Source organism: Methylobacter sp., from assembly GCF_023227905.1.
Lineage (GTDB): Bacteria > Pseudomonadota > Gammaproteobacteria > Methylococcales > Methylomonadaceae > Methylobacter_A.
Window position 1 is genome coordinate 1 of sequence record NZ_JALOCF010000015.1, and the last position, 57,176, is coordinate 57,176.

The 57,176-nt window shown below is 47.6% G+C and carries 58 protein-coding genes (1 of these 58 running past the window's edge); 29 read left to right on the plus strand and 29 right to left on the minus strand.

Annotated features, from left to right (window positions below; translation table 11 throughout):
* Window positions 1-224: 224 nt before the first annotated feature.
* The 6 genes from M0R47_RS08090 to hxlA form a co-directional block, all read right to left on the minus strand.
* The gene (locus M0R47_RS08090) at window positions 225-1,211 is read right to left on the minus strand and encodes a transaldolase (RefSeq protein WP_292552890.1); all 987 of its coding nucleotides are present in this window, start codon (window positions 1,209-1,211) and stop codon (window positions 225-227) included.
* 397 nt (window positions 1,212-1,608) lie between these two features.
* Entirely contained in the window at window positions 1,609-2,733 is a 1,125-nt protein-coding gene (locus M0R47_RS08095) for a hypothetical protein (protein ID WP_292552893.1), read from the minus strand.
* Window positions 2,734-2,736: 3 nt separating this feature from the next.
* Window positions 2,737-3,420: a hypothetical protein gene (locus M0R47_RS08100; protein WP_292552896.1), complete on the minus strand. Its 684-nt coding sequence runs from the start codon at window positions 3,418-3,420 to the stop codon at window positions 2,737-2,739.
* Between the two features lie 163 nt (window positions 3,421-3,583).
* Window positions 3,584-5,569 carry a transketolase gene (tkt, locus tag M0R47_RS08105; RefSeq protein WP_292552899.1) on the minus strand — a complete coding sequence of 662 codons (1,986 nt, stop codon included), beginning with the start codon at window positions 5,567-5,569 and terminating at the stop codon, window positions 3,584-3,586.
* Window positions 5,570-5,707: 138 nt separating this feature from the next.
* Window positions 5,708-6,241: a 6-phospho-3-hexuloisomerase gene (hxlB, locus tag M0R47_RS08110; protein WP_292552902.1), complete on the minus strand. Its 534-nt coding sequence runs from the start codon at window positions 6,239-6,241 to the stop codon at window positions 5,708-5,710.
* A gap of 2 nt (window positions 6,242-6,243) precedes the next feature.
* Window positions 6,244-6,885: a 3-hexulose-6-phosphate synthase gene (gene hxlA / locus M0R47_RS08115; protein ID WP_292552905.1), complete on the minus strand. Its 642-nt coding sequence runs from the start codon at window positions 6,883-6,885 to the stop codon at window positions 6,244-6,246.
* Between the two features lie 748 nt (window positions 6,886-7,633).
* Between hxlA and M0R47_RS08120 the strand changes: the two genes are divergently transcribed.
* Window positions 7,634-8,461 carry an HAD-IIA family hydrolase gene (locus M0R47_RS08120; protein WP_292552907.1) on the plus strand — a complete coding sequence of 276 codons (828 nt, stop codon included), beginning with the start codon at window positions 7,634-7,636 and terminating at the stop codon, window positions 8,459-8,461.
* Between the two features lie 77 nt (window positions 8,462-8,538).
* Window positions 8,539-9,528, plus strand: a complete 990-nt coding sequence (dhaK, locus tag M0R47_RS08125; RefSeq protein ID WP_292552910.1) for a dihydroxyacetone kinase subunit DhaK — start codon at window positions 8,539-8,541, stop codon at window positions 9,526-9,528.
* On the opposite strand, the gene dhaL is transcribed toward dhaK, so the two are convergent.
* On the minus strand, window positions 9,511-10,158 hold the full coding sequence (gene dhaL, locus M0R47_RS08130) for a dihydroxyacetone kinase subunit DhaL (protein ID WP_292552912.1): 648 nt from the start codon (window positions 10,156-10,158) through the stop codon (window positions 9,511-9,513). The two genes, dhaK and dhaL, sit on opposite strands and share 18 nt — an antisense overlap.
* 169 nt (window positions 10,159-10,327) lie before the next feature.
* Here dhaL and lexA point away from each other — a divergent pair, with 169 nt between their 5' ends.
* A complete protein-coding gene (gene lexA / locus M0R47_RS08135; protein ID WP_292552915.1) occupies window positions 10,328-10,963 on the plus strand; it encodes a transcriptional repressor LexA in 636 nt (211 codons plus the stop codon).
* Window positions 10,964-11,152: 189 nt separating this feature from the next.
* On the opposite strand, the gene M0R47_RS08140 is transcribed toward lexA, so the two are convergent.
* Window positions 11,153-11,413, minus strand: coding sequence for a hypothetical protein (locus M0R47_RS08140; protein WP_292552917.1), 261 nt, complete (start codon window positions 11,411-11,413; stop codon window positions 11,153-11,155).
* Window positions 11,414-11,559: 146 nt separating this feature from the next.
* Here M0R47_RS08140 and M0R47_RS08145 point away from each other — a divergent pair, with 146 nt between their 5' ends.
* Complete coding sequence (locus M0R47_RS08145) at window positions 11,560-12,324, plus strand: inositol monophosphatase family protein (RefSeq protein WP_292552920.1); 765 nt, start codon at window positions 11,560-11,562, stop codon at window positions 12,322-12,324.
* A 210-nt stretch (window positions 12,325-12,534) separates the two neighbouring features.
* Here the strand turns inward: M0R47_RS08145 and M0R47_RS08150 are convergent, their stop codons facing one another.
* Complete coding sequence (locus tag M0R47_RS08150; protein WP_292552923.1) at window positions 12,535-12,942, minus strand: divergent PAP2 family protein; 408 nt, start codon at window positions 12,940-12,942, stop codon at window positions 12,535-12,537.
* A gap of 3 nt (window positions 12,943-12,945) precedes the next feature.
* Window positions 12,946-13,833: a decaprenyl-phosphate phosphoribosyltransferase gene (locus tag M0R47_RS08155; RefSeq protein ID WP_292552926.1), complete on the minus strand. Its 888-nt coding sequence runs from the start codon at window positions 13,831-13,833 to the stop codon at window positions 12,946-12,948.
* 26 nt (window positions 13,834-13,859) lie between these two features.
* Between M0R47_RS08155 and M0R47_RS08160 the strand changes: the two genes are divergently transcribed.
* Genes M0R47_RS08160 through M0R47_RS08170 form a run of 3 tightly spaced genes read left to right on the plus strand, consistent with a single transcriptional unit; the run spans window position 13,860 to window position 16,316 of the window.
* Complete coding sequence (locus tag M0R47_RS08160) at window positions 13,860-14,273, plus strand: GtrA family protein (RefSeq protein ID WP_292552929.1); 414 nt, start codon at window positions 13,860-13,862, stop codon at window positions 14,271-14,273.
* On the plus strand, window positions 14,270-15,562 hold the full coding sequence (locus M0R47_RS08165; protein ID WP_292552932.1) for an FAD-binding oxidoreductase: 1,293 nt from the start codon (window positions 14,270-14,272) through the stop codon (window positions 15,560-15,562). Before M0R47_RS08160 ends, M0R47_RS08165 begins: the two co-directional genes overlap by 4 nt.
* A 1-nt stretch (window position 15,563) precedes the next feature.
* Complete coding sequence (locus M0R47_RS08170; protein WP_292552935.1) at window positions 15,564-16,316, plus strand: SDR family NAD(P)-dependent oxidoreductase; 753 nt, start codon at window positions 15,564-15,566, stop codon at window positions 16,314-16,316.
* A 121-nt stretch (window positions 16,317-16,437) separates the two neighbouring features.
* Here M0R47_RS08170 and M0R47_RS08175 read toward each other — a convergent pair whose 3' ends face one another.
* From M0R47_RS08175 to M0R47_RS08185, 3 genes are all read right to left on the minus strand, one after another.
* Window positions 16,438-17,790: an O-antigen ligase family protein gene (locus tag M0R47_RS08175; protein WP_292552938.1), complete on the minus strand. Its 1,353-nt coding sequence runs from the start codon at window positions 17,788-17,790 to the stop codon at window positions 16,438-16,440.
* A gap of 145 nt (window positions 17,791-17,935) precedes the next feature.
* Window positions 17,936-19,297 (minus strand): glycosyltransferase family 87 protein, encoded by a 1,362-nt coding sequence (locus M0R47_RS08180; RefSeq protein ID WP_292552941.1) that lies wholly within the window; start codon window positions 19,295-19,297, stop codon window positions 17,936-17,938.
* Window positions 19,298-19,383: 86 nt separating this feature from the next.
* A complete protein-coding gene (locus M0R47_RS08185; protein WP_292552944.1) occupies window positions 19,384-19,854 on the minus strand; it encodes a pilin in 471 nt (156 codons plus the stop codon).
* A gap of 304 nt (window positions 19,855-20,158) precedes the next feature.
* On the opposite strand from M0R47_RS08185, the gene M0R47_RS08190 reads away from it, so the two are divergent.
* The gene (locus tag M0R47_RS08190) at window positions 20,159-20,617 is read left to right on the plus strand and encodes a hypothetical protein (RefSeq protein WP_292552947.1); all 459 of its coding nucleotides are present in this window, start codon (window positions 20,159-20,161) and stop codon (window positions 20,615-20,617) included.
* A gap of 58 nt (window positions 20,618-20,675) precedes the next feature.
* Here the strand turns inward: M0R47_RS08190 and M0R47_RS08195 are convergent, their stop codons facing one another.
* From M0R47_RS08195 to gatC, 5 genes are all read right to left on the minus strand, one after another.
* A complete protein-coding gene (locus M0R47_RS08195) occupies window positions 20,676-20,948 on the minus strand; it encodes a type II toxin-antitoxin system VapC family toxin (protein WP_292552950.1) in 273 nt (90 codons plus the stop codon).
* A gap of 124 nt (window positions 20,949-21,072) precedes the next feature.
* Window positions 21,073-21,294, minus strand: coding sequence for a hypothetical protein (locus M0R47_RS08200; RefSeq protein WP_292552952.1), 222 nt, complete (start codon window positions 21,292-21,294; stop codon window positions 21,073-21,075).
* 267 nt (window positions 21,295-21,561) lie between these two features.
* The gene (gene gatB, locus M0R47_RS08205) at window positions 21,562-22,998 is read right to left on the minus strand and encodes an Asp-tRNA(Asn)/Glu-tRNA(Gln) amidotransferase subunit GatB (RefSeq protein ID WP_292552955.1); all 1,437 of its coding nucleotides are present in this window, start codon (window positions 22,996-22,998) and stop codon (window positions 21,562-21,564) included.
* Window positions 22,999-23,008: 10 nt separating this feature from the next.
* Window positions 23,009-24,460, minus strand: a complete 1,452-nt coding sequence (gene gatA / locus M0R47_RS08210) for an Asp-tRNA(Asn)/Glu-tRNA(Gln) amidotransferase subunit GatA (protein ID WP_292552958.1) — start codon at window positions 24,458-24,460, stop codon at window positions 23,009-23,011.
* A 17-nt stretch (window positions 24,461-24,477) separates the two neighbouring features.
* Entirely contained in the window at window positions 24,478-24,765 is a 288-nt protein-coding gene (gene gatC / locus M0R47_RS08215) for an Asp-tRNA(Asn)/Glu-tRNA(Gln) amidotransferase subunit GatC (RefSeq protein ID WP_292552961.1), read from the minus strand.
* 129 nt (window positions 24,766-24,894) lie between these two features.
* Between gatC and M0R47_RS08220 the strand changes: the two genes are divergently transcribed.
* The 14 genes from M0R47_RS08220 (at window position 24,895) to M0R47_RS08285 (ending at window position 37,390) form a co-directional block, all read left to right on the plus strand.
* A complete protein-coding gene (locus M0R47_RS08220) occupies window positions 24,895-25,938 on the plus strand; it encodes a rod shape-determining protein (RefSeq protein WP_292552962.1) in 1,044 nt (347 codons plus the stop codon).
* 256 nt (window positions 25,939-26,194) lie between these two features.
* Window positions 26,195-27,139, plus strand: coding sequence for a rod shape-determining protein MreC (mreC, locus tag M0R47_RS08225; protein WP_292553117.1), 945 nt, complete (start codon window positions 26,195-26,197; stop codon window positions 27,137-27,139).
* Window positions 27,136-27,618 carry a rod shape-determining protein MreD gene (gene mreD, locus M0R47_RS08230; protein ID WP_292552964.1) on the plus strand — a complete coding sequence of 161 codons (483 nt, stop codon included), beginning with the start codon at window positions 27,136-27,138 and terminating at the stop codon, window positions 27,616-27,618. Before mreC ends, mreD begins: the two co-directional genes overlap by 4 nt.
* 16 nt (window positions 27,619-27,634) lie before the next feature.
* Entirely contained in the window at window positions 27,635-29,467 is a 1,833-nt protein-coding gene (mrdA, locus tag M0R47_RS08235; protein WP_292552966.1) for a penicillin-binding protein 2, read from the plus strand.
* Window positions 29,464-30,597, plus strand: a complete 1,134-nt coding sequence (gene rodA, locus M0R47_RS08240; protein ID WP_292552969.1) for a rod shape-determining protein RodA — start codon at window positions 29,464-29,466, stop codon at window positions 30,595-30,597. Before mrdA ends, rodA begins: the two co-directional genes overlap by 4 nt.
* A 135-nt stretch (window positions 30,598-30,732) precedes the next feature.
* The gene (mltB, locus tag M0R47_RS08245; protein ID WP_292552972.1) at window positions 30,733-31,797 is read left to right on the plus strand and encodes a lytic murein transglycosylase B; all 1,065 of its coding nucleotides are present in this window, start codon (window positions 30,733-30,735) and stop codon (window positions 31,795-31,797) included.
* On the plus strand, window positions 31,794-32,591 hold the full coding sequence (locus M0R47_RS08250; RefSeq protein ID WP_292552975.1) for a septal ring lytic transglycosylase RlpA family protein: 798 nt from the start codon (window positions 31,794-31,796) through the stop codon (window positions 32,589-32,591). The genes mltB and M0R47_RS08250 overlap by 4 nt, the downstream gene beginning before the upstream one ends.
* 91 nt (window positions 32,592-32,682) lie before the next feature.
* The gene (locus M0R47_RS08255) at window positions 32,683-33,852 is read left to right on the plus strand and encodes a D-alanyl-D-alanine carboxypeptidase family protein (RefSeq protein WP_292552978.1); all 1,170 of its coding nucleotides are present in this window, start codon (window positions 32,683-32,685) and stop codon (window positions 33,850-33,852) included.
* Window positions 33,842-34,687, plus strand: a complete 846-nt coding sequence (locus M0R47_RS08260; RefSeq protein WP_292552980.1) for a D-amino acid aminotransferase — start codon at window positions 33,842-33,844, stop codon at window positions 34,685-34,687. The genes M0R47_RS08255 and M0R47_RS08260 overlap by 11 nt, the downstream gene beginning before the upstream one ends.
* The gene (locus tag M0R47_RS08265) at window positions 34,680-34,943 is read left to right on the plus strand and encodes a DUF493 domain-containing protein (protein ID WP_292552983.1); all 264 of its coding nucleotides are present in this window, start codon (window positions 34,680-34,682) and stop codon (window positions 34,941-34,943) included. The genes M0R47_RS08260 and M0R47_RS08265 overlap by 8 nt, the downstream gene beginning before the upstream one ends.
* 21 nt (window positions 34,944-34,964) lie before the next feature.
* Window positions 34,965-35,573 (plus strand): lipoyl(octanoyl) transferase LipB, encoded by a 609-nt coding sequence (gene lipB / locus M0R47_RS08270; protein WP_292552986.1) that lies wholly within the window; start codon window positions 34,965-34,967, stop codon window positions 35,571-35,573.
* The gene (gene lipA, locus M0R47_RS08275) at window positions 35,570-36,532 is read left to right on the plus strand and encodes a lipoyl synthase (RefSeq protein ID WP_292552989.1); all 963 of its coding nucleotides are present in this window, start codon (window positions 35,570-35,572) and stop codon (window positions 36,530-36,532) included. The genes lipB and lipA overlap by 4 nt, the downstream gene beginning before the upstream one ends.
* A gap of 196 nt (window positions 36,533-36,728) precedes the next feature.
* Complete coding sequence (locus tag M0R47_RS08280) at window positions 36,729-36,956, plus strand: DUF4160 domain-containing protein (protein ID WP_292552991.1); 228 nt, start codon at window positions 36,729-36,731, stop codon at window positions 36,954-36,956.
* Window positions 36,953-37,390 (plus strand): DUF2442 domain-containing protein, encoded by a 438-nt coding sequence (locus M0R47_RS08285; RefSeq protein WP_292552994.1) that lies wholly within the window; start codon window positions 36,953-36,955, stop codon window positions 37,388-37,390. The genes M0R47_RS08280 and M0R47_RS08285 overlap by 4 nt, the downstream gene beginning before the upstream one ends.
* Before the next feature lie 102 nt (window positions 37,391-37,492).
* On the opposite strand, the gene M0R47_RS08290 is transcribed toward M0R47_RS08285, so the two are convergent.
* A complete protein-coding gene (locus tag M0R47_RS08290) occupies window positions 37,493-38,041 on the minus strand; it encodes a hypothetical protein (protein ID WP_292552996.1) in 549 nt (182 codons plus the stop codon).
* A 149-nt stretch (window positions 38,042-38,190) separates the two neighbouring features.
* Between M0R47_RS08290 and M0R47_RS08295 the strand changes: the two genes are divergently transcribed.
* Both M0R47_RS08295 and M0R47_RS08300 read left to right on the plus strand, forming a co-directional pair.
* Window positions 38,191-40,872: a bifunctional acetyl coenzyme A synthetase (ADP forming), alpha domain/GNAT family N-acetyltransferase gene (locus M0R47_RS08295; protein ID WP_292552999.1), complete on the plus strand. Its 2,682-nt coding sequence runs from the start codon at window positions 38,191-38,193 to the stop codon at window positions 40,870-40,872.
* 82 nt (window positions 40,873-40,954) lie between these two features.
* The gene (locus M0R47_RS08300) at window positions 40,955-41,500 is read left to right on the plus strand and encodes a septal ring lytic transglycosylase RlpA family protein (RefSeq protein ID WP_292553001.1); all 546 of its coding nucleotides are present in this window, start codon (window positions 40,955-40,957) and stop codon (window positions 41,498-41,500) included.
* A 31-nt stretch (window positions 41,501-41,531) separates the two neighbouring features.
* Here the strand turns inward: M0R47_RS08300 and lnt are convergent, their stop codons facing one another.
* A complete protein-coding gene (gene lnt / locus M0R47_RS08305; RefSeq protein ID WP_292553004.1) occupies window positions 41,532-43,091 on the minus strand; it encodes an apolipoprotein N-acyltransferase in 1,560 nt (519 codons plus the stop codon).
* A 168-nt stretch (window positions 43,092-43,259) separates the two neighbouring features.
* Between lnt and M0R47_RS08310 the strand changes: the two genes are divergently transcribed.
* The gene (locus M0R47_RS08310) at window positions 43,260-43,442 is read left to right on the plus strand and encodes a hypothetical protein (RefSeq protein ID WP_292553007.1); all 183 of its coding nucleotides are present in this window, start codon (window positions 43,260-43,262) and stop codon (window positions 43,440-43,442) included.
* Between the two features lie 31 nt (window positions 43,443-43,473).
* Window positions 43,474-44,448 carry a M23 family metallopeptidase gene (locus M0R47_RS08315; protein ID WP_292553010.1) on the plus strand — a complete coding sequence of 325 codons (975 nt, stop codon included), beginning with the start codon at window positions 43,474-43,476 and terminating at the stop codon, window positions 44,446-44,448.
* A gap of 145 nt (window positions 44,449-44,593) precedes the next feature.
* On the opposite strand, the gene M0R47_RS08320 is transcribed toward M0R47_RS08315, so the two are convergent.
* The 3 genes from M0R47_RS08320 to metH all read right to left on the minus strand — a co-directional run bounded on the left by M0R47_RS08320 (window position 44,594) and on the right by metH (window position 48,975).
* Complete coding sequence (locus M0R47_RS08320; RefSeq protein WP_292553013.1) at window positions 44,594-44,779, minus strand: hypothetical protein; 186 nt, start codon at window positions 44,777-44,779, stop codon at window positions 44,594-44,596.
* A 277-nt stretch (window positions 44,780-45,056) separates the two neighbouring features.
* Window positions 45,057-45,296, minus strand: a complete 240-nt coding sequence (locus M0R47_RS08325; protein ID WP_292553015.1) for a glutaredoxin family protein — start codon at window positions 45,294-45,296, stop codon at window positions 45,057-45,059.
* Window position 45,297: 1 nt separating this feature from the next.
* The gene (gene metH / locus M0R47_RS08330) at window positions 45,298-48,975 is read right to left on the minus strand and encodes a methionine synthase (RefSeq protein ID WP_292553018.1); all 3,678 of its coding nucleotides are present in this window, start codon (window positions 48,973-48,975) and stop codon (window positions 45,298-45,300) included.
* Between the two features lie 94 nt (window positions 48,976-49,069).
* Here metH and M0R47_RS08335 point away from each other — a divergent pair, with 94 nt between their 5' ends.
* Window positions 49,070-49,261, plus strand: a complete 192-nt coding sequence (locus M0R47_RS08335; protein ID WP_292553020.1) for a DUF2970 domain-containing protein — start codon at window positions 49,070-49,072, stop codon at window positions 49,259-49,261.
* A gap of 80 nt (window positions 49,262-49,341) precedes the next feature.
* Here M0R47_RS08335 and M0R47_RS08340 read toward each other — a convergent pair whose 3' ends face one another.
* Window positions 49,342-49,773, minus strand: a complete 432-nt coding sequence (locus M0R47_RS08340) for a hypothetical protein (RefSeq protein ID WP_292553022.1) — start codon at window positions 49,771-49,773, stop codon at window positions 49,342-49,344.
* Window positions 49,774-49,793: 20 nt separating this feature from the next.
* Window positions 49,794-50,180 carry a hypothetical protein gene (locus tag M0R47_RS08345; protein WP_292553025.1) on the minus strand — a complete coding sequence of 129 codons (387 nt, stop codon included), beginning with the start codon at window positions 50,178-50,180 and terminating at the stop codon, window positions 49,794-49,796.
* Between the two features lie 219 nt (window positions 50,181-50,399).
* Here M0R47_RS08345 and M0R47_RS08350 point away from each other — a divergent pair, with 219 nt between their 5' ends.
* Complete coding sequence (locus M0R47_RS08350; RefSeq protein ID WP_292553027.1) at window positions 50,400-50,531, plus strand: hypothetical protein; 132 nt, start codon at window positions 50,400-50,402, stop codon at window positions 50,529-50,531.
* 148 nt (window positions 50,532-50,679) lie between these two features.
* Entirely contained in the window at window positions 50,680-52,572 is a 1,893-nt protein-coding gene (locus M0R47_RS08355; RefSeq protein ID WP_292553030.1) for a DCC1-like thiol-disulfide oxidoreductase family protein, read from the plus strand.
* Window positions 52,573-53,036: 464 nt separating this feature from the next.
* Here the strand turns inward: M0R47_RS08355 and M0R47_RS08360 are convergent, their stop codons facing one another.
* The 4 genes from M0R47_RS08360 to M0R47_RS08375 all read right to left on the minus strand — a co-directional run.
* Window positions 53,037-54,494, minus strand: a complete 1,458-nt coding sequence (locus M0R47_RS08360) for a potassium transporter TrkG (RefSeq protein WP_292553033.1) — start codon at window positions 54,492-54,494, stop codon at window positions 53,037-53,039.
* A 58-nt stretch (window positions 54,495-54,552) separates the two neighbouring features.
* On the minus strand, window positions 54,553-55,914 hold the full coding sequence (gene trkA, locus M0R47_RS08365) for a Trk system potassium transporter TrkA (protein WP_292553036.1): 1,362 nt from the start codon (window positions 55,912-55,914) through the stop codon (window positions 54,553-54,555).
* A 115-nt stretch (window positions 55,915-56,029) separates the two neighbouring features.
* The gene (gene sucD / locus M0R47_RS08370; RefSeq protein WP_292553039.1) at window positions 56,030-56,917 is read right to left on the minus strand and encodes a succinate--CoA ligase subunit alpha; all 888 of its coding nucleotides are present in this window, start codon (window positions 56,915-56,917) and stop codon (window positions 56,030-56,032) included.
* Between the two features lie 2 nt (window positions 56,918-56,919).
* On the minus strand, window positions 56,920-57,176 hold the end of the coding sequence (locus M0R47_RS08375) for a malate--CoA ligase subunit beta (RefSeq protein ID WP_292553042.1). 937 nt of this gene lie beyond the right edge of the window; the window shows 257 of its 1,194 coding nt (coding positions 938-1,194); its start codon lies off the right edge, out of view; its stop codon occupies window positions 56,920-56,922.

Consider the following 57,176-nt stretch of genomic DNA (forward strand, 5'->3'; position numbering starts at 1 on the left):
GTTGAATAACAACGGCCCCAGCAAAGACAGCCTACGCCAACGAAAACTGCGTGCTTGTTTGAGTGATTGTTATCGCGCCGAACTGATCTTTGGGAAAAGGAAAATATAGCGCGATTGCCCTGGAGTGGTAACGACACTGTCTTTACAATTATGCTGCAAATGATAAAGTTGCCATCCGGCTGAAAAGACGAGAATATCCCGCCGGATGGCTTTATTAAAAGCTCTTAACCTTCTAAACTCGCCAATCGAGCGGCTAGGAATTCTTCTAATGATTCTAATGCTTTGGTAAAGCCATCAATACCTTCTGCAAGTTTCTCAGAAGCCATACGGTTTTGGGTATGCATATTATCAAATGTCGCTTTATCAATGGTTAACTTTTCAATTGACGCATTGGCTGCGTTATTAGGATCCAGCTTACGCACCAAGCTGCCTTCAGTAGACTGAAGTTCGGCTAACAGAGACGGTGCAATAGTTAACAAATCACAACCAGCCAATTCAACAATTTCACCTACATTACGGAAGCTAGCTCCCATAACTTCAGTTTTATGGCCAAATTTTTTGTAGTAATTGTAGATTTCTGTCACAGACAGAACACCTGGATCCTCAGCAGGCGCATAGGAATCACGACCGGTATCTTTTTTATACCAATCCAAGATGCGCCCAACGAAAGGCGAAATCAGTGTAATTCCGTTCTCGGCACATGCAATAGCTTGATGCAGACCAAACAACAAAGTTAAATTACAATGGATACCTTCTTTTTCAAGAATAGCAGCAGCTTGTATACCTTCCCAAGTTGCAGCAATTTTGATCAGAACTCGTTCGCGCGAGACGCCTAACTTTTCATACATAGCAATCAACTCACGGCCTACACGGACGCTAGCATCGGTATCATATGAAAGACGAGCATCAACTTCAGTGGAAACCCGTCCTGGGATGACCTCAAGTATCTTTTGCCCGAAAGAAACAGCCAAACGTTCAAAAGCTAGGGTAGCTACTTGTGCTGCTGAAGCATCTTTACCTAAAGTCTCTCTTGCACCTTTCAAAGTATCATCAACGATTCCTTGATATTGTGGCATTTGAGCAGCAGCAGTTATCAACGAAGGATTAGTCGTTGCATCACGTGGCTTGAAGGTTTCAATAGCCTGGATGTCACCAGTATCGGCTACAACCACGGTCATTTCTCTCAGTTGCTCAAGTAAAGTCTTGGCCATTAGGGGCTCCTTTTATTTTAAATTTAAAAAACAACAAGGTATACACACGTCACTTCCAAATACATTCAGAAGACAGACGAATGATATCCAATATAATAACGGGGAGAGATTATACCGTGAGAAACGGTGGTTAACCATCATAAAGCAAACATAATTACAGTCTCTACCGATATTAGGTGAACCATTAATTACAGATGAGCATTGGCAGGGATCTGAACAGAATCGCTTTAATATTGGACACTAACTAAATATGCCCCCTGTGTTTACATTTAGCACAATCTTAACCGAGCCATGTCAGGGACTTAAGGCATTGATTTAACCGAAAAAATTATATCGTGTACAGATAGCCCCACCCATGCTTGAACAAGGCATCTGCACTTTTAACAATACTACTCAGTTATACTTTATCTAGATTTTCTCTTGCAGAAACCACTTGCTTTGTTATGTACTTAGAAACACCACTTGCCTTCGGCAATACAGATTGCTTTTCCATATATTTCGCAACCCCACTTATTTTAGGCAGCTTTCTTGCTGTCATCGCCTCTTTTTCCATGTACTTTGCGACACCAGTTACGATCGGTTTCTCTTTTATGTTTGATGCTTGCTTCGTAATATACTTGGCAACGCCACTTAAAACGGGAGCTTCTTTTTTAGACAAAATTTGTTTTGCAACATACTTGGCAACACCGCTTACTGGTGGCTTTTCCTTCGCCAGAATTGCTTGCTCTTCCAAGTATCTAGCCACTCCAGTTGGCGCTGATGCCGCCGCCGCCCTTTCCTCTGCCTTTGCCATTTCCTGTTCTATTATTAGCTGCGCTTCTTTTTCTTTTTCTTTTTCTTGCTCTTTTACGAGCATACGCTGTTCTTCCAGATATCTGGCAACTATAGCAGCAGCAGCAGCTTTTCTTTGGGCGATAGATTCTTCTTCAAGATATTTACCAACCCCGGTTGCAGCAGCAGTATTTCTAGCTGATATGGATTGCTTTATTAAATACTTAGAAACACTACTTATAACAGATGACTTCGACTGCTTTTCCACATATTTTGCAACGCTACTGACTACAGATGCTTTCTTTTCATCAGCAGCATGCTTACTCACGTACTTAGCAACGCCACTTAATTTCGGCGCTCTTTTTGCGAGTACCGCTTGTCTTGCTACATACTTGGCAACACCACTTACAGGAGACTGATCCAGGTTTGCCAAGTACTTGGCAACACTACTTAATGGCACAGCTTCTTCGTGTTTTTCCAAGCGGTCAACAAATTCAGACGCTGTAGCTGTAGATACCTGACTCTCCATGGAATCAGCAGGTTCATTACTCACCGATAGCTCTTGCTGATTTCTCAGATATCTCTCAACTCCGCTTAAAACCGGCTCAACTTCCAGACCTTTCAAATACCTAGCAACTCCAGTAAGTCCACTAGAATCACCAACATATACGACAGGACTGGTTCGTGTTTCAACTTCTCTTTTGGAGCCAAAAAATCCAGACACTAAATCGATCAAGTAATTTTGATCCACTTATCACCCCCGGTTGCGCATGTACTTTTCAACTCCAGTTCCTGCTTGAGCTGTTGCTTCTTTTGCGGATACAGCCTGTCTCTCAAGATACTTTTCAACTCCGCTTGTTGCTACTTTTTCTTTTTCAGTCTCAGCATGACTTTCCAAATATCTAGCAACACCAGTTGCAGCAATCATATTGTTCTTTCTCAGATATCGAGCAACACCTGAAAGCCCACTAGCATGACTAGTGTAAACGGGCGCTTGGCTAACTTTGGCTTTTGGCTCGCGCTTGTTTAAGAAGATAAACCCAGCCACAGCGAAAACAATTAACCCCAACAGGTAACTCATCATTGAGTCTTCTTCAACCTTAACTGAGGCGTTTCCTTCTGTATCAGCTGTTTTAGTACGCTCAGAGACTGATGCTGCTGATGTTGTTCCAGTAAATTTGCTTGACTTATAATCAGCGTCTTTATATAGAACTTTTGGCTCAAAATTTGTTGCAGGGTATTTTGAATCTGCCTCAGCCGATGTTTCTTGCTTAACTGCCGCAGCAGCAGGCGCAGACTTGGCTTGGCTGTATGCCGGATCTTGGTAAATTACTTTTGGTTTGAAATCTGCTGCCGGATATTCTGTTTCCGCCCCTACTATGGGACTTGCTAATAACAGCGTAGCAACTAAACCATTCGTCAAATTATTTATTTTCACGTGTTAATCCCCCTCTTTGCGTTGTTTTATAATAGCCATATCTGCGTTAATCGTTTTTTCCAATAGTAACTACGTATTAATAAACTAATCATAACTAAATGAATAGTGTCAGTTTTGAGGTCCTCTCAGTAAGCAACAACTAACGCAAACATGGCCTTTAAAATTAAAGTACTGCTTCTACGTTTTTAACAACGTTTTCAACAGTAAAACCGAAGTGTTTCATCAATACGCCGCCAGGAGCAGATTCGCCGAAAGTATCAATACCGACAACTGCCCCTTCTAAGCCAACATATTTACGCCAGAAATCAGTAATACCCGCTTCAATCGCAACACGTTTAACACCGGGTGTTAATACGCTGTCTTTGTAAGCTTGATCTTGACGATCAAATACATTTGTTGATGGCATTGAAACAACGCGCGCTTGAATTCCTTTTTCTGCTAAGGCTGCTTGTGATTTTATTGCCAAATCAACTTCTGAACCGGTTGCAATAAGGATAACTTGAGCTTTACCCGCTGCTTCAGAAATAACATATGCCCCTTTACGTATAGCTGCGATTTGTTCATCAGTACGAGCTATGAAAGGTAAGCCTTGACGGCTTAATACTAAGCTTGTAGGCCCCGTCATACGTTCAATTGCCATTACCCAAGAAACCGCTGTTTCTGTGGTATCGGCTGGTCGCCATACATCCATATTTGGAATGTAACGCATAGCAGAAGTATTCTCAATCGGCTGATGCGTTGGACCGTCTTCCCCTTGACCAATAGAGTCATGGGTCAAAACAGCAATGGTGCGAATTTTCATTAACGCCGACATACGTAAAGCACTTTTTGCGTAATCAGAGAACATGTGGAATGTTCCGCCGTAAGGCAATAAGCCGCCATGTAACGCCATACCGTTCATAATGGTATACATACCAAACTCGCGCACACCGTAAGAGATGTAATTACCCGGCTCTTTACCGCTGACATGTTTAAAGCTGCTGCAACTGGTTAAATTAGACCCGGTTAAATCTGCAGAACCACCTAAAAACTCAGGTAATGTAGGGGCTAATCCGCCAATTACTTTTTGTGAAGATTGGCGTGTGGCCAGATTTTCTGCTTTTGCGTTGGTTTCAGCAATCAATGCGTCAGTCGCTGCTTGCCAATTAGCAGGGAGTTCGCCAGCCATACGCCGTTTGAATTCTGCCGCCAACTCTGGATATTCCGCCTCATAAGCTGCGAATTTTTCATTCCAGGCCGCTTCGGCTTTTGTACCTTTTGATTTAGCATCCCAGCCTGCGTAAACATTTTCTGGAATAATGAATGCTTCATGATCCCAGCCTAACGCTGCTTTTGTTAAGTTAATTTCAGGCTGGCCTAAAGCTGCACCATGACATTCATGAGTACCTGCTTTGTTTGGAGACCCAAAACCAATAGTTGTTTTGCAGCAGATTAGTGAAGGCATATCAGTCATAGCTTTAGCCATGACAATTGCTTTGTTTATCTCTTCAGGATTATGGCCGTCTACTGACAGAACATGCCAACCGTAAGCTTCAAAACGTTTTGCAGTATCATCGGTATACCAGCCTTCAATATGGCCATCAATAGAAATACCGTTATCGTCCCAGAAAGCAATTAAGTTGCCTAGGCCCCAAGTACCCGCTAATGCACAGGCTTCATGAGAAATACCTTCCATTAAACAACCATCACCCATGAATACATAAGTATGGTGATCAACAATTTTATGCCCTTGACGGTTGAATTGGTCGGCAAGCAGCTTTTCAGCCATTGCAAAACCCACACCATTGGCAATGCCTTGCCCTAACGGCCCTGTCGTTGTTTCAATGCCTGGTGCATAACCGTATTCAGGATGTCCCGCACATTTTGAATGCAGTTGACGGAAATTTTTTAACTCTTCGAGGGGTAAATCATAACCGGTCAAATGTAACAATGAATAAATCAACATTGAACCATGACCATTGGAAAGAACAAAACGGTCACGATCTGACCATTTCGGATTGGACGGATTGTGGCGCATGTGGTCATTCCACAAAACCTCGGCGATATCCGCCATTCCCATAGGCGCGCCTGGATGTCCTGAATTTGCTTTCTGCACGGCATCCATGCTCAAAGCGCGTATGGCGTTCGCTAATTCTCGACGCGAAGTCATATTCTTCTCCTTACTATTAATATATTACTAAATGGTGACTTTTATTTAGTCTGATCGACTTTGTCACGAAATGTTCTTTCGGCGTTTTTACCCTACAAGGATTTGAACGAGTGGCCATAACCACTCGTTCCTGTGCCGCTATTCTAAATTAGCGTGCCTTTCTCTCATCACTTCTTCGGGAATTCCTTTTTCATGGATAATGTGAGAAATGGTTGCTTCTAAAAATAACAAAGTAGATAGCTCAAACACAGTCCCCATAGGCATTCCTAAAACCTTACCATATTGTTCTGGATTACCGACTTGAAATACTGCATCTGCCAGATCGCCAATGGTTGAGCTGCTTTTTGCAGAAATCAAGACGATGTTGGCACCTATCTTTTTTGCACTTTTAGTGAATGCTATTAATTGCTCAGTTTCTCCGGATCCGGAAATAATGATCAATAAGTCACCGCTTTTAATGCTCGGCGTCACAATTTCGCCCACGACACTTACATCGTAACCGCCGTGAACCAACCTCATTGCAAAGAAATTCCCGACAAGCTTGGACCGCCCCGCGCCAGCGATAAATATCCGCTTGGCGTTATCCAGCATTTGGGTTAACTTTGCATCATACGTATCATCTGTAGCTTCAAGAACACCTGAAATCTTTTCTATGATAAGTTTCTGATGCATAATTATACCGCGTCAACCAATTCGCGAATTTCGCGAGCCGCATCAGCAGGTGAAGCTGCGCCATAGATGGCTGCGCCAACTACGATGATGTTTGCGCCAGCGCGAACTACATCTTGTACAGTTGATGGTTTAATGCCACCTGCAACAGAAATTCTGACGTTCAAACCTAGTCTTGCGATGTCATTCAAATCAGCAAATGGAGTGTGTCCTGCAGCTTGTGCATCAAGACCTGTATGAATACCCATGATATGAGCGCCCATTTCAGCAGTTGCGCGTGCGCACGCTACTTTATCGTCAACATTAATCAAGTCAATTTGAGCTTCTGCACCGTATGCATTAGCTGCTTTGATAACGCCTGCACAAGTTGCAAGGCCAGATACGCCTAAAACTGTACAAATATCAGCACCTGCTGCATAAAAAGGTGTTGCTTCGTACTCGCCTGCGTCCATAGTTTTAAGGTCAACTAAAAGCAATTTCTCTGGAAATCTCGCTCTTAATTCTTTAACCAAATTAATGCCATTATGTTTGATACATGGAGTTCCGATTTCAAATATATCAACGTGAGGAGCTACTAATGTAGCAAGGCCTACTGTTTGATCGAAATCCAGTGAATCTAATGCCATTTGAATTAATGGTTTTGCCATGATGCGTGCTCCGATGGTTTATAGTAATAGTTATAGTTTTAGTTACTTATTCTTTATGCGAACGCAACTTTAAAGTAGAAAGGGGACAGATGTCAATGCCCAATGCTCAATGTTCTAAGTTGACATATCGATATCAGCTGAATGAAGGAAACATGCAAGCAAAATGTTATAAGCTTAATTTTATGTAACGGTAGCTATTTGCCTTCCCTATAAAGTTAGCTATACCGTCTATCTTCTATAAAAACTAACCAGTAGCCACACCAACACAAATTTTTCAGCTGTTTCAATCAAACACAAACACTGTCAAGATGTTTCGCATAAGAACACACTCATGCAGCAGTCCGATCTTGCCACTGTGCAATGATACATTTCAACAGCTTTAAGAACACTGCATATAAATAAGCAAGAGACGCAATACCATCACGGCGACCGCATTAAATGCATCCATCCCATATCGATACATAAACCGTTATCAAGATTAAGCTTATGCATCAAGCTTCAAACAAAATTCAACCCGGACTTTATACCCATTGATTTAGACGATCTATCAACCAAGATTTTGTGTTTTGATAACAAAAAAAGTGACTTACAAGCACTAATGCAAAATCATCAAACACACAGCCAGTCCGTTAATTACCCGCTTGCGCCCAAACCGGCAGCCATGCTCAACTTAAACACAACGGAATGCATACCTTAGTCATTCGATGTAAATTATAATAACGAACCCAATTAAGAGAGAAACAACGCAATGGAACCTTTTAACAATATAAAAGCACTTATCATTGATATGGATGGTGTTTTATGGCACGGCGACCAGCCAATGCCTGGCTTGGCAGATTTCTTTCAAACCTTACGTGATCAACAAATCCGCTTTATCCTGGCAACTAATAACGCCAGTCTGACTCAAGAGCAATATGTCATCAAGCTGGCGCAGATGGGTGTACAGGTGACACGTGATGAAATCCTGACTTCCAGCATGGCAACCGCACTGTACCTGAGCAAGTACAACAATCCTCTGGAAAGCCGCATATTTGTCATCGGTGAGGATGGCGCTAAACAGCCGCTTCTTGACCATGGCTTTACCTTGACCGACCTGTATGAATTAAATGATGACAAAGACAACCCCAATATGGGAGCCCACATTGTTGTCTGTGGCAAAGACAGCACCCTGACATGGGACAAGCTGGCCACAGCTACGTTGAATATTCGCGCCGGCGCCCAATTTATCGGCACTAATGCCGACACTACATTACCTACTGAACGCGGCCTCACCCATGGCAACGGAGCAATCCTGGCGGCACTACAAGCAGCTACCGGTGTAACACCGACCATCATCGGTAAGCCTGAACCCATTATTTACCAGCAAGCACTCGCGTTACTAGGCGTAGATCCGGCTCAAACAGTGGCTATTGGTGATCGCTTGGAGACCGATATTCTTGGCGCGGTTCGCACCGGCATACGCAGCCTTATGGTTTTATCGGGCGTATCCACCGAAGATGATTTTAAAACAACAGACTATCAGCCAACCTGGGTTATGCGAGACATCCGCGCCGTGACCCAAGCATTAAAAAACTGACGGCTACGCGTTAAAGCAATAGATCAGATTTACCGTCCGCGCTATCATCAAAAACCACACCCACCGGAGCCACCGCAATGAAAAAATTTATCAATAGCATTGATAGTCTGCTTGACGAAAGTCTGCGCGGCTTTGCCAAAGCCCATGCCGATATAGTTCAGCTCAATGCCCAGCCCCGCTTCATCAGACGCAAGCAATCCACTGCACCCGGCAAGGTTGCGTTGATTTCCGGCGGAGGTTCAGGACATGAACCCTTGCATTCGGGCTTTGTTGGCTCAGGCATGCTGGATGCCGCCTGTCCGGGGCAAATATTCACCTCCCCCACCCCCGATCAAATGCTGGCGGCGGCACAAGCCGTGGAAAACGGCGGCGGAGTTTTATTCATCGTCAAGAACTATGCGGGCGATGTGATGAATTTCGAAATCGCCGCCGAAATGCTCGATTATCCGCATGAAACCATATTGGTCAGCGATGATGTTTCTTTCTCCAAAACTCACAGCACGGGGCGGCGCGGCGTTGCCGGCACCCTGATTGTAGAAAAGATCGTTGGCGCAGCGGCAGAATCGGGGGCGGATTTGGCAGCTTGCAAGACATTGGGTGACCGGATCAACCTCGCTACCGCATCTATGGGAGTAGCATTGACCAGTTGCACTGTGCCCGCTCTAGGCAAACCCATTTTTGACATTAGCGAGAACGAAATCGAAATGGGCGTAGGCATTCATGGCGAACGCGGACGCGAGCGCATAGCCATGAGCAGCGCCACCGAGATTGTCGACTATCTGGCTGGCGTTATTGATGAAGATATAAAGCCACAAAAGGGACAATCGGCCTTACTGCACATCAACGGCTTTGGCGCGACCCCTTTGATGGAACTGCACCTGGTTTATGAACTGGCGTCCCGGTTCTGGGAAAAACGCGGCATTAACATCTGCCGCTCCCTGGTCGGCAACTACACCACCTCGCTGGATATGGCAGGCTGCTCAATCACCCTGAGCTTGCTTGATGACGAAATGCTTCGCTTGTGGGATGCCCCCGTCCACACTGCTGCCTTACGATGGGGTTGTTAAATGCTCAGCCAACACGTCAACCAATGCACAAATCATTAACTGACTGGTCTTAGCCCCCGCATCAATATGCCCCCGGCTGCGCTCCCCCAGAAAAGAAGCGCGCCCCTTGGTGGCCAGCATGTCTCGGGTAGACTCCATACCCGTCACAGCTGTCCGCGAAACATTTTTCAGGACATCTGCTATTGCAACTGATTCCGCCGCATCCTGCCGCAAACTTGCCGCCACCGGAATCAGCACATCCAGCATGGTTTTCTCACCGGCATCAGCCTTTCCCCGTTGCTTTACGGCCTCCACGCCGCTACTAAAAATTTCGGCAAAAGACTGTAAATCCAAAGACCGATCTCGAGCTGCCTTGCTCATCGCCACAAACAAGGTCCCGTATAAAGAACCTGACGCACCGCCCACCGCTGTCATCAAGGTCATGCCAATCTTCTGCCAAGCCGTCATCCAATCAAGCCGGGCCAATTCATCGGCTTGTACTGTCAGCGCTTTAATGCCGCGCTGCAGGTTTGTCACATGATCGCCGTCACCGATAGCTTGATCCAGAGCCGTCACTTCTTCAGCACTCGTTTCGATTGCATGGTCTATTGCCTGAATCAGGCGGGGTAATAATGCTGGCGTTAGGTGCATAGCATCCTCCTTTTCAAAATAATATTCAGGGGTGATATCTAATTCACCCGTTTTGCGAATCATAACTCAAGCGACACCTCATACGTTAAGCTAAAGAAGAAGTTTAATTTTTACTTGTTCTTTATTTGTTCTGCTGATATATTTTTACAAAACAACCAAAGAACAACTTATGACTCAATCACTCACCAGAAAACAACAGGAAATTTTTGATTTCTTATTACAAAATCAAAATAACTTTCCTCATCCGCCCACTCTGGAAGAGCTTTGCGCAGCCATGGGCTTAAAATCCCGCGGTTCCTTGCATAACCACATTAAGGCCTTGATCACAGAAAACCTGATCGAAGCTTCGGAACGCAAGCAGCGCGGCATTCGCCTGACAGAATACGCCAAAGCAATGATCGGCCATTCCGATAATCAAAGCACACTGCCTTTTGTCGGGCTTATTGCCGCCGGAAAGCCCATTGAAGCGGTCGAAAACATTACTTATATGGCTATCCCTGAACAACTGAAAACGCAAAAACCTTGTTATGTCCTGAAGGTAAAAGGCGATTCCATGCTTGAGCAAGGCATCTATGATGGAGATTGGGTGATTATCGAACAACGCTGCCATGCGCGTAATGGCGAAATAGTAGTGGCCCTGATCAACAAAGCCGAAGCCACTTTAAAATTTATTGAGCAATACCCGCACGAAACATTACTTATCCCCGCTAATTCAACGATGAAAGCGATGCGCTACAGCCCGGAGCAAGTTGAAATTCAAGGCGTATTAGTGGGACAAATGCGTAGTTACACTAATAATTATTAGGAGAAACATCATGTTGCAACAACGGATACATATGCGTGACCAAGTGACCAACCGAGTTGAAATCATCATGGAGGACAGCAAACCGCCGTTCACTGAGCGATTGGAAGAATTTGCAACATCCTTACTATTTGCAGTCATCATCATCTTTCTTATTCGTATATAAGGCCGAACTAACCCGCCAAATATTACTTAGCAGGCCATACTAGCAAGGATGCCAGTTGGCAGGGTATATTCTGAGTCAATCGGCAAAGCAACAATTTTTCCCGCCTCAGGATGATGGATTTTGGAAGTCAGCCTCATGCTGTCACGCTTATCCAAAACTTGCTGATTGAATCCTCTATAAGGATGGCAAACTTTTATTACTATTTTATATAGCTTGCCAATCAAGATAAATCTTGAAAAAACCATCGACAAAAGATAAGGTTCGCCCGAAATAACAACACGCTGCATCTAAATCCCTCATCTTTGCTCACAGCATCTGAACATGCCTGATTTAAGAAGATTGATTTTTGGCGCGAAAACCAGTCAGGATAGCGTTGAAATTCTGTATTGCACTTGATACAAACAAACAGCCTCTTAATCTAAGGTTACTATAAATGCCCATTTCGCTTGCCGTTCTTGAAAATGTGATCCGTGAAGCCGGATCGATTGCTATGACTCACTTTAAAGACTTGAAGAATTTAGAAGTGAGCAAAAAAAGCCCTCGCGATTTAGTCACTGATGCCGACGTGGCAGTTGAAGCTTTTCTACAAGAATCCCTTGCCAAGCATTATCCGCAATTCGGTTTTTGGGGAGAGGAAAGTGGACAAAGCGCCAATCAATCCAGCCGCTGGATTGTTGACCCGATCGATGGCACCCACTCATTTTCCAGAGGCCAATATTTTTGGGGCATCAGTGTTGCACTGGAAATTGACCAGGAACTCATATTCGGAGCGGTCTATGCGCCCGCACTGAATGATTATTATGCCGCCGAAAAAGGCAAAGGAGTCTGGAAAAACGGACTGCCCATTACCGTCTCCAGCGAAAGCAGCCTTGCTGACGCAATGGTCGCAACCGGATTTGCCTGCTTGCGCTCTTACTTAAAAGAAAACAACTTGCAACGGTTCTGCCGGATTGCGGAGATAACAACCGGTCAGCGCCGTTTTGGCTCGGCGGCAATCGACCTATGCCTGGTTGCGGACGGGCAAGTTGATGCTTTTTGGGAACAGGAGCTAAACCTGTACGACGTAGCTGCCGGCGCACTGATTGCCGAAGAAGCAGGTGCCACGGTTACAGACTTTCAAGGCAACAAAGGACTCTTTCCAAAAAATATCCTGGTAACCAACGGCAAGATTCTTAACCAGATACTTCCACTGATGTAATACCTGCCTATTCCATGGCTATAAATGCATTTACAGCCATGGTCGTATACTCAGCATAAAGATTTATTAGTTCGTGCAGCTTGGACGGTTTGTGCTGAGTACAATTATATGCAAGTTATGCCTGTAAGAATTGCCGCCCCCCCCCCCTCTTACATGACTGCCTAGCCTACCTGCCTACAACTGACTACGCGATTGCGATGATAATATATCCTAGATAAAAGCCCAGCATCCCCCAATGCCAATCCCTACCAGCACGCCAGCCGCGATTTCAACCGATGTATGACCCATACGCTCACGTAATGCCGGGTAGTCAGAAGACGTCGTTATTCGATTGATAACAACCGCATGCTTGCCAATTTGCCGCCTTAGGCTATGCGCATCCAGAATCACAATAAAAGCCAACGTCACAGCAACGCCGAACGCCGGATGGTCAATACCGTTCTTGAAAGCAATCAGCGCAGCCATACTGCTGACGATAGCGCTATGATTACTAGGAAAACCGCCGTAACCGATTAAACCGAAAGCAAGCTTCTTAGCCTTAAAACTATTGATTGCAAACTTTAACAAGCCGTTAACCAGCCAAGCTGAAAAAGGCGTTAATAAATAGACAAAATCCATGTTTTATCCTTGTATTGGCCACAATACCCAGCCGCATACCAAAACCCACGTAATGATAGTAAGCAAAAGCGGCCAATCAGACAGCAACGCATCGGTGGGCGACTCCCCCCCATCAAGCGTATCGGCTATGTACCAATACCTGAATAAGCCAAACAATACTACCGGAATGCTGCTGACCAATTGCGGCTTAGCCGTCATTACATACAATGCATAAAAAAGCAGCGCCCCGGTCGCCGACATTTCAGCGTAACGGTTGACCAAAAAGACCGAATATTTTTGCAGCACTGCACGCCCTTCAGTGCCGCTCAGGCTTAACTCCTGCCGCCGCTTGAGAGAAGCCAAATATAACGCTAGACATAAGGTTGTTATAAACATCCAGTCAGATACCGGTACAGCCAGCGCAATTGCACCTGCATAAACGCGCAATACAAAACTGATAGCAATGCTAAAAATATCTAAAACAGGCTGATATTTAAGAAAAAACGTATAGCTCAGATTAAGCAGCAGATAAAAAATAATGATCTGTAGCACATTAGGCATCACCAACCCAACGCATAATAAAACTGTTAGCAGTACTATTATTAATAATATTAAGGCAGAGCGTATCGAAACAACACCGGAAGCCAATGGACGGGTTTTTGACTTTTTTGGATGCTTTCTATCATGTTCGACGTCATGAATATCATTGATAATATAAGTCGCTGACGATGCCAAAGAAAAAAACAGCATTGTTAGTAGTGCATTGTTAACGGACTGAACGTTAAGAAACTCGCCCGTAAACAATAATGGCGCTAGCACAAAAACATTCTTTATCCACTGCCTTATACGCAATAAAGCAATCATCCCTTGCAAGCGCATTGATATTTGATAAGCCTTAACGCTATCATTCATTATTGGAAAATCCTTAAGAAAATCAGATGAAACTAGCTGTCACCTATACCGCTTTTGCAATTATAGCTACTATTGCCAATATTGCCGCACAGGATATTACTGTCCATATTTATATAGGAATGTATTCGATTATATTATCCGTTATTGCAGGTACGGCTGTCGGACTGGTTATCAAATATATTCTCGATAAGCGTTATATCTTTCGATTTCAAACTCGGAATATCAGCCACAATAACAAGGTATTTGTTTTATATGCATTAATGGGAATAGTCACCACCATGATTTTCTGGTTTTTTGAATTTGGTTTTAACCACTTGTTTCAAACTAAAGAAATGCGTTATTTTGGTGGAGTTATCGGTTTGGCAATAGGCTACATTGTCAAGTACCAGCTTGATAAACGTTTCGTGTTTCGCTCGCCCAAGGAAAAAATAACATCATGAAAATATCCTCCTGGGGACGGCTGAGCGCACATAAACACCTAGTAATCGACATCAATGATAGCGGCCAAATACCGGCTTTACTGCAAGCGAACCACCTAGGTTTGGCTTACGGCATGGGACGAAGCTATGGCGATGTTTGCTTGAATCCGGGCGGTATTTTATGGAAAACCACAAAGCTAGACCGCTTTATCAGTTTTGACGACAAAACCGGAATCCTGCGTTGCGAAGCGGGCGTACTACTGCGCGACATTCAAAGACTTGCCATACCTCGCGGCTGGATTTTACCGGTAACTCCGGGGACACAATTAGTCACTGTGGGCGGAGCAATTGCCAATGATGTTCACGGGAAAAATCACCATGCCTTGGGTTCATTTGGCGACCATCTGTTGCAAATCCGTTTAGTACGCAGCACAGGCGAAACCATTGATTGCGGCCATAGTCAACACCGTAACTGGTTTGCAGCTACCGTCGGCGGATTAGGCTTGACCGGCGTGATTGTGGAAGCGGAAATCCGACTGCAAAAAGTGAGAAGCGCGTGGCTGAATACCGAAACCATTGCTTACGCCAATCTTGATGAATTTTTTCAATTGGCTGATGACTCCGAAGCCAAATGGCAGCATACAGTATCCTGGATTGACTGTCTTTCCGGCATAGGCCGCGGGATTTTTATGCGCAGCAACCCGCTTGCGGAGGTTGACCGCATCGCACCGAAAGCACGCCCTCTGACTATGCCATTTACGCCCCCGGTTTCGCTGGTTAACCGACTGTCCCTGCATCCGTTCAATAACGCGTATTTTTATCTCCAAAAAAAGCAAGCCGGTCCCAAAATCGTTCATTACAAAAAATTCTTTTACCCTTTGGATAACCTGCTGGAATGGAACCGTATGTACGGCCCCAAAGGCTTCTTTCAATATCAAAGTGTGGTTCCGCGTTCTGTAGGTAAACAAGCCGTTCAAGCCATGTTGAAAGAAATTGCCCGTTCCGGCGAGGGGTCTTTTCTGGCCGTATTAAAAACCTTCGGCAATCGTGAAGCGGTAGGCATGATGAGTTTCCCGCAACCGGGTGTAACCTTAGCTTTAGATTTTTCCAACAATGGCATGAGAACACTAAAACTGCTTGAGCGCTTAGACGCAATTGTCGGGGAAGCCGGCGGGCACATCTATCCAGCCAAAGATGCGCGTATGCCGCGCGACTTGTTTGAACGCGGCTACCCAAAACTGCACGAATTTTTAACCTATCGCGATCCTGGCATCAGCTCGGCACTCTCGCGTCGATTGATTGGATATTGACATGAAAAATACAAGAAATATTATCATCGTTGGCGCAACCTCCCGCATTGCGGAACATTGTGCGCGGATTTGGCTGCAAAACCACACGGCTAACTTAACCCTGATTGGCCGAAATGCAGCGCGCGTCGAAAAAGTCGCAGCGGATTTGCGAGTGCGTAGTCCCAAGTCTGTCATTCGAATCGTTGAAACGGATTTCTTGAATCCGGAGGCTATCCAACAAACAGCCGATGATATTGCTGCGACAGGGACCATTGATATTGTATTGATTGCGCAAGGCTCGCTGACTGAACAGCTCGATTGCCAAACCGACTTAAGCGCCTGCAAAGAGTCGCTGGAAGTAAACGGGATCTCGCCGGTGCTGTTTGCTGAAGCCTTTGCCGGACATCTGGCAAACGCAGGACAGGGAACGCTGGCATTGATCGGCTCAGTCGCCGGAGACCGGGGCCGCAAATCCAACTATGTTTACGGGGCAGCCAAAGGCATGGTGACCCGCTATGCGCAAGGCTTGCAGCATCGCTTCGCAGGATCGGATGTGAAAATCGTATTGATCAAGCCCGGCCCGACCGATACGCCGATGACGGCGCATCTAAAAGCACAGGGGGCAAAATTAACGCCGGTGGAAGATGTTGCCCAAGAGAGTGTCAACGCGATCAATCGCGGGCAAGCGGTCACTTATGCGCCGGGCAAGTGGAGATTGATTATGTGGGTAATCAGGCATTTACCGAGGGGTATTTTTAATAAATTAAACATTTGAACCGCAAAACGCTCATGATTTGATGATGGCGAGCAGGCGAAAGCCTGCACCTTCCTCTACCCAATGATAAATAAAGCCTGAATTCATGAACTTAGGATTTCATTACCCGGCAAGCCATCACTCAACGAGTAGGGAAATACCAGGGAAGACCGATTCGATAATTGGTCACTGAAAGGTGAATCCCAATTACGGTAATCAACATCACCACGATAAAGCTTTTTGGAATACGAATCGAATTGACTCTTGCACTGGCTTGATTGCCCGCAATGATCACTCCCATGACGACAGAAAAATATATCAAAAACTCAAGATGATAAAGCGTCGCATCAAACATCGATGTCACAAAAATATAAGCCAATGACCCGAACGCCAAGGCGCGGCTTAGATCTGCATGGGAACGTCTAATCGAGCTTAGAAGGATAGAGAAAATCAGGGCAAGAGAAAGAGCGAGACCGGGAATACCCCAGTCAGCCAATATCTGAACAATGGCATTGTGAGGCTGGACGTGACCAGGTGAAGACATAACCGCATGCCACATAGTTTGAATTCGCGCGAAGCCATTTCCTCCTGCACCCCAGAATAGCCGCTCGTGATCCGCAAGCCAGCTAATTGTCTCCGTCCACATCGATAATCTAAGCGACGAGGCTTGGTCCAGTGAGCTTGCTCGGACTGTTCTTCCGAAGATATCGAAAAGACCGCTGGAACTGGGGAGTGCCGGAGGAAGGATTATTGAAATTAAGGTGGCAACTGCAATATCGGTTACTGCTTCAATCAAAAACTGCTTTTCTTTAATCAGCAAACCGACAATCACAAGCGCGACCAAAATGCCGAGCATTGATGCCCTGGTCCCAGACCAAATGACCAGGGACATTCCGGCAATTCTGGTTAATCGAAAGAACAGCTTGGACCTTTGACTATCGCCTCCTGGCAGGTAGAGCAGGATCGTGAACAAACCGATCGTTAGCCCAAGGTGTCGAATATGGCCAAAAATCGGCGGCCGCAACCAATGAATGCGGCTGCCCGGCTCGCCAAACAGTGACACAAGAAGAGCGAGTATGCACGTGGCTGATACAAATTGAAAAACAACCATGACATGATCGAGCCTGCGAAAGAGGGGCGTGATCGAAACCGCCAGGAGGGCTACAAGCAGCCAATGCGTATCCCGGGCAAGCGCCGGCAAAAATTGGCCGGACTGGGTATCGGCAATGAGGATCCACGCCGACAGCAACAATAAAATTATCAGGTTTTTCTTCTCAACAACCCAGCTCGATGCCATCGGCAGCGTCATCAATAAGTATCCGCAAACAGCAAAGGTCAGCGGTGTAGCGAGCCCGTTGAAAAGTATCACCGAATGGCTTTTCCACGCAAAAGTTAGCAGTCCGAATAAGGCGGCAAGGCAAAACACTGCACCTATTTCCGATTTGGTGCAGTGCTTCCTTATTTCGTTGAGTAATTCTGAAGAGCCAGGATTCATAAGGAAACTCTATTCTTTATGAAATCCGGATAGCCAGTCTCGATCAAAATCATCAATTCGTAATTATTTTTCATAGAGTTGTAGGCTTCCAAAAATTATAAAGGCCAAACCTGACTAAGCGGCATAATAATCAGTTGAGGCTGACTTAATCATCGAAAGCATCCATATTTTTGCAGGAAGTGTTTCGGCTACAATGCTGCCATGCCAGAAAAGCGGTCAGCAAGAACGTAAAGAGTAACAAATAAGAATACACTCCCGCATCCCATAACCATAATCGTGGCGAGTCGCTAAAAGTGATATACGGTCTCCATGGAATGGTAGGAATTATTACCATGATTAACAGAAGCCTATAAATTCGGCCATTTGACAGCTCGGCTGTTAAATTCCAGATAACAACAAAACTGATGATCAGCAACGGAAAATAATAATTCCATCCCAGTGGCGATATCAGCAACATGGCCGGAATCGTTAGCGCTACCAGCGCATCCGCATAAAGCTTCCGCTCTGATGATTTTGCCAGCTTGAAAACAACCATAGCCAGCACGCCCACTGTGGCTAAAGAGCAAATCACAGGCACTCCATGCGCCAGCATAGGCATATCTATCCATGCTTTGATTGAAGGACCGCCGAAAAAGCGGGAGAAAAAGCCGGCATACGAACCATTCCAGGCGACTGCCTGCCAATTCACGTCGTTCAAGATGCTTAGATAGACAGAATAAGCGGAAAAGCCGGTTAGCATTCCACCCACTAAAAAACTAATTCCACAGACGGCAATAAAAGCAGATACTGCACGCCAGTTTCTACTAATAAGCAAGGCTATCAAAAATAAGCCGAAAAAAGGCTTAATGCTGGCAGCAGCGCCCAGCCAGCAACCAGCAGCCAGATTTTTTCTATTACGCAATGCCAGCCAAGCCAGGGTTATATCCAGTAACAGAAACAACGTGAGCTGCCCAAAGGAACTGTTTGCAAAGGTTGGAAAGTAGGCAAAAAAGCCCAAGCCGATCAGCATTTTTTTTGTTGGGCTTGTAGATGGCGAAGCATCGGATTTGAAGATCAGCATTAACGCCCAGACGCCGCTGATGACCGAAGCGAACGACCATACCCACAAAGCTTTCGGATAATCAAGCAGCGCGAAAGGCGTTGTAAGAGCTACAAAAAACGGCGGGTTTAAATTGGGATGCAAGCACAATCTGATTTCTTCCGGCATTGCATCCAATATGTCCTGATTGAACTTAGTTTTTATGTCCGGATTGCAATGGGATGCCGGTGATGCACGATCAGGGGCAGGCCAGTAAATAGCCTTGTCCTGCAGGAGATTGCTGCTGGACAGATAAAACTTGTAGAAGTCGCTGCGATTGGTAAGATCGACCTGCTCACGGATTTCATTGAAATAAACCGAGACCACCAACGCCATGCCGGCAAAAGCCAACAACCGGAACAGCCATTTTTTTAAAAGTGCTATGGATTTGTTTAATCCAGCTTCTTTCAGGGATTCAGTAGCGTACATTGGCAAATCTTAAAGCTGATAAGCTCTGTGGCAAAAAAGAGACCGCCGAAGCGGTCTCTCAAGATTTAACAGTTTTCGGTTATCAATTAGCTACCAGAAATACTATTTTTTGTAATAGCAGCTATTGCGGTAGTGTTAGTTATAGTAGCATTGGGCTCAATTTCCCATGTAACTGCAGATGTTCCAACAGTTGGGGTCCATGTGATTGTGCCGCCATTTATGCCAGTACCCATAGTACCTGACAACGTAGCCGCTATCACGCCGCTGTTGGTAACTGTGACCGATGCAACTTCATTGGTTGCTGTAAAAGCTGGAATTCCAGATGAGGTATTAGAGGTATTGCAGGTAGTTATATCACCACTTTCCTGAGCGCAAAGGGCAACGGCTGTTTTTATGGAATCCACCGAAGTAAGAGCGTTCCCAATTCTGGCTTTAATGGTGTAGTCCTGGTAAGCAGGGATCGCCACTGCCGCCAGAATACCGATGATCGCGACCACGATCATTAATTCGATTAAGGTAAAACCTTGCTGAGCTTTTTTCATTGATAATGTATTCATGGGTAAATTCTCTTTTAAGTTAAAAATAAACTACAACAAGACATAAGCAGGAGTCATGCCAACCTTTTCTTTCTTTCTTCGACAACGCATCTAAATTACCGCCAAAGCAGACAGACGGCCATTCTCAAATAAAAATAATCTACGTAAATAAACCAAACGAGTATTTCTGAAAACGCCGCGCCAGAAATGTCAGTCAAAAAACGCCTCCGTGATAAAATGCCGGTCAAAAAAGCCTGCCAAGATAAAAATGCCGATCAAAAAGCCTCGCCAAGCACATTCACTCATTTGAACCCAGGTATGTAACATGCAACACGTCAGCCTTCAAGCCGCCACTACCTTGACCGAATGGAGCGAGCGCACGATAAGACGCCGCCTCGCTGACGGCTCTTTAAAATGCGCCGCCGATAATGGGGCTCATTACAAGACCATGATCTGTTTCGATTCGATCAAACACGACATTTGCATTACGCTTGAGCCTGACGACATTGAGATTCTCCAAGCTGCCGACGCCGGGGATGCCAAGTCTCAAAACGACTTGGCGTTGCTTTTTCTGGACAACGATAAGATGAAAAGCGCCGCGTATTGGCTGGAATTGGCGGCAAAGCAAAACTTTACCGATGCAATGCACTTGCTGGGATGCTGTTATTTGGAAGGCAATGGCTTACCTAAAGACGATAATCTTGCCATTATGTGGATTGCCAAGGCGGCTTCACTCGGCCATTCGATTGCGATTGCCCAGATTCAATCAATGGGCCTGACTTAAAAGCCTGCGGAGTATTATAGACATACTGGCCAGTCCCTAAAACCCCTTATTAAATAAACTACCACACAACCTGCACCGCATAATCAGAAAATACATGATCAACCGTAACGATCATCATGCCCTCAATAATTGCCTGAGCAATCATAATGCGGTCAAACGGGTCTTTATGATGCTTAGGCAATTTTTCTAGATAACTGATGTGCGACAATTCTATCGGCAATATTTGGATGTTATTTTCCAGCCGGTTTTTGTTCACCAATTCTTCAATGGATATGGTTAACGTTAATTTACCCAGCTGACTTTTAATTTGCATCTCCCAAGGTGAAGCCATGCTTAAATAAAACTCATGTTCGCCCGAACTGCATAACGCTTTCACTGTGCTTTCACTGTGTCGGAAAGTTGCGCCGCATCATCGTTAAGCCAAAGAAAGGCATGCGTATCAAGCAATAGCTTCATTACCGACCTTCCAACCAAAAATTATCAGGCAAGGGTTCATTAAAATCATCACTCACCTGTATTTTCCCTTTAAATAAACCCAATGTTATGGGTTTTACAGGCTGCTCCGACTCTTCATAGATAACAATAACTTTGGCTTTACGCGCGTGAATGGTTTTAGGTAATTGCAAATGAATTTGATGATTACAGTCAATTTCTACGGGCAATTCGATGGCTTGCATAGCTGTTTTTCCTCTGAATAGTGGAATGCGTAAATTATAACAAGTTCAAGCGGGCATTTAGCTCACCCGCGAAAGGTAAGTACCTGAATATAAGTTTTCAGCTCTTGTTTAAAGCCGGAGTGCAGGCTTTGCAAGCGGAGCTTGCGCTCCAAAATACCCGAAAACTTAAGTTCGATTACTTACGCTAGCCGAGTAGGCTGGGTCGCTAAAGCCTCTACGGTTAGCATATCTTTCCGCAACCCCGCCTACGCCACTTTAATTACCGATTTACTGCAATTTGGCTTTAAGCATTTTATTCACTTCCCCGGGATTTGCCTTGCCTTGCATTTCCTTCATTACCTGCCCGACAAAAAAACCGAACACTTTATCTTTACCGCTGCGGTACTGCTCAACCTGATCCTGATTGTCGGCAATAATTTTATCGATAATGGCTTCGATCGCGCCAGTGTCGGTGATCTGTTTCAGGCCTTTGGCTTCGATGACTTCATCAGCTGATGCTGCGCCTTGCCACAGTTCCTCGAACACCTGTTTGGCGATCTTGCCGGAAATGGTGTCGTCACTGATACGCTTTAACAACCCGGCCAAGCGTTCGTGACTGACCGGCGAATCGGTAATGTCCAGATCAGCCCTGTTAAGCGCGGCTAAAAGATCGCCGGTGACCCAGTTGGCGCACATCTTCGCCTCGCAACCCGATTCCTTGACCACAGCCTCGAAGTAATCAGCCAGCGGACGGGATGAGGTCAGTATCGTGGCGCTTTCTTCGTCCAGCACATAGTCATCTTTAAAACGCTGCTTTTTTGCCTGCGGCAATTCCGGCAATTGGGCTTTTATTTGCGCTTTAAAATCTTCATCAATCAGTACCGGCAACAAATCGGGGTCGGGAAAATACCGGTAATCGTTGGCTTCTTCCTTGCTGCGCATGGAACGGGTTTCATCCTTGTCCGCGTCATACAAGCGGGTCTCCTGAACCACAGTGCCGCCGCTTTCAATTAGGTCTATCTGCCGCTCGATTTCGTGATTGATGGCTTTTTCGACAAATCTGAACGAGTTGATATTTTTGATCTCGGTCCGGGTGCCGAATTCTTTCTGGCCTTTGGGACGCACCGATACGTTGGCATCACAACGGAACGAGCCTTCCTGCATATTGCCGTCGCAAATACCCAGATAGCGCACCAGCTCGTGCATTTTGCGCATGTAGGCCACGGCTTCCTTGGCCGAGCTCATTTCCGGCTCGGACACGATTTCCAGCAGCGGCGTGCCGGCGCGGTTTAAGTCGATTCCGGTCATGCCATGAAAACTGCTGTGCAATGATTTGCCCGCGTCTTCTTCCAGATGCGCGCGGGTGATGCCGATCCTTTTGCTGACGCCGTCAACGTCGATATCCAAATGTCCGACACCGACGATAGGCAGGTCCATCTGGCTGATTTGATAGCCTTTGGGCAAGTCCGGGTAAAAATAGTTTTTTCTGGCGAATACCGAATAAGGCGCGATATGCGCCTCAATTGCCATGCCGAAGATAACCGCCATGCGCACGGCTTCTTCATTTAATACCGGCAACACGCCGGGCAGGCCTAAATCGACCGCGCAGGCTTGGGTGTTGGGTTCCGCGCCATAAGCGGTGGATGCCCCGGAAAATATTTTTGATTTGGTGGCGAGCTGGGCATGAATTTCCAAGCCGATTACTGTTTCCCATTGTTGGCTCATCTTCTTCTCCTTACTCAAAACCTTTAGGTGTGTGCACGTGCCAATCGGTGACTTGCTGATACTGATGGGCGATATTCAACAGCCGGTCTTCGGCAAAATAATTGCCGATGATCTGCAAGCCTACCGGCATGCCTTTGACAAATCCTGCGGGAACCGACATGGCCGGAAGGCCGGCAAGATTGATCGCTATCGTATAGATATCGGACAAGTACATTTCAATCGGGTTGCCGATTTTCTCGCCGATGCCGAAAGCGGTGGACGGCGCGACCGGCCCCATGATCACATCGACTTCCGACAACGCTTTTTTGAAGTCATCGCTGATCAGACGGCGGATTTTTTGCGCCTTTATATAATAAGCGTCGTAATAACCTGCCGACAGCGCATAAGTCCCCATCAGGATGCGGCGCTTAACTTCCTTGCCAAAAGCTTCGCCGCGCGAGCGGGTGTAAAGATCGGTTAAATCCGCCGGATTTTCGCAGCGATAGCCGAAACGGACGCCGTCGAAACGCGACAGGTTGGCGGAGCACTCGGCCGGAGCAATAACGTAATAAGCGGGAATGGCCAGCTTAAGCGTAGGCATCGACACTTCGGTTACGGTGGCGCCCAGTTTCCGGTATTCGTTGACAGCGGCTTCAATCGTGGCAGCCACATCACTATTTAATCCGTCACCAAAAAATTCTTTGGGCAAACCGATTTTCAAACCCTGGAGACTATTGCCTAAACCGGCCATGTAATCAGGAACAGGCAAGTCGACGCTGGTTGAATCTTTATCATCGAAACCCGCCATGGTTTGCAGCATGATCGCCGCATCCTCGGCGTTGCGAGCCATCGGCCCGCCTTGATCCAGACTGGACGCATAAGCGATCATGCCGTAACGGGATACCCGGCCATAAGTCGGCTTTAAGCCGGTAATGCCGCAAAAGGCAGCCGGTTGGCGTATCGAGCCACCGGTATCGGTGCCTGTCGCACAGACTGCAAGCCGCGCTGCAACAGCTGCCGCCGTGCCGCCCGAGGAACCTCCGGGGACAGCATTGGTATCCCAGGGATTTTTGACGGCGCCATAATAACTGGTTTCGTTGGATGAACCCATCGCAAACTCGTCCATATTGAGTTTGCCCAGCATCACAGCACCGGCGTTATTGAATTTTTCCGCCACCGTTGCATTGTAGGGCGCGATAAAATTATCGAGCATTTTTGAACCGCAGGTTGTTTTAACACCCTCGGTACAAAATATATCTTTTTGCGCAACCGGTATGCCGGTTAACAACTCCGCATCGCCTTTTGCCAGCCTCTCGTCTGCTGCTTGGGCTTCCTGCAAGGCCAACTCTTCGGTGACGGTTATATAAGTATTAAGCGAGTTGTGTTGTTTGATTCTGGCTAAAAAAGCCTTAGTCAATTCTACGCTTGAAAATTCGCCGGAACGCAATCCCTTAGCCAATTCTGCAATTGTTTTGTTATACATAATTGTTATTTTTCCCTTTATTCAATTACTTTGGGTACTAGATAAAGTCCCGCTTCAACTTGTGGCGCAATAGCCTGGAATTTTTTGCGGCCGTCCTGTTCGGTTACCGCATCGGGCCGCAATCTTTGCACCTGATCCATCGGATGAGCCATCGGCTCAACACCATCAGTGTCAAGATCGCCCATCTGCGTCATCAAATCCAGCATTCCGGACAAATCCTTTGCATAAGAAACAACATCTTGCTCATCAATTCCCAGTCGCGCCAAATGCGCTATTTTCTTCACTTCATCCGCCGTTAAAGACACTATTAACTCCTATAAAAATTTCAGAGATTCTAATATTAATGCGTTTATAATACTTTATATCTTGCCCAAACACTCGCTTGATTGATAAAGTAATACAATTTTTTATTCCCCCAAAGGATACAGTTTAAAATGTTCAAAAGAATTCGCGGCCTTTTCTCCAACGATCTCGCTATTGACCTAGGAACCGCCAATACCTTGATCTACATTCCCGGGCAAGGAATCGTGCTTAATGAGCCATCAGTCGTTGCTATTAAGGAGGACAGAATCCGTGGCGCAAAAACCATTGCTGCGGTCGGTCTTGATGCAAAGCTCATGCTGGGCCGCACACCAGGCAACATTACTGCAATCCGCCCGTTAAAAGACGGGGTAATCGCAGACTTTGCCGTGACCGAGCGCATGCTGAGATTTTTTATCGAGAAAGTCCACCAAAGCAAATTACTGCGCCCCAGTCCACGCATTTTAATCTGCGTGCCTTGCGGCTCAACCCAGGTTGAACGCCGCGCCATTCGTGAGTCTGCGGCAATGGCCGGGGCACGCGAAGTTTATTTGATTGAAGAACCCATGTCGGCGGCTATCGGTGCAGGCCTTCCGGTTGAGGAGGCATGTGGTTCAATGGTTTTGGACATTGGCGGCGGCACCTCCGAAGTGGCGGTCATATCAATAAATGGCATCGTTTATTCTTCATCTGTCCGTATCGGCGGCGACCGCTTTGACGAAGCTATTATCAATTATGTGCGTAGAAACTACGGCACATTGATCGGCGAATCCACCGCGGAAAGAATTAAACATGAAATCGGCACAGCTTATCCCGGCAGCGAAGTTAGGGAAATAGAAGTTAAAGGCCGCAATCTGGCCGAAGGTGTGCCGCGCAGCTTTTCTTTAAACAGCAATGAAATTCTGGAAGCTCTGCAAGAGCCGCTGTCCGGCATAGTCGGTGCGGTAAAATTGGCTTTGGAGCAAACCCCGCCTGAACTCGGTTCGGACGTTGCCACACGCGGCATATTCTTAACCGGCGGCGGTGCGTTATTGAAGGATATCGACAGGCTGATAGCCGAAGAAACCGGCCTGCCTGTTTATATCGCTGACGACCCGCTCACCTGCGTGGCCCGTGGCGGCGGTATGGTTCTGGAAATGCTCGATAAAAAAGGAGTTTCCACTTTTTCCTTAGAATAATGATGTTCGTTCTTTAAAATCATTATCTTGGCAGTAACAAAGTCCGTAGGTTGAGTTACCGCCGCATGGGCAGAAGTTTTAACCTGCATTCCCACATCCTTGTGGGTTATGCAGGAGCAGCGCCGCGGTATCCCGAGGCGCATCTTTTTGCACCGCAACTCAACAGGTGCGACAATGGTTTATCAAGTTACATAAGCTACGCTAACTCGACCCACGCGTTACTCATATTTTTAAACTGGATAAGAGGCATCCCGCTATAAAACTTTTATTTGCTACCGGTCCTTCTATTAACACTCGTCTGCTTGTGGCGATAATTGCTTCAGTTGCCTTACTGATAACTGAACACAGAAGTCATCGACTGGACGCACTTCGAGCCACGTTATCAGTTGCTGTCGACCCGATAAAATATCTGGTCGATTTACCGACAGTAGTGTTCGAGCAAGCTGCCGACTCTGTCAGCTCCTATTCGACCTTAAAAAAAGAAAATACCCGCTTACGCGAAGAACAATTTATCGACAAAACCCGGTTACTGAAGTTCGACTCTTTGGAAAAAGAGAATATTCGCCTGCGCGCGTTATTGGAAAACTCGTTTAAACTCGGCGAACAACTGCTGATTGCGGAATTATTATCGATCAATACCGCGCCCTACGAAAATATAGTCGTAGTCAACAAAGGCACTCGCTTCGGCGTTCACCCCCAACAACCGGTGCTGGATGCGAACGGCGTGGTCGGGCAGGTTTTTCGTGCCTTGCCGTTCAGCTCCGAAATCATGCTAATTACCGATCCGAACCATGCCATCCCGGTGCAGGTCAATCGTAACGGCCTGCTGACCATTGCGGTAGGCAGCGGCCAGCTAAACCGGCTTAACTTGCCTTTTTTGCCTAATAATGCCGATATTCGCCCCGGCGACTTACTGATAACTTCCGGCTTAGGCGGCACTTTTCCGTCTGGTTACCCGGTTGCCGTGGTAGATGATTTCACCCCGATAACCAACAAGCCTTTCGTCAACATTACCGCAACCCCAAAAGCCATGCTGGACCGGAACAGAGAACTGCTGATCGTCTGGAGCGACTCATCCCCCGTTTCCCTTGGCACAACGCACGAAAAAGCGCCCGTGGCGAACCCTAACGGCCAACCCGCCGGGAGCGAATTGGGACGCCAAGAGCCCGAAAGGGCACGAACAGGGACTCGCCCGCGATGAATAACTACTACAGTTTTGGTCGCATTTTTTTGACGATCATCATGGCGATGTGTTTGATTATTGTGCCTTGGCCCAGCTTTTTGGCCAGCATAAACCCAGACTGGGTGCTTCTGGTGCTTATCTATTGGACGATTGCCGTGCCTGAACGCATCGGTATCTTTCATGCATGGACAATCGGGATACTGATCGATGTGTTGACCGGGAGAGCGTTCGGCCAATACGCGCTGGCCTATTCATTAATCATCTATTTTTGCCTGATCATGCATAAACGTTTGCGGCAATTTCCATTACCTCAACAGGGTTTGTTTATTTTCCTTTGCCTGCTATTTTCCCAAATGCTGCTTTTCTGGTTAAATAACATTCAGCGCCCCGTTCAATTGCATACTTCTTTCTGGCTGCCTGTCTTCACCGGCACACTATGCTGGCCTCTGATCTATACAACACTGCGCCGCATTCGTTTGTCGCGTCGCACTAAATAAAGCTTTCGTAGTTGTTATGTCTCGTATCTATACTATTAAAAATAAGTTAGTAGAGAGCCGTCTATTTCTTAATCGCATTATTGCCGCATTTATCCTCATACTGTTATTAACCTCCGGACTGATAGTACGTCTGGTTTACCTGCAAATTGTCGGGCACGAGCATTACACAACGCTGGCAAAAGACAACAGTATTAAAATTGAACCGCTGGTACCGACCCGGGGCATTATTTACGACAGGCACGGCAAAGTCCTGGCCGACAATACGCAGTCCTTCAGTCTGGAGCTAATTCCCGAGCAAATCAGCGACCTTAACGACACATTATTGCGCTTACAAAAGCTACTCAATATCTCTGACGAAAAAATCGACCAGTACCAGAAACAACGCAAACGACAAAAACGCTTCGTCAGCACCCCTTTGTTAATAAGCATGACCGGCGAAGAAATTGCCAAATTTGCCGTAGTCAGGCCGTATTTTCCCGGCGTCGACATCCAGGCCCGCCTGGTTCGGCATTATCCCTATGCCGAACTGGCCTCTCATGTGGTTGGTTACGTGGGACGCATCAACGAAGCGGAAATGAAATCCCTGCCTATCGCCGAATATCGAGGCTCGACCCATGTCGGCAAAATAGGTATAGAAAACACCTATGAAACCGAGCTGCACGGCAAGACCGGCTATGCGGAAATTGAAACCAATGTCCAGGCGCGCGCCATCAACACGGTCAACTCAGTCCCCCCTGTTCCGGGCGAAAATCTTTATCTGAGCCTGGATATCGATTTGCAAAAAACGGCTTACGATGCATTAGATGGCTTCAACGGCGCAGTCGTCGCCATCGATGTTAAAACCGGCGGCGTACTGGTGTTCGCCAGCCGCCCCGGTTTTGATCCTAACCCTTTCGTTATCGGCATCGCCAATGATGCGTATCAGGCCCTGCAATCTTCCGAGAACCAGCCGCTTTATAATCGCGCACTACGGGGCTTATACCCACCGGGATCAACCATTAAGCCGTTTATCGCACTGGCCGGACTTGAATACAATGCGATAAGCGCCGAGCATAAACTGTTCTGTCCGGGCTTTTATCAGTTACCGAATGTCAGCCACCATTATCGGGATTGGAAAAAAGGCGGCCATGGTTCGGTTAACATGACCGAGGCCATTACTCAATCCTGCGACGTGTATTTTTACAGCCTGGCGTCAATGCTGGGTATAGACCGCATGCATAACTTTCTGCAACACTTTGGCTTTGGCGAAAAATCCGGTATTGATTTGGTCGGGGAAAAGCAGGGATTATTGCCTTCGCGCGATTGGAAACGCAGTCACCGCAACCAGGCCTGGTATCCGGGAGAAACGCTGATTACCGGGATTGGCCAGGGATATCTTCAGGTTACGCCGATACAGCTGGCCAAGGCCACCGCTACCTTGGCAAATAAAGGTAAAGTGGTCACGCCCTCTCTGGTGAAAAATACTGCGGCCGCTACCGGGCCTGACACAGAACCTCCTGCAAGCGACATTACGGTTAAGCCGGAAAATATTAATAGCATCATCTCAGCCATGGTTAATGTTATTCATGATCCGCATGGCACAGCCAAAGGCATCAGCAAGAATATTAGCTACCAAATCGCCGGTAAAACCGGGACCGCACAGGTTTTTAACATTAAGCAGGATGCCAAATACAACGAGAACGAAATCGACTTCAAATTACGCGACCATGCTTTATTTATTTCCTTCGCCCCGGCTGATGATCCGAAAATTGCAATTGCCGTCGTCATTGAGAACGGCGGCCACGGCGGCTCAGTCGCAGCGCCTGTCGCGGGGCAAGTTATCAAGCAATATTTAGAGGGGCCACAATGAAAACCGAAACCCGCAGCGAACAATTCCATCCACCATCAGTTATCGGCAATATTCTCAGAAAACTGCACATAGATATTCCTTTATTCATCGGTTTGTTGCTTATCTCCCTGCTGAGCTTCGTTATTCTTTACAGCGCCGGCAGCCAGGATATGGATGTACTGATGCGTCAGGCTGCACGAGTAGGATTGGCTTTTTTGCTAATGACAGTGCTGGCTCATGTCGATCCTTACCAATTTAAACGCTATTCGGCAGCGCTGTTTAGCTTTGGCATCTTGTTACTGATCGCGGTGCTGATTCTGGGACAAATCGGCAAAGGTGCCCAACGCTGGCTGGATCTTGGCTTTTTTCGCTTCCAACCCTCGGAAATGATCAAGATCACCACGCCCATGATGATCTCCTGGTATCTGGCGGAACACGCGTTGCCGCCAAGGCCGAAACAATTGCTGATCGCCAGCATACTGATCATTATCCCGACCTTATTGATCGCAAAACAGCCTGATTTGGGCACCGCGTTACTGGTTGCCAGTTCCGGCGCAGCGGTGCTGTTCTTTGCCGGTCTTTCCTGGCGCTTTATTTTGGCGATCAGCGCCGTACTGGCAGGACTGACACCGATACTCTGGCATTTTATGCGCCCCTACCAGCGCGATCGGGTCCTCACCTTCTTAAATCCGGAGGCCGATCCTCTGGGCAGAGGCTACCATATTATTCAATCGAAAATCGCTATCGGCTCCGGTGGTATCTACGGCAAAGGCTGGCTGGGCAGTACCCAGTCGGAACTGGACTTTTTACCGGAAAGCTCCACTGACTTTATTTTTGCAGTCTTTGCAGAAGAATTCGGGCTATTCGGCTGTGTAGGCCTGCTGGCCTTATACCTGCTAATTATCAGCCGCTGCCTGTATATTGCCTCGCAGGCCCAGGACAGCTACAGCCGTTTACTAGCCAGCAGCCTGGCTTTTACCTTTTTTGTTTATGTTTTTGTTAACATCGGCATGGTAATCGGCGTACTTCCTGTGGTCGGCGTGCCATTGCCCTTAATCAGTTACGGCGGCACCTCGATAGTCACGTTGCTGGCCGGTTTCGGCATTCTTATGTCAATTCATACCCATAAAAAATTTCTGCCGCACTCGTAAACAGCAGGCTAAAGGCTAAAGGCTAAAGGCTAAAGGCTAAAGGCTAAAAATTATGAGCCTTTATCTCTGATTGATACCTTAAAATTTCTGTTTCACTTATGAATCCCAAACAAGCTCAAACACAAGGCTAAAAAGATGCACAAATACAACCTCATATCCCGGCTCAGAAGCATCCCCTGCGCCCTTCGCCTTTCGCCCTTCGTCTTGTGCCTTTTCCTCATCTCCTGCACCAGCAACATAAAAGACACCGAATCCGTTCATGCCTTTATCGAACAAATGGCGACCAAGCATCAGTTCGATGAGTCAGAACTTGATGATTTGTTTGAAACAGTCGAGATTAAGCAAGACATACTCAAAAGAATCAGCTCACCCTCGGAAGGTTTGCCCTGGTATAAATATCGCAAAATATTCCTGACCGACGCGCGCATCGACGCCGGTGTGCAATTCTGGCGGGATAATGAACCGGCGCTCACCGCCGCGGAAGCGAAATACGGCGTTCCGGCCGAAATTATTGTCGCTATTATCGGCGTTGAAACCCTGTTCGGAAAAAATACCGGCAACCACCGCGTTATCGATGCCTTATCGACACTGGCCTTTGCCTATCCGCCGCGCAGTAAATTTTTTACCGGCGAACTTGAAAACTTCCTGCTGCTCTGCCGTGACGAGCACATCAGCCCGGCCGACCCATTAGGCTCATACGCAGGCGCCATGGGCATACCGCAATTCATGCCCAGTAGTTTCAGGACTTACGCCGTTGATTTTGACAACGACAAGCGTAGCGACATCTGGCACAACAGCGGCGATGCCATAGCCAGTGTCGCAAATTATTTTGCTAAGCATCATTGGCAAACTGGTCAGCCTGTTGCCGTTCCCGTTACAGCCAAAGACAAAGCTTCCGCTCCTGCTAACGCCCCTCGCCCACGTCCTGTAGGCGAAAACTTTGAACCAGTTCTCAAAAATAGCCTTAAGCCTGATTTAAGGGTTGCCGAGTTAGAATCACTCAACTTAATTATTTCGAGGCAATTACCTTTAGACAGTAAAGTGAAACTGCTTAGCTTTGAACAGCAACAAGGCAAAGAACTCTGGGCGGCATTAGACAATTTTTATGTCATTACCCGCTACAACCACAGTCCTTTATACGCCATGGCTGTTTACCAGTTAAGCCTATCTATTTTAAGTAAAAAAGGCGCATTCCCATGAATAAAACCATACCGATACTTTTAATTCTTATTTTATGCAGTTGTACCGCCGAACAAATTAAAACCAGCAACACCTCCGGCCAAACATCGGTTACAACAGCTTCCTCCAGACATCATTCAATATTGAATGTCGAAAGTTCTGATAAACAGAACGCCTCCAACGAACAAGAAAACCTCTTCCCCCGCATTGTCCGTTACCTGAAACAAGGCATAGCCTCATGGTACGGCCCCGATTTTCACGGCAAAAAAACCGCATCCGGCGAAATATACGACATGTACGCCATGACAGCCGCGCACAAAACACTGCCTATTTCATCCTACGCCCGCGTCACCAATCTGGAAAACCAGCGCAGCGTCATTGTCCGCATCAATGATCGTGGCCCTTATCATGGCGATCGGGTTATGGATCTGTCGTATGCTGCCGCAAAAAAACTGGATATTGACGAGGCAGGAATAGGAAAGGTCGAAATCAAGGCGATTGCCCCGGAACAAGCATTAGCACAACTTCAAAACACCGCCAAAAAGCAAGAAAAAAGCGTCTATTTGCAAGTAGGTACCTTCGGCAACAAAAAGAAGGCATTGAAGTTGCAGAACAAAATTGCCGCCCATCAACTGCCTCAGCCTGAAATATTACCCTCAACTCATCAAGGCTCTACTCTCTACAAGGTTCAAATGGGGCCTATCGAATCATCGGAGAGCGCGCACAAGCTGAATCTACAGTTGGCAAAGCTCGGCATAACAACGACCCAATTTGTTACGGAAACCGATCAAAAACAAATCTCCATGATACAATAAGCCTATAGGATGAGCTGCCGAAGAAAGCCTATCCGTTCACGATTGATGGGCTTCGTGCCTCAGCCCATCCTATGTCCACACCGTTAGAGCAATGATCCTTTTTAGAAATTTTCCTGTTTTAGTATTTTTTAGCTTATTGATCGCCACAACCTCGGCAAATGCAGATGTCGCCGAAATCACGACCCCAGCCGCACCCACTATTGCTGCCAGCGGCTACATCCTAATGAACCATAACACCGGCAAAGTACTAGCCGAAAACAACGCCGACGTTAAGCTTGCCCCCGCCAGCCTTACCAAGATTATGTCTGTTTATGTGGTGTTCCGGGAAATCAGCAATGGTCACTTGCATTTAGATGACCTGGTCACCATCAGCCAAAAAGCCTGGCAAACGCCCGGTTCCCGCATGTTTGTCGAAGTCGGCAATCAGGTTAAAGTTGAAGACCTGTTAAAGGGCGTCATTATTCAATCCGGCAACGATGCCAGCGTTGCCTTGGCTGAACATATCGCCGGTGATGAAGCCACTTTTGCGGCCATGATGAATCAACATGCAGAACGACTGGGCATGAAAAACAGCCATTTTGAAGATAGCAATGGGCTGCCCATCGAAAACCATTACACCACTGCTCGCGACCTGGCCATCCTCACCCAGGCTTTAGTTAAAGAATTTCCTGATTACTATCGCTGGTTTTCACAAAAAGAATTCACCTTCAACAATATCGTTCAGCATAATCGCAATCAGCTGCTTTCTCGCGATGAAACGGTGGATGGCGTTAAAACCGGGTTTACCGATGCCGCCGGCTATTGTCTGGTTGCCTCTGCATTAAGAAACGACATGCGCCTGATTTCTGTGGTAATGGGCGCAAGCAGCCCTAATGCCCGGGCTAACGAAAACCAAAACCTGCTGAACTACGGTTTTCGCTTTTTCGAATCGCACAAACTGTATCAGGGAAAAACATCCCTGGCCGAAGCCAGAATCTGGAAAGGCGATATTAAAAACATACCGCTTGGCTTAGCTGAAGATCTTTATGCTTCGATTCCTCGTGGCCATTACGCTGACCTGAAAGCCGCTATCAACATTGATAAAAAAATTACCGCGCCTGTTAAAGAAGGTACAAAAGTTGGCACTGTCAACGTCACACTTAAAGATGAAGTGATCGCCAACAAAGACCTGATCGCCCTGAAAACGGTAGAGCAAGGCAACATTATTCAACGTCTCTATGACAGTGCAATGATGATGCTGGAGAAACCGGATGGACAATAAAACGGTCTATTTAAACGGGCAGTATCTGCCGCTTTGCGACGCCAAAATATCGGTTATGGATCGCGGCTTCCTGTTCGGTGACGGGATTTATGAAGTTATCCCGTCCTACTCGGGCAAATTGTTCCACTTTCAAGACCATATGGAGCGACTGGAAAACAGCCTGGCTTCGATCCGCTTGCCTAATCCGCATGACCGGACGCAATGGCTGGGAATTTTGACACCGTTGCTGGATAAAAATCTGGATCAGTCTATTTACCTGCAAATTACCCGTGGCGTCGCCTCCAAAAGAGACCATGCCTTTCCGGAAAACATCATGCCGACTGTGTTCGCGATGTGCTCAAACATCGTGCCATTTGAAAGTTTGAATTCCGGCGTAAAAGCCCTCAGCGTCGACGACAGTCGCTGGGAACTATGCAATGTTAAAGCCACCACATTGCTGGCTAATATTTTACTCAGACAACAGGCCGTAGAACAAGGCTGTGCAGAAGCCATCCTGGTCAAGGACGGCTATGTAACCGAAGGGGCTGCAAGCAATATATTTGCCGTGATTGACGGCATCCTGATTACACCGCCCATAGGCCGTGAAATATTGCCGGGCATAACCCGCAATGTCATTCTGGAACTCGCCGAGCAAAACAATATTCCCTACAGTGAAGACATTATTTCTTTAGATGCTTTGAGAACAGCCAGCGAAATCTGGCTGACCAGTTCTACCCGCGAAATCGTACCGGTTGTTCAACTTGATGATGAAGCCATTGCAAACGGCAAACCCGGCCCCATATGGAGAACCATGAATCAATTATTCCAGGCTTACAAGCAATCCGATCATGAGTGAAGAAACCCTTTTAGAATTTCCCTGCCGATTCCCGATAAAGGCAATGGGCAAAGCCAATCTTGAACTCGACCTGCTGGTCATAGAAATCGTGCGACGCCATGCCCCCGACATTAGCGAAGGCGCGGTTACTACACGCCCCAGCAAAGGCGGCAATTATATCGCCGTGACAGTCATTGTCGAGGCAACCAGCAAGCCGCAACTGGATGCTATTTATCAGGAATTAAGCGACCATCCGCATATCTTGATGGCTTTATAAAGCCGTTGCACTAACGGTCTTATGCCAATAACCATCCGCAATCAGGGCATCCAGCCCTATGAATCCACTTGGCAAGACATGCAGCGATTCACCCAAAATCGCACTGCCGACACCACTGATGAAATCTGGGTTACAGAGCACCCGCCCGTTTATACGCTGGGCTTAAACGGCAAGCGTGAGCATCTGCTGGATACCGGCGCAATTCCGGTTATTAATTCCGACCGGGGTGGACAGGTCACCTACCACGGCCCCGGCCAGCTGGTTATTTATACCCTGATCGATATTAAAAGGCTGAATCTGGGCGTCCGGTCACTGGTCACAGTGCTGGAACAAGCCATGATCTTTGCGTTGGCGCAGCACGGCATTACCGCGGTAGCCAGAGCCGATGCACCTGGCGTTTATGTCGATAACAAAAAAATCGGCTCCATCGGCCTACGCATAAAAAGAAATTGCAGCTATCATGGCCTCAGCATCAACAACCATATGGATTTGCGCCCTTTCGACCATATCAACACCTGCGGCTATCCGGGACTTGCAGTAACCCAGCTGGCCGACCTGGGCGTGACTGTCAGCAATGCTGAACTCGCCATCCCTGTTACCCAAGCTATCATAACGGCATTATCGAAATGACTTATCAAGCGCCCTCCCGTTCCACGCCCGATTCACACCAGCGCAATGCCGAAAAGCTGGCAAAAATCCCGATCAAAGTGGAGCCTGCTGAAACGACTTTGCGCAAACCGGAATGGATACGCATAAAAATATCAGCCAGCGACGAAGTCACCCGCATCAAGCAATTATTACGCGAAAACAACTTGCATACCGTTTGCGAAGAGGCCGCCTGCCCTAACTTGGGCGAGTGTTTCCAGCACGGCACCGCCACTTTTATGATCATGGGCGACTTGTGCACCCGCCGCTGCCCTTTTTGCGACGTCGCGCACGGCAAGCCGCTGCCGCTGGACAAAGACGAGCCACAACACCTGGCCGATGCGATACAGGCCATGGCTTTGAAATACGTCGTCATCACCTCGGTAGACCGCGATGATTTAAGAGACGGCGGCGCCGGGCATTTTGCCGAATGCATCGAAAAAATCCGTCTGCAAACGCCCGCTACTAAAATAGAAATCCTGGTGCCCGACTTTCGCGGACGCATCGAAAAAGCCGTAGCCATATTAGCCGAACAACCCTGCGATGTATTCAACCACAACCTGGAAACCGTGCCCCGGCTGTACAAACAAGTCCGTCCCGGCTCCGATTACCAAGGCTCGCTGAATTTATTGCAACAATTCCACCAAGCCCAGCCGCAAGTGCCGACCAAATCAGGCCTGATGCTTGGCGTGGGCGAACAGCAGCATGAAGTCCACCAAGTCATGAAAGATTTGTTAGCCCACGGCTGTTCAATGCTGACCATAGGACAATACCTGCAACCCAGCAAAGCCCATTTGCCGGTTCAAAGCTACATCACCCCGGAACAATTCGATGAATACGGCGCCTTTGCCAAAACTCTAGGCTTTAAACAAGTCGCCAGCGCGCCGATGGTTCGGTCGTCGTATCATGCCGATCTTCAGGCCAAAGCAATTATGCAGGAGTGAGAAACGCAGCTTCAACTAAGTCATAGCCCCAAACTTCGGCTCCTCTGTTTGCACAGGCATTAACATGAAATCTACAGAGAATGACGATCATGTCTATTGATAGAGCAGCGCTTATCCTGATTTAAAGCGCACGTTTAACTTCCCTCTCTCACTACAAGGCGGTTGACATATTGCAATTATTCCATATTATTACAATATGGCTACGAAGCAGAGCTTTCGCAACAAATACCGGCTTGAGATACGAGAGGACGACTCTCCGCCTATGCATGCGCACCTGGTCGGCGGCAGTTTTGATGTATTAATTAACTTACAAACCCTCGCCTGTGAAGGCACTTTTCCGCATGGCTTGCGCGATGAAGTCATGGCGTGGGTTATGGCAAACCGTAACGAATTGATCAAGGAATGGAAAAAGTGGCATCAATGAAGCGTCCCCGACTATCAGCGGTTGAACCTTTACCGAACTATCGATTAAAAATGACTTTTATCAACGGTTGCATCATGACCGTGGATAAGGGCGAAACTATTTTCGCCAAGCCCGGTCTCAAGCCTTTGCGCGACCCAGCCGCTTTTGGCAAGGTTCGGCTCACCAACAGCATTGGTTGGACGATCGAATGGGCAGACTTTGACATTCAAATCGGTGCGGATACCTTATGGCTGGAAGCGCTGCTTCAAAATGCCCCTGACGAAAATACCCGCACATTCCTCGCCTGGCGTCTACGTAACGGACTGTCCCTGGCCGGTGCCGCCCAAGCATTAGGCATGACCACGCGCACCATGAGCTCATACGGAACCGGCGCTCGCCCTGTTCCGTATCACATTGCCCTGGCCTGCAAAGGTTGGGAAGTTGAAAATAATTAAAAAACGATAATTGCGCATAGCGCAATGGAATGGGCCCATTACGCTACGCTCCAGGCTGGGATAAGGTCAACGGTTTGCCTCATTAGAAGCAAACCGACAGCATTATCGCTCTTTCTTTTTAAAGTTCCGCACCCCGGCAAAACCGAGCACCAGAACCAGAAGCCCGGCCATTATCACCATTATCTTGGTCACCGGAAATCCCACCAGAAACAGAAGCCGCTGTTGCCGGCTGTTACCGGAATCGTCTTTCAACGTAACGTTTAGCCTGTAGATACCGCGCTGCCGAATTGTTTGTGAAATTGAAGCAAGACCTGAATTCAACAGCTGTTCAGGCTGCTGTTTAATCACGGTAAATGCCCGGTCGGGGTCTGTCCATGACGTCAATGCCGCCAGCTCCAGCGTGACTAGGCTTCGTTCCTCTGCTAACGGCTCCACCGCCAGCACGACCTGCCCAAGCTCAGGAAAAAAATGGCAAAAATGCTTACCTTCCAGCTCCGGCTGAAACTGGTAACCGCTTATGCGCAGTTGGGTGTCGCCCACGGTCAGGAAACAGCTATTGTCGTGATCTACTCCGGCATGGGCAAACACCGATTTATAAGCCATTAAACTAAAAAGCGTGCTGATCAGTAGTTGTGTTATCAAACGATTCAAAATACTTTCCGCCAAGTCAAAAAGATTAGTGTATCAATTTATGGCGCAGCTTATCGCCTCCCGCCGTTAAAAATTATCAGTTCAACAGGCAGACAGTGTTAGAATTTTGGCTGCAAAGCGCATTTACTTTAGTTATTTCCGGAGCATCAATGGGACCCCATTATCTAAACCGTTTTTTCACCCCAAGAACCGTTGCCATCGTTGGCGCATCCGAACGAGTGGAAAGCGTGGGTTACCGACTACTGTTTAACATGCAGGAGGCGGGCTTTACAGGCGGGCTTTATCCGGTCAACAATAAACGCGATCAGTTATTAGGCTTAAAGGCCTATCCCGATCTCCTTGCTGTTCCAGATGACCTCGACCTGGTGGTGATTGCCACACCGGCGCCCAGCGTTCCCAGCGTTATGCGCCACTGCGGCGAAAAAGGCGTCACCTCCGTCATCATCATCAGCGCAGGCTTTGGCGAATTAGGTCTGGAAGGCAAACGCCTGCAGCAGGAAGTCCTGGACATCGCACATCGCTACAACGTGCGCATCATCGGTCCTAACTGCCTGGGCGTTATTCGTCCCAGCGGGCAGCTTAACGCAACCTTCGGTGACGGCACTGTTAAAGACGGCAATCTGGCGCTGCTCTCTCAATCAGGCGCGGTATGCACGGCGATTCTGGACTGGGCCAAATCCCAGGATATCGGCTTTTCAACAGTCGTATCGATGGGCGGCGCGGCGGATATCGATTTTGGCGAGGTACTGGATTACCTGGCGACGGATAGTAAAACCACCGGCATTTTGATGTACGTTGAGGGCATACGCGATGCCCGCCGTTTTTTGAGCGGCCTTAAAGCGGCAGCGCGGCTAAAGCCGGTGATCCTGATTAAATCCGGCCGTCATGAAGCGGGCAGCAAGGCAGCGATGTCGCATACCGGCGCCATGGTCGGCGGCGACAACGTGTTCGATGCCGCGATTGCAAGAGCCGGCGTCGTTCGGGTCTATAGCATCAATGAACTGTTTTCCGCCGCCCGCGTTTTGGCAAACAACTATGTAGTCAAAAAGGATAGGCTGGCGATTATCACCAATGCCGGCGGCCCCGGCGTAATGAGCACAGACCGCGCGGAAGATGTCGGCGTACAGATGGCGGAACTGAGTCCTGACAGCATTGCCGCGCTGGACGAAGTTTTGCCGGTGCATTGGTCTCATGCCAACCCTGTCGACATTCTGGGCGATGCGACCTCTGAACGCTATCAGAAAGCGCTGGAGATCTGCCTTAACGATAACAATATCGACGGCATACTGGTCATTCTGACCCCTCAGGCCATGACCAATCCGACCGAGGTTGCCAAATGCATTATCGAAGGCGCAAAAGCCAGCAATAAACCGGTGTTGGCGTCTTGGACAGGCGGCGCGCGGGTTCACGAAGGCCGCGGGCTTTTTGCCAACAGCAAAGTGGCTCACTTTAGTACGCCGGAAATCGCTGTTGATGCGTTTTCATTCCTGGCCAGCTACGCCCAGAACCAGATCCTGCTTAAACAAATACCCTCGCCAAGCGATGAATTGGCGGCGCCCGATGTTACAGGCGCACGCTTGATTATCGAACGGGTGCTTTCGGAAGGCCGCCAGGTTTTAACCGCGCAGGAATCCAAAGCCATCCTGGCCGCCTTCCATATCCCGGTCAACCAGACTATCAAGGTTGCCAATGCCAAGGATGCAATGATTGCCGCTGAAACGCTGCGCTTTCCGGTGGTATTAAAAGTCAATATGGCAGAATTCAGCCATAAATCCGATATCGGCGGCGTGCGCCTTAATATCAACAGCGTTCAGGGAGTTTCACACAACTTCATGGAAATGGAAGCGGCCATTAAGCAAAAATATCCTGAAATTACCGAAGTCGGCATGACGGTTGAGCCGATGTTTAAATCCGTCAGCGGCCGCGAGCTGATGATCGGCGTGGTCAGGGACCCGGTATTCGGCCCGGCGATCAGCGTCGGCTTGGGCGGCACGATGGTGGAAATTTTAAAGGACAGTGCCGTCGCCCTGCCGCCGCTGAATGCTTATATGGTTGAGCAGATGATCGCCAAAACCAAGGCGGCCAGATACCTGGAGGCGTTCCGCCAGTTACCGGTTGCTAATAAGCAAGCCCTGGTGGATGCGTTGCTTAATGTATCCACCATGGTTAGCGAACTGCCGGAAATTCTGGAGCTGGATATTAATCCGCTGATCGTCGATGAGAACGGCGTTATGGCGGTTGACGCCCGGATTAAAGCGGAAACATCGCATCAGCTCAATTCTTATTCGCATATGGCGATCCATCCTTATCCCCACCAACTAATTCAGCGCCATCAATTATCGAACGGCGCCAATATTACGATCAGGCCTATTCGCCCTGAGGATGCCGGCCTGGAAAAAGATTTTATGCATCGCTTGTCCGAACGCACCAAATATTTTCGTTTTATGCAGGCCTTGCAGGAGTTGACACCGGAAATGGTAGTACGTTTCACCCAGATCGACTATGACCGCGAAATGGCCTTTGTTGCGGTAGCCGAAGATGAGGGCATGCCGGATGAATTAGGCGTAGGCCGCTATATGGCCAACCCGGACGGTCATTCGGTAGAATTTGCACTGGTCGTCGCCGATGATTGCCAGCGCATGGGCATAGGCACCCGACTGATGAAAGCCTTGCTGCAAACAGCCAAATCCAAAGGCATATCCTTCTTTGAAGGTGAAGTGCTGGCTATTAACAAGCCAATGTTGTCGCTGGTGACCAAGCTGGGCTTCAGTATCGAAGCCATTGCCGATGATCAGGAAGTGGTGCGCGTTGTTAAGGATTTACGGTATTAATTGGGCTTATAAAATTAAGCAGACAGTTTGTCAGCCGCGCTTTTGGCTTACCGGCGCATTAGAAAGCAGCGATAAAGTTGATATGACCCATTCAGGCATTCCGATGATCTATCTACAGGCCTTCCATTTTCATAGCAACAATCAATCCCGTTCCGGACTGTTCGGGCTAATTGCACTGCTGGCCGCTTTATTGAGCGGCTGCGCTTCCGAGCCTCCGTTGCCGCTTCCCGCAAACCAGCAGGTTTATCGCCATAGCAAGCCGTCTTATAACCAGCCTTATACGGTTCATGGAAAAACCTACTATCCAATGGATTCAGCGGCGGGTTACAGCGAACAGGGTGTCGCCTCATGGTACGGTTCGGAATCAGGCCATAGAACCGCTATGGGAACCCGCTTTAGGCCGCAAGGGTTCTCGGCCGCTCATAAAACCTTGCCCTTACCGTGCAAAGTGCGGGTGACCAATCTGCACAATGGCCGCTCCGTTGATGTCGTGGTTAATGATCGGGGTCCATTTAAGAAAAACAGATTAATTGATTTGTCTCGTGGCGCCGCAAAAGAATTGGGCCTCAAAGGCATGGGCGAAGTCAGAGTTGAGTATCTCTCGAACAACGTTAGTACATTCGAATAGTTTTCAGCCATCATTCTGCGTATTACGCTAGCTAATGCGCCCTGCATTTTAATTTAAAAAGCCTACCGTACCCCGACAAACCTAACAACAAAATAAACAATACCCCAATAACCGGCTGATCGCCCCATTCGGCATAAGGCGTCATGCCGCCCATCGGCGTAATCGTTCCGGTCAGCGCCGTTTCCTGAAACAACGGCGCCTGATTGACGATTTCGCCTTTTGGAGAAACCACAGCCGTTATGCCGGTATTGGTCGCCCGAAGCAAAAAGCGCCCGGTTTCCATCGCCCGCATTCTTGCCATTTGCAGATGCTGATAAGGCTCTATCGAATCGCCGAACCAGCCGTCATTAGTCACATTAACCAGATAAGCCGCGTCCGGTAAGCCCCGGACACTTAACTCGCCGAATACGTCTTCATAGCAGATTAAGGTTATGAAAGGATAGCCAGCCGCTTTCAGCAAAGGCTGGTTTACTGCGCCGGGCGTAAAATTTCCCAGCCTTATATTGATCATGTTGAGCACAAAACCCGATAAAGGCTGTAGCGGCAGGTATTCGCCAAAAGGCAATAAATGGGTTTTACGATACATGCCTTCTTCCTTGCCCATCGTTATCACGGCATTGAAGTTTTTCTTCGGAGTGCTTTCCTGTACCGGAACGCTGATGATTAAGTCGGTATTGTGCCGCAGGGCATCATTAACCAGCGGCACTAAAAAACCGTCTTTAACCTGGTCCAGATAGGCCGGAATCGCGGTTTCCGGCCAGATGATCACATTGGAATCCCAATGCTCTTCCGTCATTCTTTTATATTTTAAAAGCGTGTTGATTTTATTTTCCGGCCGCCACTTTTGATCCTGCGCTATATTGCCTTGAATCAAGGATACGCGAAGGGGCTGCCCTATTTCATGCGTCCACGTTACATCCCGCAACCAGCCGCCCGTTCCCCACAAAGCGGCAAGCATCATTATTAGCATGAGTTGCTCAAGGCGAAAGCCCCGCAGGAATTCGGGGGAGGCCGGTCTTTCTGCCCGTATCGCCCCATCAAAAATTTCCAAAACAACCGACGCCGTTAACGCCACCATGAAACCGGTACCGTAAACGCCCAATACCGGTATGTATCCGGCCAGAGGAGCCTCCAGCTGGGAGTAGGCAATATGCAACCAGGGAAAGCCATTCAGCACCCAATAGCCGCGGAGATACTCAACGAGTATCCAAATGGCCGGCAGCAATATAATCCGCACCGCCCGCTTATTTCCCGGATTCGTTTTTACCCACGAATATCCGGCCAAAGACGGAAACATCGCCCAGAAAGCAGCGAACAAAGCGGTCAGCAGACTGGCCCCAAGCACACCGGCTCCGCCAAAATCGTGCATGCTGATATAAACCCAGGACACGCCTGAACCAAACGCGCCCAAGCCGAATAAATAACCGCGCAAGGCCGCGCGCCTAGCCGATATGCCCTGCCAGCAGGCGAACAAAAACACCAGCGCTACCAGAGCAAAACCAGAATAATCAAAGGGGGCAAAAGATAAAGTCAGCAAAATACCGGCGATTGGGGCGCCAAAATCCCAATACTTACTGTTTGAATATTGCATGTTTTATTTTCAAAATCGGCTTATGATTGTGCTTTATAAATGAACACCCGTTAAGGCTGTCATAATAGCAAAGATGCCGTGGAGTAGTTCAAGGCTTGTCCCGCGGTAAGCGGGAACCCGTTAACATCAGGCGTTTTCTATGACTCTGTTTACCCTAAGGAAGCTATTTTGAAGATTGTTAAGATGCCCAGACCCATGCGCATGGTATGGGGAAGTTTAGTCGCTTATTGGCTAGCGGATATTATTAATCCTGCTTTTGTTGCAATTGCGGTAATGATTGCGTTGTTTGTGCCCATTTTGATCAATGAGTACTTTTTTCCTGCCGCTTCGCAATCCAACACAAACCCATAATCGCTTAGCCGCAGATTAATGGACCAAGATAATGTGTAAAAAGATTTTGCTATCCATTTTTATCCTGTTATTGGTGCATTCCGTAAACGCCGTTGGACAAAAACTCTATAAATTTCAGGACAAGCAAGGCATATGGCATTTTACCGACAAGCCTATCCCGTCCAGCCAAAGTCAAAGCGATCTAAAGGTTGAAGTCAGACAGATGAAAGTCGCACCCAAGCAGTTAGTCTGGCTGCTGCAATCGGGTGAAGAACGGCACCCTCAATATTATATCCGCAACGATTATGCCGGCCCGGTGGAAGTTGAAGTCGAATTTTCCGAACGGGACAATGTCCGGGCTACGCCCGACCTGCCCGGACGCTTTGTTATCGAGCCCGGAAAATCCGACACGCTTTTTGAAGTAGGCGGCATCAACGAGCGTGAATCCTGGCGTCTTGCCCTTAGGTACCGCTATATCATCGGCAAACCCTTAGCCAGTTACAGCTCAACGACGAACTATTTACCGCCGGTAGCCCCTGACAAGTCGTTTCAAATTTCCCAGGCTTTCGGCGGAAGTTTCAGCCATACCGATGAACAGAACAAATATGCCGTCGATATAGTCATGCCGGTTGGCACACCGGTTTACGCGGCCCGGTCTGGCATCGTCCTGGAAGCCGAGGATGATTATTTCAAAGGCGGCACCAACAAGGCTTACAGTTCCGAAGCTAACAACATCAGGATATTGCACGATGACGGCTCTATGGCAATTTATGCCCACTTGGAACTGGAAAAAGCACAGGTTTATCCGGGCCTGGCGGTAATGGCCGGGCAATTGATCGGCTATTCGGGCAACACCGGCTTTACCTCAGGCCCGCATTTGCATTTCGCGGTTCAGGTTAACAAGGGAATGGAGCTGGTTTCCGTGCCGTTTACTTTTATCAATCAGGCGGGACAAGCCGAGGAACCGACGGTTAACACATGGCTTAAAGGGGTTGCTTCCTCACAGATGGGGAATGTGGTTGAATGACGCCGAGCAATAAACTGCCAGCCACCTAAAATAAGCGCTTTAGGCAATGCACAACACCAACAACGAGCTGCATAGTAGAGACGAAGGGCTTTGTTGCATAGATTAATGCACAATCAAAGCGCCCTAGAACGAACTCCGTTTTATGTCACGGGATAACTTTCGGGCATCCAAGGCCTGTCATTTTATTAAGCGCTCCTACGCGCAAATACGCTTTGGTTTGTTGAGCCGCGAAGGTGCGATTTTTCAGTTTGTCGCTAAATAATGCCTTAATCCGAAACATAGCTGTTTCAACCAGGCTGCGACGATGGGGTAACCACTGATACGCTTCCATTCCGCTTCTCCTTGCTCAGAACAGGCTCGCACGATAGCGGTTCGCGGATGGGTTGATCCATCTTCATGATCGGGCCATTCCACCGCACCCGCTCGCGGTGGTATCAAAGCCTGTGCCTGTCTCGCTGTTATCGCTTGATGACAATTTGCCGTACCGTAGCGCCATCACCTGCGATTGAGGCAATTGCTTCAATACAGTAGGATGTGGTGACGATAAGAACCCGCATCGTTCGCGATTGATACGCTTCGCTTTGTTCGGCACATCCTACGGCTCTACACTACATACGAGCTATGCGACCAATAAAATCCTCAACATCCGTTTGATCAAACGGCCAACCCAGTTCCTGCTGGGTCACTGGGTCATACAACACCGGAATGCGTATCGCATATTGTTCCTGCCACTGCTCCTGCTCGGCAATATCCACAGTCTCAACGCCATCAGGCACACAGGCATTGATAATAACCTCCGCCTGTTCGCAAAGATGGCAGCCGGATGTGCCGAACAGCATTAAGCGCATATCAATGATGCAGATGCGCCGCCAGCCAGCGCTCGGCAACTTCTTCCGCTATGCCTTTGCGCTTGGCGTAATCTTGCAGTTGGTCTCTATCTATCTTGCCGACATTGAAATACTGCGACTCGGGATGGGAAAAATACCAGCCGCTGACCGCCGATGCGGGGTACATTGCGTAACTTTCGGTCAGCTCTATGCTGGTATGTTCGGTCGCATTGAGCAGCTCAAACAGCTTGCCTTTTTCGGTATGATCGGGACACGCAGGATAACCCGGTGCAGGACGTATGCCTTGATAAGCTTCGTTGATTAATTGCTCAGCCTCATGCGCTTCATCTTTGGCGTAGCCCCAGTACTCTTTTCTGACCACTTGGTGCATGTATTCTGCAAACGCTTCGGCCAATCGGTCAGCCAAGGCTTTCAGCATGATTGCGCTGTAATCGTCATGGTCCCGTTCAAATTCTTGCAGTTTTTGCTCTATGCCGATGCCGGTCGTGACCGCAAAAGCGCCGATATAATCGGCTTTGCCGCTGTCAACCGGGGCGATAAAATCCGACAGGCAGTAATTGGGCCTGCCCGGCGCTTTGACGTTCTGCTGACGCAAGTGATGCAAGGTTTCCTTTTTCTGGCTGCGGGTATCATCGGCGTATACAACGACATCATCTCCGTCGCTGTTGGCCGGGAAAAACCCGACCACGGCACGGGCGCTTATCCACTCTTCCCTGATGATTTTTTTCAGCATGTCCTGCGCATCGTCAAACAGCTTTCTGGCTTCGGTGCCGATGACTTTATCATCGAGTATTTTGGGATAGCTTCCGGCCATTTCCCAGGTTTGGAAAAACGGCGACCAGTCGATGTACCAGACCAGCGTATCCAACGGAAAATGGTCGATGACCTTGATGCCCAGAAACGACGGTTTAACCGGTTCGTAGCGGCCCCAGTTGAATTTATTGCGCCGCGCTTCTTCTAATGGGTGCTGCTTGGTTTTGGCTTCACGGCCTTTGTGCCGCTCCCTGACTTCTTCGTATTCTTCGCTGATGTTTTTGACGAACTCGTCTTTTAAATCGGCGCTCAGCAAGTTGCTGGCAACGCCGACGCCGCGCGACGCATCGGTCACGTAAACGATCGGCCCGTCGTAATTCGGGGCGATTTTTACCGCGGTATGCGCGCGCGAGGTTGTCGCACCGCCTATCATCAGCGGAATGGTAAAGCCCTGACGCTGCATTTCTTTGGCGACATGCACCATTTCATCCAGCGACGGCGTAATCAAGCCGCTTAAACCGATAATGTCGACGTTTTCCAAGCGCGCAGTTTGCAGAATCTTTTCAGCCGGCACCATCACGCCCAAATCGATCACGTCATAATTATTGCATTGCAGAACCACAGCAACGATATTCTTGCCGATGTCATGCACGTCGCCTTTGACGGTCGCCATCAGGATTTTGCCGTTAGTTTGCCTGTCGCCTGCGGCTTTATCAGCCTCCATATACGGCATTAAATAAGCTACGGCCTTTTTCATAACCCGCGCTGACTTGACCACTTGCGGCAAGAACATTTTGCCCGCGCCGAACAAGTCGCCGACCACGTTCATGCCGTCCATTAACGCGCCTTCGATAACGTGCAAGGGCCGTTCGGCTTCCAGTCTTGCCTGCTCGGTATCTTCGTCGATGTAATCGGTGATGCCTTTAACCAGCGCGTGTTCCAGCCGCTTGCCGACCGGCCAACTGCGCCACTCCAGTTCCTGCTCTTTTGTTGCGCTGCTGCCGTCGCCGCGATATTTCTCGGCCAGTTCCAGCAATTTATCGGTGCCGCTGCCATCGTGAGTATTTAATATGACTTCTTCAACCGCTTCGCGTAAATCTTTGGGGATATCCTCATAAATCGCCAACTGGCCGGCATTCACGATCCCCATATCCATACCCGCTTGAATCGCGTGGTATAAAAACACCGCATGGATCGCTTCCCGCACCGGGTTATTGCCGCGGAACGAAAACGAGACGTTGGATACCCCGCCGGAAATCAGTGCATAAGGCAAGGTGCGTTTAATCTCGGCGGTGGCTTCGATAAAATCCAGGCCGTAATTGTTGTGTTCGTCGATGCCGGTGGCAACGGCAAATATGTTGGGGTCGAAAATAATATCTTCGGGCGGGAAGCCGATTTGTTCGGTCAGGATTTTGTAAGCTCGCTGGCATATCTCGACTTTTCTGTCCTTGGTATCGGCCTGCCCGTCTTCATCAAACGCCATGACGATAACCGCAGCCCCATAGCGGCGCACCAGTTTGGCGTGCTTGATAAAAGCCTCTTCGCCTTCTTTCAACGAGATGGAATTGACCACGCCTTTGCCCTGGATGCATTTAAGCCCCGCTTCCAGAATCTCCCATTTGGAGGAATCCAGCATAATAGGCACTTTGGCGATGTCCGGCTCCGACGCGATCAGCATCAAAAAACGCACCATCGCTTCTTTGGAATCCAGCATGCCTTCATCCATGTTAATGTCGATAATCTGCGCGCCGTTCTCGACTTGCTGTTTGGCTACATCCAGCGCCGCTTCAAAGTTACCTTCAATAACCAACCGTTTGAACACTGCCGACCCGGTCACGTTGGTGCGCTCACCGACGTTGACGAATAACGAATCCGGGCCGATGTTCAGCGGCTCAAGCCCCGATAACCGGCATTGTTTGGGTATATCGGGAATTTTTCTGGGACTGTATTTTTGTACGGCCTCGACGATTGCTTTGATATTCGCAGGCGAAGTTCCGCAGCATCCGCCGATAATATTCAGGTAGCCGCATTTAGCCCAATCGGCCAGCTCTGCGGCCATCGCTTCGGGCGTTTCGTCGTATTCCCCGAACTCATTAGGTAAGCCAGCATTAGGGTGGGCGGAAATATGCGTATCGGCAATGCTCGATAATTCATCAATATATTGGCGTAATTCTGTCGCGCCTAACGCACAGTTAAAGCCGAATGAGATCGGCTCGACATGCTTCAGCGAGTTCCAGAAAGCAGCAACGGTTTGACCGGAAAGCGTTCTGCCTGATGCGTCGGTAATGGTGCCGGATATCATTACCGGCAGTTTGTAGCCTATCTGCTCAAAATATTGTTCAACCGCAAAAATGGCGGCTTTGGCATTTAGCGTGTCGAAAACGGTTTCAATCAGGATAATATCCGCGCCGCCGTCGATCAGGCCTTTGGTAGCTTCCGTGTAAGCTACGACCAAATCATCGAAAAAGATATTGCGAAAGCCCGGATCGTTAACGTCGGGCGACATGGAGGCCGTGCGATTGGTTGGGCCTAATACGCCGGCAACAAAACGCGGCTTTTCCGGCGTCTTTTGGGTGAATTCATCAGCCGCCTGCCTTGCTACGCGCGCCGCCTCGACATTGATTTCATAGGCCAGCGATTCCATTTTATAATCGGCCATCGCGATGCTGGTCGCATTGAAGGTATTGGTTTCTACGATGTCGGAACCGACTTCGAAATAAGCGCTATGAATCGCTTTAATAATGTCCGGCTGGGTTATCGATAACAGATCATTATTGCCTTTAAGATCGACATCCCACTGCGCAAAACGCTGACCACGATAATCTTTTTCTTCCAATTTGTAGCTTTGGATCATCGTTCCCATCGCGCCATCGAGAAATAAAATGCGCTGTGATAATTGCTGCTTTAATAATTCTGTGTTGCTCATAGGAAAGGTCAAGGGGTTATTGATGGGATATAATTATTGCTAAATAAGGCGTCAAGCCCTATTATTTTTTCATTATTTTTTGCTGGAGATGAGCATGTCAAAACCGACGATTATTCAAGTCATAAAGAGCGTTCTGGCTGCTGCCATTGGCGTGCAAAGCGACGAAAACAGCCAAAGAGACTTCAAACCGGAACATCTTTCCATGTATATCATTGGAGGATTGGTTTTTACCGTGCTTTTTATTTCCGGTCTTGTCTATGTTGTTTCTCTGATTTTAGGCAAGTAGCGCTTTACCTATAGTCTAAAAGCACTGCCATAAAAAAAGCCCAAGCGTCACTTGGGCTTTTTTGTAACCAACTTTATGTCTTATTTTTCAGACGATGTTTTGAAACTTTGTTTAATGCTTTGAAACATTTCTTTAACGTCGCCGAATAAGTTGCCAACTGTAATTGGTTCTTTGGTAATGAATTTTACCCGAATCAACGCAGCCGCCAAAACACCAACGATTGATGGCATCAATTCCAAATACAATGAAAGCAAAATGCCTCCAAGCCCCTGAAAACCGCCTTCATTTTTTCTATCGCCAATGCTGGTCAGGTCGCGTTCATAATCACTACCGCCCTCGCCGCCTCGGATTGACTCCAAAATATAGAGATTGATATCGATAAATCCCAGCTGCACTACAAAAAAGGCAACTGCGCCAATCGCAACCCACATCATTACATTATTTGTTTTTGCTCTCATAGCCGACTGGTAAATCCAGAGAGCTACTAAAATCATTACAACGCCACCTATCATAGCTATATCCTTTTTTAAAATTATTTTTTTGTTAGAAAGAAGAAGTAAGCACACTTTAATATCATGTTTGGCCCCTCTTTTTCAATCACTTTGCAGGATTCATATTTTTCTCGTCCGGGAGCCGTCTGTTTCCTAATTTCCCCATTTTCGACGGAGTATTTAATGGCAATCTTCAAAGCACTGATTCTGCCAGCGTCATCTGATGCCGATGAAATAAGGGTTCCATCGGGTTTAAATTCCCATTCCTGCTTTATGGCTTTCTTTTGACCGGTCAACGTAACTGCTTCGTCATGAAGATCCCATTTTCCTAAAATTTCGGAATTATCTTTTAGTTGAACGTCAGCATTTGCTGATAACGTAAAGAAAATTGCGACCAGTGGTAACATTTTAACGCATCTATTCATCATTATTCCTTATCTAAAAACATATCAGCTCAAAATTGGATTTTAAACTATCCCGCATTGGCTATCGAGCAATAAATTTCAACCGGGAACAATAGTTACATCTCGTCAGTAAAAACATACAACATAAGCCTTGACTTTAACTTTTCCTAAAGTATTATGCACATTCCGTTTGCTATGCAATTAGCAATATTTTTAAAATACAAATTATAGGTAGGACATCCCATGGGAGCGATCTTAGATATCACCGAAATGTTAAAAGAACCAGCTGGTATGGTCGGCGCAGTTGTAGTTATAGCTGCTGGCTACGCCCTCGTTAAGTGGGTATTTGCCGAACACCCAGACGACGAAAAATAAGTCGTTTACCGATTTAGTCCAAACTTAGGCCGCTCACTTCAACTCTTTATGAGCTGGATGCGGCCTTTGTTCTGTCTGCACATTTCAATACATTAACCCTACATTTCTTATATAATTTATACATTCTTTCGATTTTTTGAATCATGAAATGTATAAACTTATATCCTCTAAAATTCTAGAACTTCATTCCAAGCAAGCCCCTGCCACAGGCATAGGCTTATTCCGTATTCTTTACGGCCTAATCACCTTGCAGGAAATTATTTTCCTGTTGTATTTCAATCACCTGATTTTCGACCCTATCCCGTATATAGACGTCGAATTCCCGATGATTCCTTTTTTCTTATGCCTTTGGGCGATCATTGCCACTTTTGTTACGGCCGGCTACCGCTACCAATTTGCAGTGACCTGCAATTACATCATCTGGATCATTTTTGTTAATTTCACGCCCATGCAACGGGATTTTGATGGGGGCTTTGACTTATTTATGATCGGAGCGGGCTTTTTCCTGCTTTTCATGCCTGGAGATCGGGCATTTTCAATAGATCAACTTCGCAGAAAGCTGAGCACGCCTTTTGCTCATTACAGCACCTATCCGAAGCCAACCGTCTCAGCCCTTGCCTACACACTGCCCGTGGCTATTTGTCTCGGCTTTTTGTACTTTGACTCAGCCATACACAAGATGTTCGCCGAACACTGGCGCAACGGCCTCGGCACTTGGCTACCCGCAACACAGCCTTATTATGTGTCAGTCATTGACATGTCACCTTTGCTAAACAATAAGCTTTTGCAAAACATGCTTGGCTATACCATCTTAATTTTTCAATTTACCTTTATCTTCTTTTTTGCCCGGCGTCAGTTACGCGTAATTTATTTATTGGTCGGCCTTGGGCTTCATCTTGGCATCACTTTGTCTTTCAATATTTATCCTTTTGGCCTGGGGATGCTCAGCTTTTATACATTAATGATCCCCTTTAAGTGGTGGAGATGTATCGGTCAGCTAGCCTCGGCAAAGCAACCGACTCTTACTGTATTTTATGACCAGCTATGCCCTTTGTGTAACCGTACTGTTTTAACACTCAATCATTTCGATGTATTCAACTGCATAGATTTTAAAAGCGCTCAGGAACATGCACCGCATTATCCTGCGCTTGCCTCCATTAACAGCGAGACCCTGTTAACCGATTTATACGCACTGGATCGCAACAACCGCATTTACTCGGGCATTGACACTTATGCCCAGATTTTTATAAAAATGCGTTATTTATTTCCTATTGGTGTTATTTTGAGCCTTCCGGGAATTCATCGGTTTGCCTTAAAAAAATACCGCTCCATTGCCGATTCACGTAGCCGTATCCCGTGCTCTTCCGCTTGCCTGACACCTCAAGCCCTGCCGGACACTACTCTCTACCATTACTTTTTTGAGGATATTGCCGCACAAAAACCGCATGCATTTTCCAGAAAGCTTTCAAAAATGTTGATTGTGTTGCTCGTTCTGCAATTAAACAGCTCCATTCACTATGGGCTTATTTACAGGCTTAATGCTGATAACCCTCAAAATCCCATCTCGCAAGCCAGCAATGCCATGTTAATGGTCTCGCAAACTTTTCTGGGCATTACTCCCCATGCACTTTATCTACACGACCACTTTGCAGGCTATGACCATATCTTAGCGATCACCTATACCGATCAAAACGGCACCGAGCGCTGGCTGCCTTTTGCTAATAAAGAAGGCCGTCTTCTTGCCCCCAACTGGGGACGTGTTCATTCCATGTGGGCCAATATCGCCATAACGCCCAACATTGATAACAAGCGCTTGCATAAATTTATCATGAAAGTTACTGCCTTCTGGGGCATGGATTGTGGTTTAAATTTCAAAAATGCTGTATTCAATATAAAACTTAAAAAAATCAATGCCCCCTCTTACTGGGTTTATGATCAGTTGCACAAAAACTTTGCTTCTCCATGGACTACTATCGGAACAGCAAAATGGATCAATAACCAGATATATTTTGATTTGCCTGATAATATCAATCAGCTTTAACAGGGCGGAAAATTATTCGATTTTTATTATTGCATCATCATTTCAGTCATGATATAAAATGCATGTGCTTTAATTTAATGGCGCAAATTAATAAAAATAATTCAAACCCCTTTGGAGGAATATTCGTATGAATAAAATTTTATCTCTTATAGCGATGGCTTTAATGATTGTTGGCTTAACTGGCTGCATCGACAGCCCAGATGATTCTAAGCAAAAAGTCTCTAGCTCTATTCAACTGTAAATAGAACTTTTGGCAGCACCAAAAAACCCAGCTTATAGCTGGGTTTTTTGTTTTTATTACCTTTACTTCTCTTTGCAGCAAGACGCAAAGGCGTACTTACCAGCCAATTCCGTCAGTCTTGACACTCAGCCTTAATCTTCTTAAAGCCCCTACAATCCTCTCTCATCCCTCAAAAAGCCTGGAAGCATCTTTAGAAAGTTCTGCTGTCTTCACTTGGAGCAAGTTATTTTTTCCAGAATTCCGGCACAAATAAAATAACAATGGAAAATATCTGCACCCGACCCAAGAGCATCGCAAAGGTACAAATACCGGTCTGAACATCGCTCAAACTGGCGTAATTTGTCGCAGGCCCTACCTGGTTAAGACCAGGACCCGCATTGTTAAAACAGGCGATAATAGCCGAGAACGCGCTGATAAAGTCCATGCCACTCAACAACAACATGAATACCAGTATCACGATGCTGATGAAATACAGAAAAATAAACCCGGTCACAGAAGCAACAATTTTATTGCTTACCACTGTATCGCCAATTTTCATCGATTTAACCGCAAAAGGATGAATAAACTTGAATAACTCCAGGCGCGCCTGCTTCATCAGGATAATGGTGCGAATCATCCGAATACCGCCGCCGGTGGAGCCTGAAGACGCTGAAACACAACATAAAAACAACATCCACATCGGCACGAAAATGGGCCACTGGTTAAAGTCCTGAGTAGCAAAACCACAATCGGTAGCAATAGTGACCAGGTTAAATGTGGCATGGCGTAACGCGGAAAAAAAGTCTGGATAGGTACCTGCATGCCACAGCACCGATGCCGCTAGCAGGCAACTCCCCAACACCAAAACAAGGAAAGCCCTTGCCTCTCTGTCATCGACATAAGGATTGAATGAGCCTTTCCGAAGAGCCACAAAATGAGTGGCGAAATTGATCGCTGCCAACAGTTGGAAAACGGTCAACACCATCTCGATAGAAAGCGAATTGAAAAATCCGACACTACTGTCATGAGTGGAAAACCCGCCTAAACTCATTGCCGAAAAGGCATGGCAAATCGCATCAAACCATCCCATACCGGCTAGACGCAAGGATATGATGCAGACCAGGGTGATACCTGCATAAACCAGCCACAAAGCTTTCGCAGTTTGCGCTATACGCGGCGGCAAGTCCGATTCCTTGACCGTTCCCGGCGACTCCGCAATATAGAGTTGCATACCACCGATGCCGAGAACAGGCAAAATAGCTACCGCAAAAATAATGATGCCCATCCCCGCTATCCAACATATTTCATGCCGCCACAAATTAATCGACATGGGCAGCTGATCAATACCGCTGAATACGGTTGCACCGGTCGTAGTAAGGCCGGAAACAGTCTCGAAATAAGCGTCGGTAAAGCTAAGCTCCGGTAGATACATCATCAGCGGCAAGGTGCAAAATACCGGTATTATTGACCACGTAATCGCTACCAATAAAAAGCCTGTTTGTCGTGTCACCTTTTTTGGTATGCGTAGTGTCGGAATAAACATCAACCCGCCCATCAATACAGTAACCAGGGAGCCTTGGTAAAAAGCACTGGTGGCGCCGTCATCAGCTATGAAAGAGGTTAACAAACAAGTGGCCATTAAGCCGCTGAATCCGATGGTGACTAAACCGAAAATATTGATGATAGTAAAGATGACATTCATGAGCGCGCCTGAGGCTTAAGCAAGGTACAACGGAAAGACATTGATACTTAATCGTCTTTTAAAGAGGCTGGAACTTTTTCTCGATGTTTACGACCAATTTTTTATCCATCGCGAACATCACGACATGATCGCCTTCTTCAAATACCGTCTCATGATGAATCGAAATGACCTGCTTGTTACGAATCAGCGCTCCCATCACAATGCCTTCAGGGAAATTGATAGAATCCACCCGAAGTCCAACAACCGAATTCAAGTCGTTACTTTGATGGGCAATAGCCTCGATAGCCTCGGCGGTACCGCCGCATAGCGAAGTGACTTGCGCCACATCACCGCGGCGCACATGCTTCAAAATACTGCCGAGCGTCTCCTGATTGGGCAGCACTGCAACATCAATTCCTGTTCCAGGCAATAGTTTGCTGTATGAAACATGGTTTAGCAGGCAGATAGCCTTGCGTGCGCCCAAACTTTTTGCCAAGGAAGCGGAAACGATATTGACGCCATCATTTTCAGTAATCGCGCAAAACAAATCGATACTGTCGATAGACTCATCAAGCAGCATCGCTTCATCGGAGCAATCGCCCAGAAGCACCACGGTATGATCAAGGTCATCGGATATCTTGTGGGCGCGTCTGGGGTCTTTTTCAATGATTTTCACCTGGTGGTCTTTTTCCAGCGCCAGCGCCAAACGCTTACCGACATGCCCGCCGCCGGCAATAATGATGCGCTTTAATGGCGCCTCCAGCTTGTTCAACTCTTTCAATACCCAGCGCACTTCTTCACGAGGGGCCACAAAAAAAACTTCATCGCCCGTTTCAATAACGGCCTCGCCATTTACTATGATCGGAACACCTTGCCGAAAAATAGCCACCACGCGAATCTTACCGCCGACCAGTCGTTCTTTCAGAGTTTTGATTTTTTTGCCGGTTAATGAACCGTCCGCCACCACTTTGACTGAAAAAAGGCGCACTTGTCCATCAGCAAAGTCGGAAATATGCTGAACACCCGGGAACTCGATCAAATTACGGATGGCCTCCATAACGATTTGTTCCGGGCTAATAACGATATCAACCGGAATCCCGTCCGGGCCGAACAGTTGCGGATTTTTTAGATAATCCACAGCACGCACCCGGGCAATCGTTTTAGGCCGACTGTAAAGCGCATTAATGATCACGCACGCCAGCATATTGGTCTCGTCGCTGTCGGTAACCGCGATAATCATATCGGCGGTCCGGGCTCCCGCCTGTTCGAGCACCCTAGGGTGTGCCGCGTTACCGGCAACCGTGGCAATATCGAAACGCTCTTTTAACGCGTCGAGCAACTCCGTCCTGAAATCGACAACTACGATATCGTTCTCCTCGCTTGCCAGCGCCCCGGCAACCGATGAACCGGTAACGCCGGCTCCAAGAATAAGTATTTTCATTTTCGCCCTGCGAGTATTAAAAAATAAAAGCAGACAAAGGGCGAAAGACAAAAGGTAAAAAACCTTGCGCCCTCCGCCCTTTGTCCTTTGTCCTTTGTCTTTTCGTATCTTTCGCTTACATCTTGGCCAGCACTGCCGCTACCGTTTCACCCATAGCTGCCGGTGTCGGACAGATAGTGACACCCAAGTCTTTCAATATAGCTACCTTTTCTGCGGCGCCTTCACCCGCTGATGAAATAATCGCGCCGGCATGACCCATGCGCCGACCTTCCGGCGCAGTTAAACCGGCGATATAGGCAATGACCGGTTTACTCATATTTTCTTTAGCAAAAATCCCGGCTTCAACTTCTTGTGGACCGCCGATCTCGCCAATCATAACCACCACTTTGGTTTCAGGATCAGCTTCAAACTTTTCCAGAATATCACGGTGCGAACTGCCGTTGATCGGGTCGCCACCGATACCGACCGAGGTTGAAATGCCTATATTCAAGCGTTTCATCTGGTCAGCGGCTTCATAACCCAATGTACCTGAACGCCCGACAATACCGACATTGCCCTGCTTGTAAATATGCCCCGGCATAATGCCCAGCATGGCTCGGCCCGGACTGATAGTGCCCGCGCAATTGGGGCCGGTCAGTATCATCCGCTGCTCGACGGGAAAACGGCGCAAAAAGTTTTTAACCGTCATCATGTCCTGTGTCGGAATACCGTCGGTAATCGCTACACAATATTTAATGCCTGCATCGGCGGCTTCCATGATGGAGTCGGCGGCAAAGGCAGGCGGAACAAAGATAATGCTGGCTTCAGCCCCAACCTGGTGTACGGCTTCTTTGACGGTATTAAAAACCGGCAAGCCCAAATGGGTCTGGCCGCCTTTGCCGGGGGTGATGCCACCGACTACCTTAGAACCGTAATTAATCATGTCCTGAGCATGAAAGCTGCCGATTTTTCCGGTAAAGCCCTGAACAATGATGCGTGTTGTTTCATTAATTAAAATAGCCATTTTTATGCTCCCTGTGCCGCTTCTTTTGCAACCGCTTCATTGCGCGCCTGCACCGCTTTTTCAGCCGCTTCGGCCAATGTCTCCGCGGTAATAATAGGCAAGCCGCTGTCCGCGATAATTCGGCGGCCTTCTTCAACGTTAGTGCCTGACAATCTGACTATTAACGGAATTTTCATATCGATCTTCTTAACCGCCTCGACAACGCCTTCGGCAATCCAGTCACAACGGTTGATACCGGCAAAAATATTAACCAGCATGG

What these genes read in the sequence shown, in the direction of transcription:
- M0R47_RS08090 (WP_292552890.1), bottom strand. Translation starts at nt 1,211, where the DNA reads ATGGCCAAGACTTTACTTGAGCAACTGAGAGAAATGACCGTGGTTGTA.
- tkt (WP_292552899.1), bottom strand. Translation starts at nt 5,569, where the DNA reads ATGACTTCGCGTCGAGAATTAGCGAACGCCATACGCGCTTTGAGCATG.
- hxlB (WP_292552902.1), bottom strand. Translation starts at nt 6,241, where the DNA reads ATGCATCAGAAACTTATCATAGAAAAGATTTCAGGTGTTCTTGAAGCT.
- hxlA (WP_292552905.1), bottom strand. Translation starts at nt 6,885, where the DNA reads ATGGCAAAACCATTAATTCAAATGGCATTAGATTCACTGGATTTCGAT.
- M0R47_RS08120 (WP_292552907.1), top strand. Translation starts at nt 7,634, where the DNA reads ATGGAACCTTTTAACAATATAAAAGCACTTATCATTGATATGGATGGT.
- dhaK (WP_292552910.1), top strand. Translation starts at nt 8,539, where the DNA reads ATGAAAAAATTTATCAATAGCATTGATAGTCTGCTTGACGAAAGTCTG.
- dhaL (WP_292552912.1), bottom strand. Translation starts at nt 10,158, where the DNA reads ATGCACCTAACGCCAGCATTATTACCCCGCCTGATTCAGGCAATAGAC.
- lexA (WP_292552915.1), top strand. Translation starts at nt 10,328, where the DNA reads ATGACTCAATCACTCACCAGAAAACAACAGGAAATTTTTGATTTCTTA.
- M0R47_RS08140 (WP_292552917.1), bottom strand. Translation starts at nt 11,413, where the DNA reads ATGCAGCGTGTTGTTATTTCGGGCGAACCTTATCTTTTGTCGATGGTT.
- M0R47_RS08145 (WP_292552920.1), top strand. Translation starts at nt 11,560, where the DNA reads ATGCCCATTTCGCTTGCCGTTCTTGAAAATGTGATCCGTGAAGCCGGA.
- M0R47_RS08150 (WP_292552923.1), bottom strand. Translation starts at nt 12,942, where the DNA reads ATGGATTTTGTCTATTTATTAACGCCTTTTTCAGCTTGGCTGGTTAAC.
- M0R47_RS08155 (WP_292552926.1), bottom strand. Translation starts at nt 13,833, where the DNA reads ATGAATGATAGCGTTAAGGCTTATCAAATATCAATGCGCTTGCAAGGG.
- M0R47_RS08160 (WP_292552929.1), top strand. Translation starts at nt 13,860, where the DNA reads ATGAAACTAGCTGTCACCTATACCGCTTTTGCAATTATAGCTACTATT.
- M0R47_RS08165 (WP_292552932.1), top strand. Translation starts at nt 14,270, where the DNA reads ATGAAAATATCCTCCTGGGGACGGCTGAGCGCACATAAACACCTAGTA.
- M0R47_RS08170 (WP_292552935.1), top strand. Translation starts at nt 15,564, where the DNA reads ATGAAAAATACAAGAAATATTATCATCGTTGGCGCAACCTCCCGCATT.
- M0R47_RS08175 (WP_292552938.1), bottom strand. Translation starts at nt 17,790, where the DNA reads ATGAATCCTGGCTCTTCAGAATTACTCAACGAAATAAGGAAGCACTGC.
- M0R47_RS08180 (WP_292552941.1), bottom strand. Translation starts at nt 19,297, where the DNA reads ATGTACGCTACTGAATCCCTGAAAGAAGCTGGATTAAACAAATCCATA.
- M0R47_RS08185 (WP_292552944.1), bottom strand. Translation starts at nt 19,854, where the DNA reads ATGAATACATTATCAATGAAAAAAGCTCAGCAAGGTTTTACCTTAATC.
- M0R47_RS08190 (WP_292552947.1), top strand. Translation starts at nt 20,159, where the DNA reads ATGCAACACGTCAGCCTTCAAGCCGCCACTACCTTGACCGAATGGAGC.
- M0R47_RS08195 (WP_292552950.1), bottom strand. Translation starts at nt 20,948, where the DNA reads ATGGCTTCACCTTGGGAGATGCAAATTAAAAGTCAGCTGGGTAAATTA.
- M0R47_RS08200 (WP_292552952.1), bottom strand. Translation starts at nt 21,294, where the DNA reads ATGCAAGCCATCGAATTGCCCGTAGAAATTGACTGTAATCATCAAATT.
- gatB (WP_292552955.1), bottom strand. Translation starts at nt 22,998, where the DNA reads ATGAGCCAACAATGGGAAACAGTAATCGGCTTGGAAATTCATGCCCAG.
- gatA (WP_292552958.1), bottom strand. Translation starts at nt 24,460, where the DNA reads ATGTATAACAAAACAATTGCAGAATTGGCTAAGGGATTGCGTTCCGGC.
- M0R47_RS08220 (WP_292552962.1), top strand. Translation starts at nt 24,895, where the DNA reads ATGTTCAAAAGAATTCGCGGCCTTTTCTCCAACGATCTCGCTATTGAC.
- mreD (WP_292552964.1), top strand. Translation starts at nt 27,136, where the DNA reads ATGAATAACTACTACAGTTTTGGTCGCATTTTTTTGACGATCATCATG.
- mrdA (WP_292552966.1), top strand. Translation starts at nt 27,635, where the DNA reads ATGTCTCGTATCTATACTATTAAAAATAAGTTAGTAGAGAGCCGTCTA.
- rodA (WP_292552969.1), top strand. Translation starts at nt 29,464, where the DNA reads ATGAAAACCGAAACCCGCAGCGAACAATTCCATCCACCATCAGTTATC.
- mltB (WP_292552972.1), top strand. Translation starts at nt 30,733, where the DNA reads ATGCACAAATACAACCTCATATCCCGGCTCAGAAGCATCCCCTGCGCC.
- M0R47_RS08250 (WP_292552975.1), top strand. Translation starts at nt 31,794, where the DNA reads ATGAATAAAACCATACCGATACTTTTAATTCTTATTTTATGCAGTTGT.
- M0R47_RS08255 (WP_292552978.1), top strand. Translation starts at nt 32,683, where the DNA reads ATGATCCTTTTTAGAAATTTTCCTGTTTTAGTATTTTTTAGCTTATTG.
- M0R47_RS08260 (WP_292552980.1), top strand. Translation starts at nt 33,842, where the DNA reads ATGGACAATAAAACGGTCTATTTAAACGGGCAGTATCTGCCGCTTTGC.
- M0R47_RS08265 (WP_292552983.1), top strand. Translation starts at nt 34,680, where the DNA reads ATGAGTGAAGAAACCCTTTTAGAATTTCCCTGCCGATTCCCGATAAAG.
- lipB (WP_292552986.1), top strand. Translation starts at nt 34,965, where the DNA reads ATGCCAATAACCATCCGCAATCAGGGCATCCAGCCCTATGAATCCACT.
- lipA (WP_292552989.1), top strand. Translation starts at nt 35,570, where the DNA reads ATGACTTATCAAGCGCCCTCCCGTTCCACGCCCGATTCACACCAGCGC.
- M0R47_RS08280 (WP_292552991.1), top strand. Translation starts at nt 36,729, where the DNA reads ATGGCTACGAAGCAGAGCTTTCGCAACAAATACCGGCTTGAGATACGA.
- M0R47_RS08285 (WP_292552994.1), top strand. Translation starts at nt 36,953, where the DNA reads ATGAAGCGTCCCCGACTATCAGCGGTTGAACCTTTACCGAACTATCGA.
- M0R47_RS08295 (WP_292552999.1), top strand. Translation starts at nt 38,191, where the DNA reads ATGGGACCCCATTATCTAAACCGTTTTTTCACCCCAAGAACCGTTGCC.
- M0R47_RS08300 (WP_292553001.1), top strand. Translation starts at nt 40,955, where the DNA reads ATGACCCATTCAGGCATTCCGATGATCTATCTACAGGCCTTCCATTTT.
- lnt (WP_292553004.1), bottom strand. Translation starts at nt 43,091, where the DNA reads ATGCAATATTCAAACAGTAAGTATTGGGATTTTGGCGCCCCAATCGCC.
- M0R47_RS08315 (WP_292553010.1), top strand. Translation starts at nt 43,474, where the DNA reads ATGTGTAAAAAGATTTTGCTATCCATTTTTATCCTGTTATTGGTGCAT.
- M0R47_RS08320 (WP_292553013.1), bottom strand. Translation starts at nt 44,779, where the DNA reads ATGGAAGCGTATCAGTGGTTACCCCATCGTCGCAGCCTGGTTGAAACA.
- M0R47_RS08325 (WP_292553015.1), bottom strand. Translation starts at nt 45,296, where the DNA reads ATGCGCTTAATGCTGTTCGGCACATCCGGCTGCCATCTTTGCGAACAG.
- metH (WP_292553018.1), bottom strand. Translation starts at nt 48,975, where the DNA reads ATGAGCAACACAGAATTATTAAAGCAGCAATTATCACAGCGCATTTTA.
- M0R47_RS08335 (WP_292553020.1), top strand. Translation starts at nt 49,070, where the DNA reads ATGTCAAAACCGACGATTATTCAAGTCATAAAGAGCGTTCTGGCTGCT.
- M0R47_RS08340 (WP_292553022.1), bottom strand. Translation starts at nt 49,773, where the DNA reads ATGATAGGTGGCGTTGTAATGATTTTAGTAGCTCTCTGGATTTACCAG.
- M0R47_RS08345 (WP_292553025.1), bottom strand. Translation starts at nt 50,180, where the DNA reads ATGATGAATAGATGCGTTAAAATGTTACCACTGGTCGCAATTTTCTTT.
- M0R47_RS08350 (WP_292553027.1), top strand. Translation starts at nt 50,400, where the DNA reads ATGGGAGCGATCTTAGATATCACCGAAATGTTAAAAGAACCAGCTGGT.
- M0R47_RS08355 (WP_292553030.1), top strand. Translation starts at nt 50,680, where the DNA reads ATGTATAAACTTATATCCTCTAAAATTCTAGAACTTCATTCCAAGCAA.
- M0R47_RS08360 (WP_292553033.1), bottom strand. Translation starts at nt 54,494, where the DNA reads ATGAATGTCATCTTTACTATCATCAATATTTTCGGTTTAGTCACCATC.
- trkA (WP_292553036.1), bottom strand. Translation starts at nt 55,914, where the DNA reads ATGAAAATACTTATTCTTGGAGCCGGCGTTACCGGTTCATCGGTTGCC.
- sucD (WP_292553039.1), bottom strand. Translation starts at nt 56,917, where the DNA reads ATGGCTATTTTAATTAATGAAACAACACGCATCATTGTTCAGGGCTTT.